The following is a 57,671-nucleotide window of genomic DNA, read 5'->3' on the forward strand; positions in this document are numbered from 1 at the left end:
CGCTCTTTTCGCCATAGCCGGCCCCAGTGGCGGCACCCACTTCCATCTCCATCAGCCGTTCGGCAGCGAAGCCAATCATCTCACGCAGAATATCGGCGTCGGGGGTCTTCTCTACCAGCGTGCGCAGGTTCATCATCGTGTCGGTCATCGGTGGTCCTTCAGGTGCAGGGTTGGGGTAAGCAACCAGACCTTACCGGAAATCCGTCGATGACCACCCAGCCGCTCGCTCGCTACGGCTCCTAATGGCGCGCTCGCGAGCGGCTTGACCACCTCAGTTACACCACGTCCCGGGACACGACCCGACCGAATATGTCCGCTGTGCAACTGTGAACCCTAGTATGGTGGAGGCCACCGAGATCGCAAAGGCGCATTCGTCTGTATTTCAGCCGAAGGTGAGGGGACGCCTAACTGAACACAAGGTTGAATTTTCTGTCGGTCAGCCTTGAGATTCTGCAACCTTCTCAAAGGCGAATGGATCAGGCGCAGGACCAATCGAGCACGAGACGAAGCTCGCAAAAATGTGTTCGACTACATCGAGATGTTCTACAACCTGACTCGAAAGCATGCCCGAAACAGCATGCTCTCACCGATCGAGTGCGACCGATTACACAAAAGCTGACCCCGAAGGTGTCTACAGAACGCGGGGCAATTCGTTACGACCATACAAAGGACCACCGAATGAGCCTGTCTTTGAAGGGCCAAGTTGCAGCGATTACTGGGGCGGCCTCTGGTATCGGTTTCGCCTGTGCCAAGGCGCTTACGGAGGCCGGAGCGCAGGTCGCCCTTGTTGACCGCGATGCCGCTGCACTGGCGTCGGCCTGCGCAGAATTGGGGCAGGGTGCTTTTGCCGTCGAAGTCGATCTCCTCTCGCCCGACAGCGTTGCGACCATGCTGCCCGCAATTCTTGATCGTGCAGGTAAGCTCGATATTTTCCACGCCAATGCGGGCGCCTATATCGGCGGGCCAATTGTTGAGGGCAATCCGCACCATTGGGACCGGATGTTAAACTTGAACGTCAATGCCGCCTTCCGCACCGTTCATGCCGTATTGCCCTATATGACCGAGCGCAAGACCGGCGATATCATCATGACCAGCTCGATTGCTGGCGTTGTCCCGGTTGCATGGGAGCCGATTTACACCGCCTCCAAATTTGCCGTGCAGGCTTTTGTGCATACGGTGCGTCGTCAGGTGGCTCCGGCAGGCATTCGCGTCGGGGCGGTGTGTCCCGGCCCAGTGCGGACGGCGCTGATTTCTGATTGGCCAAAGGAAAAGCTGGAATCCGCTTTGGCGGCGGGTGACCTGATGGAACCAGAAGAGGTCGCTGACGCGGTTGTCTTTATGCTCACGCGTAAGCGCAGTGTCACCATCCGTGATCTCGTTATTCTTCCGCAGCGCAACGATCTTTAAGCCATGACAAAACAGTATTTTATCGGTGTCGACGTTGGGACTGCGAGCGCACGCGCCGGGGTGTTCGATGCTCAAGGAACAATGCTCGCCTCGGCGGTTGATCCGATAAAACTCTGTTTAGAGCCCGGCGAACGGGCGGAAAGTTCAAGCGCCGATATTTGGCGGGCCGTCTGCAAAACGGTCCGCGAGGCTGTTGCCCTTGCAGGCGTTGCTCCCGCCGATGTCAATGGCATCGGCTTTGACGCAACGTGCTCCTTGGTAGTGTTGGGCGAGGGCGGGAAGCCACTTTCAATCAGTGACAGTAGCGATCCGAGCCGCGATATCATTGTATGGATGGACCATCGTGCGCTGGATCTGGCCGAGCGGATCAACGCCGGTGAGCATGCTGTTCTGGCTTACGTTGGCGGGCGGATTTCTCCGGAAATGCAGACGCCAAAACTGCTGTGGCTGGCGGAGAACAAGCCGCAAGTATTTGCGGGTGCTTGGCAGTTTTTCGATCTGCCCGATTTTCTGACCTGGAAGGCAACAGGAAGCTTTGCTCGGTCTTCCTGCACCGTCACCTGCAAGTGGACCTATTTGGCTCACGAGCAGCGTTGGGATGAGAGCTATTTCCGCGCCATTGGCTTGGGTGCACTCGCCGATGAAAGCTTTTCGCGTATCGGCACTGACATTGTCTCGCCCGGTTCGCCATTGGGCAACGGGCTGACCGCAGAGGCGGGTGCAGAACTGGGCCTTGTTGCGGGGACTTCGGTCGGAGCGGCTTTGATCGACGCACATGCCGGCGGCATTGGGACGCTAGGCGCTGCAGGCGGGCCGGGGACGATAACTTCGCGCATGGCCTATGTCTTTGGGACTTCGGCTTGCACAATGGCCTCCACTGAAACGGCAAAGCCAGTTTCCGGCGTATGGGGTCCGTATTACGACGCCATGGTGCCCGGCTTATGGCTGAGTGAAGGTGGTCAATCTGCCGCCGGTGCAGCGCTCGACCATCTTGTCACTCTGCATCCTTTTGGTGCCGAGGCGCGTGAAAGGGCGACTGCAGCAGGACTGTCCGTGCCTGCCTATCTCGGACAATTGGCCGAAGCCACGGGAGCCACACCGTCAGACATAGCGCAGCTGGCGCAGGGCCTCCATGTTGTTCCTGAGTTTTTAGGCAATAGGGCACCCCATGCCAACCCATTAGCGAAGGCGGTCATTGCGGGCATCGGCATGGACACTACAGAGGCGAGCCTTGTGGCGCTCTATGTCGCCGGACTTTTGGGCCTCGGTTACGGTCTACGACAGATCATTGAAGCGTCCTCAGGGTCCGGTATCAATGTGGAAGCACTCTACATTAGCGGCGGGGCTGGTAAGTCAAAGCTCGTGCGCCAGCTTCTCGCGGATAGCGTTGGTGTGCCTGTGGCCGTCACCAGTTCGCCTGAGCCTGTGCTGCTCGGCTCCGCTATGTTGGGCGCAACTGCTGCCGGTGCATATCAAGCGCTGAGTGAGGCAATGGCTCAAATGGCCAACACGCAAGACGTGATCTCACCGAGTGTGGCCCGCCAATCTTTCCATCAGAAGCGCTACGGCGCATTTGTCGACCTACAGTCCCTTGCGGAAAGAATTCGCTCCTCTGAGCAATAGAGTGCTCGTCTGCGGGAAGGCAGAAATCTCGGTTCGTGATGTTTAGTCCGAGAGTGCCGTGAGATCACGGACCGAATCTCGTTCGATCAAGGTTGGAACCAACATGACGCGCTGCGGCGGTAGCTGGCGCTTGCGTGTGTTCATGCGGTCCATGAGCAGGCGAAATGCGGCAATGCCCATGTCTGTGCCGGGTAGGCGCAGTGTAGTGAGCGCGGGCGAGATCTGTGTCGCGGCCGTAAAATCGCCATAGCCCATCACCGAGATATCTTCCGGAACGCGATACCCGATCCGATGGAGCTCAGCGATAACAAAGACGGCCAGGCTGTCGTGTGAACAGAACAGCGCTGTTGGTCGGTCCCCTAAGTCAGCCATTTCGGTAATGTGCTGGGCAAAGGTTTTCTCGGTGCTGAACTGAATTTCGCTGATGGTAGCATCAGGGCAGTAGACGGTGGCTTCTCTCAGTCCAAAAAGGCGTTCCATACGGCCGCGCAATTTTCGCGTGCCGTGGACGAAGGTAATTTTGCGATGCCCGCGGGCTAGAAGATACTCCCCCACGGCTTTGCCTGCTTCGTGGTCGGCACCACCAATTTGATCGGTGTTCTCGAGTGGGCGAACCCAGCCCAGCCGGACCGTGGTGCGGCCAGTTGCGGCTATGGCTTCAATCAATGGCTGTTCATGGGGGCCAACCAAAACCACCCCATTGCTGTTCGCGACCATGCCGCTGACTTTCTCTGAAGACGGCGCCCAAATGGTCTGCAGTTGAAATCCAGCAGCTGAAGCCTCTTGCTCGATGCCATTCTGCATCTGCATCCACAGCTCACTATTGACCGGGTCATGCTCAGCGAAAATGACATGAATGATAGGCTGCGTTGGCGCTGTCGCAGAACTGCGCTGATAGCCCATTTCGCGGGCCTTGGTGATGATGCGCAAGCGCAGCTCATCACCGACGCCATCCTTGCCGGCCAGCGCGCGGGACACCGCGAATTTGGACACACCAAGTTGGTCGGCGATGCTGTCTAGAGTCACTTTCTTCAATTCATCACCTCCATCTTTTTTAGGTTGTAGCATAATGAAAGTTAGGTGCAACAATGGCGCGCAATGATCATTCAAGGCTAGGTATAACATATAGTTACAAGGGTTAGGCGTTGAGGTGCTCAATGTCTGAAAAACAAATTGACCTAACAATTAGGCAGTGAAAAGCTGATGTTAGTCCGAAGATTGATAGATAAGTCATCCGGGCTGAGGAGGAGAAAAAATGACCAATATTTCTCGGAGGGCGTTCCTAGCTGCGTCTAGTGCTGCTCTGCTACTGCCTGTGATTCCTGCCTTCGCCCAAGGAGCGATGACGGAGGCGCCAAGCTTGGCGGATGCCGTAGCGGCGGGGACATTGCCGCCGGTCGCTGAGCGCTTGCCCAAGAACCCCATGGTGGTTGAGCCGTTTGAAGCGGTTGGCAAATACGGCGGCGATCTGCGGGCGGCGCTGGTCGGCGGCGGCTCCCTCAATATGATGCACCGCTACCAGGGTTACGAAGGTCTGCTGCGGTATACGCCGGACTTTGGCGGAGTTATTCCGAACGTTGCCGAAAGCTTCGAAGCCAATGCTGATGCGACTGTCTATACGGTCAAGCTTCGCGAGGGTCATAAGTGGTCTGATGGTCAGCCCTTCACCACCGATGACGTCATGTTCTTCTATGAAGATGTCATGCAGAATTTGGACCTGACGCCTTCGGTGCAAGGCTATCTGCGGACGCCGAATGGCGATGCCGGTGTTTTCGCTAAGGTCGATGCGACGACCTTTACGATTTCCTTCAGCCAGCCGCATGGTCTGCTCCCATTGCGCATGGCTTGGGCTAATGACGATCGTACGACACGGTTGCCCAAGCACTACCTCAGCCAGTTCCACATCAAGTACAACCCAGACGCGGATAAGCTGGCTGTGGAGCAGGGGCTCACCGGCTGGGTCCAGCTGTTCCAAATTAAGAGCGGGATTTCCGTCGACGGTGAAATTTTCAAGAATAAGGACATGCCGACGCTGTACGGCTGGAAGATCGTGCAGCCGGTTGGCGAGTCTGCGGAATACTCGATAGCTGAGCGCAACCCGTACTATTTCAAGGTTGATACGGCAGGGAACCAACTGCCCTACATCGACCGGGTTACCTATGCCATCGCCGCCGACAATGAAGTCTTGCTTCTTAAGGCGCTGCAGGGCGAAATCGACATGATTGACCAGTGGATTTGTACCCCAGCCAATCGTGCCGTGCTCTATGACGGCCAGGAGGCGGGTAAATACGCATTCTATACGACGACCTCAACGGAACCCAACGAGATGGTGTTCCAGCTCAACTTGACCCATCCCGATCCGATCAAGCGCGCCCTGTATCAGAACAAGGATTTCCGTGCCGGTTTGAGCCATTCTCTGGATCGTCAGGCCGTCATTGATACGATCTTTATCGGGCAGGGGGCTCCGGCCCAGCCGTCGGTGCGTCCGGAAGATCCGCTGTATAATGAACAGCTGGCGACCCAATATGTCGCCTATGATGTCGCTAAGGCGAACGAGTATTTGGACAAAATCATCCCGAGCAAGGATGGTGAGGGCTTCCGCCTAGACGAGAATGGCCAGCGCGTGTCGATCATTTTTGAGATCGATCAGGTTCGCCAGACTTTTGTTGACGCGTTCCAGCTCGTTTTGCCGATGTTCCGTGCTGTTGGTGTCGACGCTCAGATGCGCTCCATGGATCGCTCGCTTTGGGAAGTCCGAGTGCGCCAGGGTGGGGAGTATGATGCAACGGTTCACAAGTTCGGTGGCAATGGTGGCATCGTCGCTGTGTTGGATCCGCGCTATTTCTTCCCCAACACGACCGAGGCCATGTACGCCAAGGGGTGGCAGATCTGGTACAATGACAAGACATCCCGGGACGCGGTCGAACCTCCAGCGGCAACGCAGCGGCAGTATATTGCCTATGATGAGCTTCGGCAGACGGGTGATCCGGCGCGTCAGCAGGAGCTGATGAAGGAAATCCTGCAAATCGCGGCGGATGAGTTTTACGTTTTCGGTATAACGCTGCCGCTTGATGGCTATGGCGTTGTCGCAAACCGGCTCAAAAACGTCCGTCCGACCATGCCAAACAGCTGGGGTTACCCGACGCCAGCGCCGACTAACCCGGAACAATACTACATCAGCTGACATCCCTAAATGTCAGCGCATGGCCTCGGCGGTTACCCCCGCCGCCGGGGCTCCCTTTTTCACGCCCATGCTTCGGACCGACTTGATGCTCATGACAGAAGACAGCCTTTCCACCGCCGGACTAAGAACACCTGAATGGTACAAGAGTGCTACGCGGTGGACCCAGCTCACTTTTGTCGAGGATGACCCGCAGAGGTACGATCCTGAGTTCTGGGTGGACGTATTCAAGCGCACGAAATCGAACGCCATCTGCCTCTCAGCAGGGGGGTATATTGCCTATTACCCGAGCGAGATTCCGCTCCACTATGTGTCCAAGTTTATTGGCGACAGTGATCCGTTCGGCCGATTGGTGGACGAAGCGCGCAAACTGAACATGCATGTTATGGCGCGCGTCGACCCCCATGCGATCCATGCGGATGCGGCAGAGGCGCATCCTGAATGGGTGTCACTGACTGTCGATCGGAAGCCTCGTGAACACTGGGCGATGCCCGGAATTTATGTCACCTGCGCCTATTCGAGCTACAATTTCGACTTCATGACCAAGGTCATTGTCGAAATCGCGGAGAAGTATGACATCGATGCCTTGTTCGGCAATCGTTGGCAGGGGCACGGTGTTTGCTACTGTGAGGCATGCGAAGATAATTTCCGCGCTGCCAGTGGATTTGAACTGCCTGAAACGACCAGCGCCTCAGATCCTGTCTGGCAGGCTTGGGCCGCGTGGCGTCGCACCACGCTGACACGTCTCGTGGCGCATTGGGACACGGAAGTTAAGAAGGTCAAACCACACGCCAGTTTCATTCCGAATATGAGCGGCTCCTCGCTCATGGAATTTGACCTATCGGTGATCAAGAAACACTGCCCGATCTTGTTTGTCGACCATCAGGGGCGACGCAATGTGGAGCCGGCCTGGTCGGCGGGCCGCAATGGCAAACGTATTCGCGCCACTTTCCGCGATCGGCCGGTGGGGCTCATTACCTCAATCGGCCCAGAGGAAATTCCGCGCTGGAAAGACTCTGTGCAGACCGGCCCGGAAATTGAGCAATGGGTCCATGCAGGGATCACGCAGGGCCTCTTTCCGTGGTTCACCAAGTTCAACGCCTGTGTCCCGGATGATCGCTGGGTGCAGCCGACGGCAAACGCCTTCAACTTGCATGCTAAGATAGAGCCGGTCCTTGGCGAGATGTCGCCGACTGCAGAAATTGCAGTCATCGACCCGGCGACAACTCTACGAAATTGGGACCCCGATAAGCGTCATTTGGCCGAGCTTAACGACATGGGGTTATACCATGCTCTCGTCGAAGCACGGTTGCCGTTTGAGTTTCTCTCTGACCAGATCATGACGGCAGAAACGCTGAGCGCCTATAAGCTGATCATTCTGGCCAATGCGACCTATCTGTCGGACGAGCAATGCGCCGCAATTCGCGCCTATGTTGCTTCCGGTGGCAGCGTCATGGCGGCACACCAAACGTCGCTATTTGACGAAAAAGGCGCCGCACGGCCTGACTTCGGGTTAGCGGACGTGTTCGGCGTGACGATGACGGCGCCGCCGCGCGGAAACGTTCGCAATTCTTATGTTGCACTCAATGGCAATCACCCAATCAATGCCGGCTTTGCCGGTGCAACCCGGATAATCGGTGGCACGGAGGACATTGGGGTCGAGCCTATCGCCGAGCTCGAGCTGCCCTTCCTGAAAATACCAGATTTTCCTGACTTGCCGATGGAAGAGGTCTATCCGCGTCTCGCCCCGCAGGGCGTGGGCGTTGCCGCCCGCGAAACTAAAGCAGGCGGGCGCGTGGTCTACATTCCGTGGAATATTGGGGAAGTGTTTTGGACATATATGGCAGCAGACCAAGGGCTGCTTATCGCTAATGCGGTCAAATGGGCCCTGGGGAAAGAGCCCCAAGTGCGCGTGAGTGGCAAAGGTGTGCTGGATGTTGGCCTTCACCAGAGCGAAAACGGTCGGGTGCTGTGCCTGCTTAATCTGACAAACCCGATGATGATGAAGGGTCCGCTGCGCGATACCTGGCCCATTGGTCCTTTGACGGTAGACATTGAAATCCCGCTTGGCAAAAAAGTTAAATCTGCCAGTCTCTTGGTATCCGGTCAGAATGTGTCGGTCCATGTAGAAGGCAACCGAGCGACTGTGGAGGTCAGCGAGATCGAGACCATGGAGGTGGTCCATCTGCGCTGGGAATGACGCAAGACCGATAACCCCAGTGAGTGACGTGCTGTCCACGGAGAAGCACCAAGGCGTCGTTTGATTGGGGTTTGACGAGCATATCATCTCGGTTGGCGGCGGAAACGCTGCCAGCCACCCGCAATGCCGAAAGAGGAGCGGCAATGCTAAACTATATTCTGAAGCGGCTGGTCTACATGATCCCGACATTGTTCGGGATGTCGGTGATCTCGTTCGCCATCATCCAACTGCCACCGGGTGATTATCTCACCTCGCTCTTGTCGACATTGGCCGACGGCGGATCACCCGTCGACGCGGCAACCATTGCGCGTTTACAAACGCAATACGGGCTCGATCAGCCGGTTTGGGTACAGTACGGCAAATGGATGACTGGCATTCTGACTCGAGGGGACTTCGGCTTTTCCTTCGAATGGAACCAACCGGTTTCTGAAGTTATCTGGGGTCGGATGGGTTCGACGCTGGCCATTTCATTCGCGGCGCTCCTGCTGGTTTGGGCAATCTCATTGCCAATCGGGATCTATTCGGCAGTGCGCCGCAATTCCATTGGCGATCACGTTTTCACCTTCTTTGGTTTCATCGGCTTGGCTGTGCCAAACTTCATCTTGGCGCTGACGCTGATGTATGTGTCGTTCAGGGTGTTTGGGCAGTCTGTTGGTGGCTTGTTCTCGCCCGAATATGTTGACGCGCCCTGGAGCTGGGGCAAGGTCTGGGATCTCATCCTGCACCTGTGGATACCCATACTCGTCATCGGCCTTTCAGGCACGGCGTCCATGATTCGCATTTTGCGGGCCAATCTCACCGATGAGCTCTCCAAGCCCTATGTCACCACAGCGCGCGCCAAAGGGCTGCCGGAATACAAGGTCATCGTCAAATATCCCGTGCGGATAGCGCTGAACCCGTTCATCTCCGCCATTGGCTGGGTGCTGCCGGAATTGGTGTCAGGTGTCACCATCACGGCGATTGTTCTGAATTTGCCGACTGCCGGGCCCCTGCTGCTGCGGGCGCTAGTGGCTCAGGACATGTATTTGGCGGGCAGTTTCATCTTGTTGCTGAGCGTTCTGACCCTCGTGGGCATGCTCATTTCAGACATCTTGCTCGCGCTTCTCGATCCGCGCATTCGGTATAATTGAGGTGCTGGCATGCCAATGACACCTGTCTTCGATCCGACAAGCGTTGATGATGGTCCGGCAATCTCCGGACTCGCGCCGGGAATGGCACCAATCTCGGATGCCGGTGCTGGGCAATGGACACTGATCTGGCGCAAGTTCCTCGCGCAGAAAGTCGCCGTTTTTTGCGGCGGCGTGATCTTGGCCCTCTATCTGGTCAGTGCACTGGCAGAGTTTCTCGCGCCAGGCCTGCCGGACACCAGTCGCGCTCAATACACTTATGCCCCCCCGCAAACTTTGGCGCTCTTCACTCCCGAAGGTGAATTCCAGCTCCATGCCAAGGGCTATTCGGTCACCATCGACAAGGAGGCACTCAGGCGCACTTTCGTTGTCGACGACAGCGTGATTGTTCCTGTTGGCTTCTTCGTGGAGGGCCCCACTTACAAGTTCTGGAACCTATTTGAATCCAAGCGACACTTTTTTGGTCCTATTGATCCCAACGAGACCGTCTACTTGCTTGGGGCGGATCGCCTAGGGCGCGATTTGCTGAGCCGGCTGGTCTATGGCACCCGTATTTCCATGTCCATTGGGCTAATCGGGGTGTGCATGTCGCTCGTGCTGGGCGTCGTGCTTGGCTCGGTCTCAGGTTATTTCGGTGGCATCGTCGACACTGTGATCCAACGCATCATTGAGGTCGTCAGTGCCATGCCGACCATTCCGCTCTGGCTTGGCCTGGCGGCAGCAATCCCGCTCACCTGGTCGCCGCTGCAAGTCTATTTCGTAATAACGGTCATCGTATCGCTATTGGGCTGGACCGGGTTGGCCCGAGAGGTCCGAGGACGCTTCTTTTCGCTTCGCAATGAGGATTTTGTCACGGCAGCCAAGCTCGATGGATCGAGCGAGCCCCGCGTCATTTTCCGGCATATTCTTCCCTCACTAACCAGCCACATATTGGCGGTGACGACGCTTGCGGTCCCCTCGATGATTATCGCCGAAACGTCACTGTCCTTCTTGGGCGTGGGGCTCAAAGCGCCGGTCGTGAGCTGGGGCGTGCTGCTCCAAGACGCGCAAAACATCCGGTCGATCTCGACGGCACCTTGGCTACTGATCTGGCCCAGTCTGGCGGTGGTGACTGCGGTTCTATCCTTCAACTTTTTCGGTGACGGACTTCGCGATGCTGCCGACCCCTATGAGAGCTGAGGAGCGCGGAATGGAAAAGCCTGTTCTGAGCGTCCAAAACCTATCGCTCGATTTTCACCTTCGAACACACATTCTGCATGCGGTGCGGGATGTAAGCTTTGATCTCTACCGGGGCCGCACGCTGGCGCTCGTTGGCGAGAGCGGGTCCGGAAAATCGGTAACGGCGCGATCACTCATGCGCATCGTTGATAAGCCCGGAGTGATGGTTGGTGGTAAGATCGTCCTGCGCGCTGATGGGACAGAAACCGATCTCGCTCACCTCTCATCGAGCAGCAAGGAAGTGCGAGCCGTTCGGGGCGCCCGTATTGGCCTGATCTTTCAGGAGCCAATGTCTTCGCTGTCGCCGGTCCACACCATTGGCAGCCAAATCGACGAGGTTTTACGCCTTCACGTCAAACTCAGTAAGCGCGCGGCGCGGGACCGCACCGTTGAACTCTTGCGTCAGGTGGAAATTCCAAACCCCGCAGAGATGGCGGACCGTTACACGTTTGAGTTTTCTGGAGGAATGCGTCAGCGCGCCATGATTGCCATGGCTCTGGCCTGCAATCCGGATGTACTAATCGCGGACGAGCCGACAACTGCCCTAGACGTCACCACTCAGGCTGAAATCCTGGACCTAATCAAACGCCTGCAAATCGAGCGTGGCATGGCCATGCTGCTGATTACCCATGACATGGGCGTCGTGGCGGAAGTTGCGGACGATGTGGCCGTGATGCGTTTTGGGCGGATCGTCGAAAAGGGGACGGTGGATGCCATTTTCCATGCTGCCCAACACCCCTATACAAAGCGGCTACTGGCCTCGACCGTGAAGCTTGAACAGCCTGCCGCCGCGCGCGCCGAAGCGGTCGTTGCGCCTCAGCCCATCCTCACCATCAATGGCCTCACCAAGGTCTATGGCGGTGCCAAGGGGTTTTTGGGTAGCAAAACTTTTGCTATCAAGGCCGTCGATGACGTCAATCTTGTGCTCCATGCCGGCGAAAACCTCGGCATAGTTGGCGAGAGCGGCTCGGGCAAAACCACGCTCGGACGCCTCATTCTGCGTGTTGTGGAGCCCACCGCTGGTCAAGTGCTGTACCGTCAGCGCGATGGTTCTGAAATTGACGTCACCACCTTGTCCAAGGCCGAGCTGCGCAAGTTCCATGCAGATGTACGTCTGATTTTCCAAGACCCCTTTGCCTCCCTCAATCCCCGCATGACGGTCCGGCAGATCATTGCGGATCCGCTGATAGTTGAGGGCAAGTTGGGCGCTCAGGAGATTGAGCATAAAACTGCCGAACTCCTTCGCCTCGTCGGGCTGTCGCCGGACGTCATGGAGCGATATCCGCACGCCTTTTCCGGCGGACAGCGCCAGCGCATTGGCATTGCGCGTGCTTTGGCGCTCGACCCCCGCATTGTTATCGCTGATGAGGCGACGTCAGCGCTGGACGTGTCGATCCGTAGCCAAATTCTGGATCTGCTGCTGGAGATTCAGGAGCGGCTTGATCTGTCTTTCATCTTCATTTCCCACGATATTTCCGTGGTTCGCTATTTCTGCGACCGGGTGGCCGTGATGCATCGCGGACGGTTGGTGGAAGTGGGCGATGCAGAAAAGATATGCACCCAGCCAGACCAGGAATACACGCGCGCGCTGATTTCGGCGGTGCCCAATCCGGATCCTCGTGACAAGCGCATGTTGCACCGCACGCGTCTGTCGTCTCTGTCGCCCTCTGCAGTTGGCTAGTTTCATGACCATCAATCAACGCGCTGTCCTTACTGGCGCTGGCGCAATGAGCCGCAAGTGGCTCGAAGCCATCAAAACCGTTGGCGGTGTTGACATCGTCGGCATTGTCGACATCAATCCCGCCAATGCGGAAGCGAGTGCCAAAGAGCACAATATCAATCCCGAAATCGGGACGGATCTTCCCGCCATGTTGTCCAGATTGGCGCCGGAGATTGTTTTTGACGTCGCCATTCCCGCGGTTCGTCACGGCATCGTCAGTGCTGCGCTCGCCGCCGGGGCCCATGTCTTGTCTGAAAAGCCGATGGCTGAAACGCTAGAGCAGGCGAGGGATCTGGTGGCGCGCGCCAAGGCCGCAGATCGGCTGCACGTCGTTATTCAAAACCGCCGCTATCTCCCTCAGCTCCGCCGCATTCATCGCCTCGTGGCTTCGGGGGCTATTGGAGAGGTGACGGGGGTGCATTGCGACTTCTTCCTTGATCCCCATTTCGGTGGTTTCCGCGAGCAGATGCCTCATGTTCTGCTGCTCGACATGGCCGTCCACACATTTGATGCGGCGCGCTATGTGATCGGTGACATTGCCACCTCGGCCTATGCCGAAGAGTGGAACCCGGCGGGCTCATGGTATGAGCGTGATGCCTCTGCCTTCGCCAGTTTTCATTTCGCTGGCGGGGCGGTCATGACCTATCGCGGCTCATGGGCGGCGCCGGGTTTAAGGACATCTTGGGAGAGCTACTGGCGCATAACCGGAACGAAGGGCAGCATTGTCTGGGATGGTGCCGATGATATTCGCGCGGCACGCTCGAACGCGCATGTGAGTGGGCAGTTGCTGCCAGACACGGCCATGCTTGAAATCCCGGCGCTTGATCCTGCGGATCGTGTCGGTGGGCACCTTGGGGTCATCACAGATTTCCTCGCCGCTACCCGCGGCGGGCCTTTGCCCGAAACCGTCGGCAGCGAGAATATCAAAAGCCTCGCCATGGTGCTCGGTGCCATCGATAGCTCGACGCTTGGCCGTCGCGTCGAAATACATATTTAGAGGAATTCATTATGGCTATTGACCCGAAAGCAATTCGTATCGGCACCATGATCCGCGGCCATGAGCCCGATCCCGCTGGCTATCTGCAAAAAATCCTGCCGCATGGTTTTGAGAGCATCGAGCCCTATTTCTGGCAGACCGTGAATAAGGATTTGCCGGAGCTGGCAAAGCGCCTCAAGGACGTCATGGGTGATCGTGATGTCACCATTTCGACCTTGGGCATGTTCGGCAATCCGCTCGAAGATCGCGAGAAGGACGTCGAAACACTGCGCGGCTGGGAAATGCTGATTGATAACGCGCACCATTTTGGCGCGACCTGCATCGCGGGCTTCACCGGTCGTGTTCGCGGCAGACCAATCGAGGAGAGTTTGCCGCAGTTTAAGAAAGTCTGGGGGGAGCTATCCAAACGCGCTGCGGACAAGGGTGTCCGGATTGCCTTTGAGAACTGCGCTATGAATGGCGGCAATTGGCAGGCTGGGGATTGGAACATCGCCCATAATCCCGATGCCTGGTCGATGATGTTCAATGAGTTGCCGGAAGACAATCTGGGGCTCGAATGGGAACCGTGCCACCAGATGGCCTATCTCATTGATCCAATTCCGCAGATCCGCGAGTGGGGCCACAAGTTCTTCCACGTCCATGGCAAGGACGCGACCATTCGTTGGGATGTGATCAAAAAACACGGTTTTGGCGGCAAAGAAAAAGCCGTCTGGATGCGGACGCCGGGCTTCGGTGACACCAATTGGAGTGATGTCATCTCCGAGCTGCGTCTGGCGGGGTACACAGGCGCAATCGATATCGAAGGTTGGCACGATCCGGTCTATCGCGACGAGTTGGAAATGGTCGGTCAGGTCCACGCTTTGAACTATTTGAAATCTTGCCGTGGCGGCGAGTTTATCCCTTATCCAGGGCCGTTGAAGGACGCCTAACATGCCAAGATTTTCTGCAAACCTGTCGATGCTCTATGGCGAATTGCCATTTATGGAGCGATTTGCGGCGGCGGCGACAGATGGCTTTGAAGCGGTCGAATATGTGGGGGCTTATGAGCACAAGCCGGAAGACATCAAGGCTCAGCTGGAAGCCCATGGTTTAACGCAGGCGCTGTTCAATCTGCCTGCAGGCGATTGGGGCGGAGGCGAACGTGGTATCGGCTGCTACCCAGACCGAATTGCAGAGTTCCGCGAGGGCGTTGATCGGGCCATCTTGTACGCACAGGCGACGGGCTGCACGCAACTCAATTGCTTGGCTGGGATTGCGCCGACTGGCATGGCGCGGGACGAGCTGGAAGCCGTGCTCATCGACAATCTCCGCTACACAGCACCGCGCCTTTCGTCCGCCGGTATCAAGCTCCTACTCGAGCCGATCAATACCCGCGATATTCCCGGTTTTCTCATCAACTCCACCGATGACTATGAGTGGATCGCCAAAGCCGTTGGGCATGACAACCTCTATCTACAGTATGATTTCTATCACATGCAGATCGTGCAGGGGGATTTGATCCAGGGCTTTAAGCGCTTGCAGTCCCGGATTGCTCACGTCCAGGTAGCCGACAATCCGGGCCGCCATGAACCCGGTACGGGCGAGATCAATTACCCCAATATTTTCAGAGCGCTAGACGATGCAGGTTACAGCGGCTGGGTTGGTGCTGAATACAAGCCCAAAGCAGGTACGAGCGCCGGTTTGGGATGGTTTAAAGAGTGGAGCAGCAGAGTATGAAGATCGGTTTTATTGGTCTTGGGGTCATGGGGCGGCCCATGGCTGCGCATCTCATTGCTGCGGGGCACATCCTCCATCTTCATAGGGTGAAAGAGGTGTCGGAGCATCTTGTGGAGGCCGGTGCAATCGCCTTGCAAAGCGCTTCAGCAGTGGCTGCTGCTTCCGAAATTGTCATCCTGATGCTGCCAGATACGCCAGACGTTGAAGCGGTTCTCTTTGGCGAAGATGGCGTGGCGTCGTCTCTGTCTCCGGGCAAGCTCGTCATCGATATGAGCTCGATTTCACCGGTTGCAACCAAGGATTTTGCGGCACGGATCGTCGCTCTTGGAGCAGGCTATCTTGATGCTCCCGTCTCAGGCGGTGAGGTCGGCGCGAAGGCGGCTTCGTTGACGATCATGGTCGGTGGTACGACCAGCGATTTCGCGCGCGCGCGTCCCTTGTTTGAGCTGATGGGCAAAAACATCACCCATATCGGCGACGTCGGCTCCGGCCAGACCGCCAAAGTCGCTAACCAAATCATTGTTGGCCTTACGATTGAGGCCGTCGCAGAAGGGCTTGCATTGGCAAAGGCTGCGGGGGCCGATCCAGCAAAGGTTCGCGACGCTCTTATGGGCGGGTTTGCCTCGTCGCGTATATTAGAGGTGCATGGCGACCGGATGATTAGGGAAGCCTTTGACCCCGGTTTCCGTATTCGGCTGCATCGCAAGGACATTGGCCTGGCTCTGGACGTCGCCAAAGCGCTTGATCTGTTCCTGCCGCATTCCGCGAGCCTACATCAGCTGATGAACAGCGCCATTGCGCAAGGGCTGGGAGAAAAGGATCACTCCGGGCTCTATAAAGTCATCGATCCCGATAATTGAATAGGGGCAGGGCGATAGGGAGGCCGAGTGGTCGGTTGCGGCGATTTCGGTCTGGGTCGGGTCGCCCGCGGCAGTAAGAACCTCGTAACTCGGATCTATGATCCTCGTTCAATCGGCCTTACCCATGGGGTTCATATTAATCGGCCGGGACGGCAGGGTGATAAATTCAAATGCCTCTGGCGCAGCACAAGAATTCGCTAAAACATTGCTCGACATAGGCAAACTACCATTCTAGTCTAACCGGGCAGCGCTTCGTCAGGACGGGTTGCACAGACTAGGGAGGTTGTTTTGACTATTGGATCATCAAGCATTTTGCGTCGAGTTGTCGGCGTTGGGATCGCCGCTTCCGCTGCCGTACTGCTTACAGCCTGGTTCCCCGCCAGCCTGAAGCCAGCTCCGGCTACAACCGAAGTGAGCGTTGACCGTATTCTCGTTGCGCAAGCAGAGCGTCCCGTTAGCTATTCTGAAGCGCAGGCAACGCGCGGTAAGAAGAAGTATGAAGCAGATTGCGCCGAGTGCCACGGCGACGATCTCAAGGGCGGTCTCCTCGGTGGTCCGGTCCTGCGTGGCCCAAGCTTTGACGAGAAATATGCGGACGGCGCTCCTGCCGGCGCACTGTTCGACGTCATGGTCGGCACGATGCCTCCAAGCTCGCCCGGACGTTATGCGCCAGCAATCTATGCAGATCTGATGGCCTATATCCTCAAGGTGAATGGCTATAAGGATGGCATGGACCTGCCAGCAAATAGCGACGCGCTATATGAACTGGTGATGCAGAAGTAAGCCAAGACCGCGACGATCCTTGGGCTGTAGGCAGACCAGAATATGATTGCTTGGGAACTGAACCTGCAGCTCATTGCTGTGCGGATTATCGCTGCGCTGATCGCATTTCCAATCCAAGGTTTTGCGGTCGCCTATCTTGCCGTTAAACTGGGCGATAAGGGCCCGCGCTATGACGGGCGTACTACGCTCAACCCCGCTGTGCATACGGATTTGCCGGGCCTGTTAGCGCTCGTGTTGACGGGGTTTGGGTGGTCCAAGCCCGTTGTCGTCAATGGACACGAACTCAAATCCGGCAAGCTTGCTTTGCTCCTGCTGACACTGTGCGGCAGTCTGACCATGGTGGCGCTGGCTTGGCTGGCGATGCAGCTAATCACCCCGGTCTTGCTCTCATTGCCTCACACGGCCGGCATTACGATTGCAGCGTTTTTGCGCACTGCGGCACGGATTTATTTGGCGATGGCTGTTCTGGCGCTTCTGCCGCTGCCGAGCTTGGCCGGGCGATTTCTCCTCCAGATTTTTGGGGCGCAGCTTTCTGACCGCATGACGCTGATCAGCAGTTGGGTGCTGTTTGCTATCACGGCCCTTGGGGTGACGCGTTTTCTGCTGTCTCCAACGTGGAACGCCGTCGTTAGTTTCGTTGTGGGGACGTGACCGGAGCGTCTCGTTTTAGAGAGGCGCGCCGGTTGTTTGTTGATTGACGCCATATTTGGCCAAAATGGCATCCATCGTGCCATCGGCCTTCATATCCAAGATCGCTGCATCGACCTGATGCTTGAGCGTGAGATCACCCTTCCACAAGCCGAGAACGATCGGGTAGCTGGCGAGCGCATCTGAGACTGGTGCCAAATGCCAATTGTTTTCGGTCGCCAGTTGGCTGGCGAGAAGTGCCTCAGTGACACCGCCATCAAAAGTGCCACTATTGATGTTGTCCGCGAAGGCCGCCTCGGTGGGAACAACGCGCACAGTGCTTTGCTGATTGCGGAGATACCCTGCCAACTCGATGCGGTTGAGGCCAGAGACCAGGGTTAGGGCACCAAGGGTTTTGCCCTCAAGCGTAGGCAGTGGCTCCTTGGAAACGATCGCCCAACCGGTTTGCGCATAAGAGGGCGAAGTTTCGAGGAAGGACCGTGTTTGGCTAGACGCAACCACGCCGCCCGCTACGATCTGGCACTTCGCGCGGTTGAGGTTCCAATTCAGTGGATTGAAGTCACGGCCCATCTCAGCGCTGGGACTCAAGACCAGCGTTACATTTAGCTTCGCCGACACGGCGCTGAGGATTTCAATATCGACGCCGGGCGCAGCTGGATCATTCGTGACCAGCGGCGGATAGTTGGTGGGAACGCAGGCTCTTAGGGTGCCGACGTTTTGAATGTCGCGCAGAGAGGTGTCTGGCGGTAGCGTTGAGACGCCGACAAGAAGAGCGACCACTGCGGTGACTGGGCCGAATGTTTGCAGCGCACGCTTATAGCGAGACATGGCGGCTAGTTCCGGCTGAAGTCATAGAGTGCGATAGCGAAGAGCACAGCGCCGCTGCCAACAAGGATCGAAATGCCGATCAGCGGGTCGAACTGGTTGTAATTGATCAGCGCGCCACGCAAAGCGTCCACCGCATAGGTGAGTGGGTTCCACTGCACCAAGGTCACGAGCCACTCAGGATAGGTGATTTTGGTTTGTGCCTGGGAGAGGGCCGGATCGAGCGGGAAGATCGAGCTGGAGAGGAAATACAGCGGCAAGATCACCGCATTTGAGAAGATGCCGAAGCCTTCAAAGGTGCGGATGCGATTGGCGATGACAACCCCAAGTGTTGTTAATGTGAAAGCTAAAAGACACATTAAACCAAGGGCATGGAGTGTTTGCTGAAAGGTAAGAGTCACGTCGGCAAAGCGCGCGAGAATGAGCACAAGGCAGCCATGAAGAACGGCAACCGTCGCCCCACCGAGGATTTTGCCCAAGAGAACGGTGGCACGAGAGAGTGGCGACACCATCACTTCGCGAAGATAGCCGAACTCCCGGTCCCAAATGACCGAGACAGCTGATTGGACCGAGGTGAACATGATGTTCAATGCGACCACGGCAGGAAAGATAAACTGGAGATAGGTGAAGGGTACGACAAACGTAACCGAGCCATACACTTCACCGCGGAAATAGGGGTTGAGGCCAATGCCGAGGATCAGCACCCACAAGATCGGGCGACTGACGCCACCGATCAATTGTCCCTTATCGCGAAAGGCGCGCATGACCTCGCGCATCCAGAGACCGTAAAGCCCACTGAGCTGGATCAGGAAGCGCGAGGAATAGCGTGTTGGCAGTGACTTTTCTTGCATGCTCATCGTGTGTGCTCCCCGCCGCGCTTGCCAAAGGCTGCTGTGCGCTCACGCGCGGTCGCCGCCCGGTCGCGCAACTCGCGTCCGGTGAGGGTCAAAAACACTGTTTCAAGGCTTGGGATGGCATTGACGAAGTTTGACACTCTCGTGCCGTAGGCGCCAAGGAAGGTCTCAACAAAGGCCTCGTCGGAGCGCAGCGTCACTTCGACGGGAGTTTGGGAGATAAGCCGGTCCGCATATTGGCTCTGGATGGCGGCACGATCCGCCTCGGACCGTGGTGTGACATGCAGCACCTGCTGGCCATGCGCCGCGCGCAGCGCATCGGGCGTGTCTAGCGCAAGCACTTTGCCATGATCGATGATGCAGACCCGGTCGCAGGCCTCAACTTCCTCAATATAGTGGGTTGTAACCAGAACGGTCAGGCCACGATCGGCCTGTAGTTTGCGGATATAGCCCCAGATGCGCTCGCGCGTTTGCGCATCAAGCCCCACTGTGGGTTCGTCCAGCAGCAGGATTTTTGAATCATGCATGAGTGCGCGCGCGATTTCTAAGCGTCGCTTCATGCCTGATGAGAGTGCACGGGCGGGCTTGTCGGCCCATTCTGTCAGCTCCACCAGTGCGAGCATTTCGTTGATGCGGTTGAGCCTATGTCGGCGGGGAATGCCAAAGACCAAGCCGTGCAAATTGAGGTTTTCGCGCAGGGTCAGGCGATCATCGAGGCTCGGTTCCTGAAATATGATGCCGAGTGCGTCGCGGGCTTCGAGCGGTGCGGTGACCACATTGTGGCCAGCAAGTTCCGCTGTGCCGCTATCGGGACGCAGGACCGTGCTCAAAATATGCATGAGCGTGGTTTTACCAGCGCCATTGGGGCCAAGCAGCGCAAAAAGCTCGCGTGGCTTCACCTCGAAACTGACGCCGTCAAGCGCCAGCGTGCGACCATAACGTTTGCTCACGTCGGCAACGCGAATGCCCTCTTGAGATGATGTCATTAGCGCGAACCTTGGCCGGGGAACTTGAACTCAGCCAAAATGGCGTCGATAGTGCCATCGCTGACGAGGGTCGCTACGGCTTCGTCGATGGAATTGCGCAGGAAAGTTTCGTTCGACAGCATCAGTGCGCCGACCGGTAGCGAGGTCTCGGGCAGGGGGGCAGATGAGAGCACGCTGAGCGCTTTATATTTGTCATCGGCCTGCTGGAGTGCCCACAAGGATGGCTCCCAGACGAGAGCGACATCGACGGAGCCGGACAGCACAGCGTCGAGCGCCAGAGGGTTGGTGCCGATTGGGAATATCCGCCAGCGGCGCTCTGAGGTCTGCGCGTTGTTGTAATTGGCTAAGCGGACATGGCCCGTTGTGCCAAGGGCCGCGCCAATGATCTGCTTAGGCGCGAGGTCTTGCAGGCTTTTTATGTTCGGGTCGTCAGTGACGAAGGCATATTTTGCATCGTAGAAGCCGCGCGTTGGCATGGACCACGGATCATAGCCTTCGGGCAGGAGTTTAAAGCCCATGTAGAGGCTGCATTGTTCCAACAAATGGCGATAAACGCGCGTGATGTCTTCGGTTTCGAAATCGCTTTCGACCACGATCTCGACGGGTTCTAAAAGAAGCGCGTTGGCAATAGCCTCGCCGATGGCCGCAGCCACTTGCCATTCGCCGTCGCGCGGGTCAACGCAGTAGCGCAGTTTGGATTCATCGGTTTTGCGGCCGATTTCCCACTGGCCGTAGACGTAAGGCCTATCAAAAAACTCAGGCTCGGGTTGAGCGGCAACAGGCGCGCAGCATACGAAAAGCAGCGCAGCGATGCGGGGGAGTTTGGAGACGGCTGATGCGAGGTGCGAAGCCAATTTAGTCTTAGTCATGTTCCGGACCTCTTGAGGTGGTCTGGGCGAACCTAGCGTGTGCCAAGTCCGCCCAAACGGAGATCGTGTCGTCAGGTCTTATTCGTTTGGCAGAGCAAAGACGTAGACGGTGGCCGGGTTGTGCGCAGGCAGCTTGATGTCTGGAGTGAGCGACTGCAGACGGCCCAGACCCGATGCCCAGTTGGAGACCACGGCAATGTACTGCTTGCCATCGGCTTCATAGGAGATCGGGAAGGATTCAAGAGCGTTGCTCAGAGTGCTGGATTCCCACAGCACGTCACCGGTTTCGTCGTCAAACGCCATCATCTTACGATCGAGCGTACCAGCGAACACCAGACCGCCAGCGGTTGGCAGGGTCGAGGTGGTCAGTGGAGCATAACGACGGTGCGACCAAGTGGTCGACTGATCGGCGACCTTCACAGCGTCCAGACGACCGTAGTTGCCATCGCTTTCAGGGGTTGGAACACGCGAGAAGATCGCGCGGCCACCGCTGGTGTAGATGGTGCCTGGATCGATCGGCTGCGGTGTGGTGTTCGAGCAGAACTCAACCAGCGGCAGATAGATGGTTTCGGTGCGTGGGCTGTAGGACGTTGCCTGCCATGCCTTGCCACCAGGGTCTGCCGGGCAGTTGAAGGTGGTTTCACCAATCTGCGGGATAACGTCTGGGTTGATGGTCTTCTTGCCGGTTTCAGGATCGATTTCGAGAACGACGTTCTGTGGAACCGTTTCCTTGTGCCAGAGCCATTCACCGGTGGTGCGGTCCAGTGCTTCGATAATGCCGGTCTTACCAGTGGTGATGACCATCTGGCGGTCTTCGCCATCGACATTGCCATCAATGATCAGGCGCTCATAGACATAGTCCAGATCCAGCGAGTCATTTGGCATGTGCTGGAAGTGCCACTTCAGATCGCCTGTCTTTGGATCAAGCGCGAGGGTGGCGTTGGTGTAGAGAGCGTCATTGGTGACGTTTGGATCATCACTCTTCGGCAGCAGGCCGTTGACCACTGCTGGCCATGGATAAGGCTGACCAACGCCGGCAAAGAACAGACCCTGTGCTGGATCGTATGAACCAGAAATCCACGCCGAACCGCCGTGACGGCTTTCGAGCGGCAGGCCGTTCCAGCTGTTGCCTTCAGGTGTATCGCCACGGGCGATTGTCTGGAAGCGCCACAGCTCTTCACCTGTGTCAGCATCGTGACCGGTGTAGAAGCAACCGCCCGGCTGAGCGTTCGAGCAGTTGGTCATGCCTTGGATCACAACGCCTTCAGCCACGAGAGGGCCGGAGGTGAATGCGTAACCCTTCTTGTGGTCAGCAACCTGCTGATCCCAAGCGAGCTGGCCGGTTTTGATGTCGACGGCAACGAGATGGGCATCGCGGGTCGCGAAGATCAGCTTGTCGCCGTAGATCGCCTTGTTGCGTTCGCCGTTCGGGGCAACGCCATCTGGCAGCGGATGCTCATATTCCCAGATCAATTCACCGGTCGCAGCATTGAGCGCCTGAATGACGTGATTGGAGTTCTGGATGAACATCACGCCGTCGTGCACCAATGGTGTTTCCTGCGTGCGGCCACCTGGAGACATGCCCCAAGACCACGCCAGCTGCAGCTTACCAACGTTTTCCTTGGTAATTTCATCAAGCGGGCTATAGCCCCAGCCGTCATAGGTACGGCGCCACATCAGCCAGTCGCCATCCGGCGGGTTGAGCAGCATTTCGTCCGTGACGGGGGTGATGGAGTCGATTGGGGACTGCGCCACTGCAGCCTGAATTGCGAAACTCGACGTTAATGTCGTTGCTAGTGTCGCGAGTAAAGTAAGCCGTAAACCACGCTTCATGATCAGCACTCCTCCTCAGTTTGCTGAACCGGTCCGTATTCTGCTTGAATATTTGCAATAAAATCGGTCCTAACAGCAGTAGCCTAAGTCTTGTATGGCAGTGCGTCAACCTGCCGCATGGTGGGTTGGCGCCGTGTTCAAGTCTCTGGAATATCTGGGAAATGAACGATGCAGAGCGTATTCATTTGAGTAGATGAGCGGTCCGATTTGCGTCGGTAAGTTTATATCGGATCATGGGGTCGGTATTAGTTGTGCCTATATTCTTGATAATTATTTTCGATAGAATTTTTGATCTTTGAACTTTGTATGAACTGGGTTTGGGTGTGTTGCGGCGCTGCTATTTAATCGATTACTCCGTTCTGTGATTTTGAACGCGGTGTGGAGAGTGCAGCGTAGTTGCAGCGTGGGAGTGCGGCGGTGTTCGGGAAATTAGGTCGTCGGTAAGAGGTTGAACGGGCAAACCAATTCTTGTGACGCATATCGGGATCGGTACAGCAGAAATGCTCTCACAATGGATCGTGAGTGCTGAGGTCTTCTGCTGGCTGTGGCCGCCAATGGGGTTGAGGACTTGCGAGAGTTTGCAGCTGAGACGGTTTTTCGCCATTTATCCGTTCAAGCAGGATGCGCGTTAGCTCTTGGCCGGCGCTGAAAACATCTTCGCGTAGGCTGTCCATATTCGGGAAAAAGGCAGGTAAAATGCCCGATGTCTGCTTATAGACAACGTGGAAATCGCGGCCCATCACAGCGCCGGCTTCCTGCATTCCCCCGACAAGCGCAATTGTGCGCATTTCGCTGTCACAGATAATCCCGAAGGGCGTCTTGCATTCTTTGGCCAGAGCCGAGCCAATTGCGCGCGTCTCGTTCGGCGATCGTCCCATGAGGCTTTCATGGACGAAAGCTTCAACGCCCGCCTTCGCCGTTGCCTGCAAAAATGCCGTCTGAACGGTGTGAAAGTAGGTCGTACGATCATCCCCCATGGCCAGACGAATGCAGCGGCAGCCCTTGGCGACAAGCCGCTCGACGGCCATCACCGTGAAGCTATGGGAGTCAAAATCGTGGTAGGGATGAGGCGCATAAAACTCCGTCCGCCCGTGGCTGACAAACGGAAAATTGGCGTCCATCATCATTTGAACGCGCCGGTCGCGGGGCCGAGTGTGGGTGATGATAACGCCGTCCGCTGTTCTGTTTTCCAGAACATAGCGTATGGTTTCGTCTGAGTTCGAGCGCTCAAATTCAGGGATAACGGTCAGGTGGTAGCGAGTACCCCTAATGCCTTGTCCGATGCCCTGGATCATTTGCCGGGCGAAATCGATTGAGTCTTCAGCGCTATCAAGAACCAGCGCTATGACATTGGTTTTGCCGGTGCGCAGTCTTACCCCGGCGCGATCGGGCACGTAGCCGAGCGCCTTGGCTGCCTCCGCGACCTTGTCGCGCGTCTCTTGTTTGAGTTTGCTGCCATCGCGCAGCGACAGGGACACCGTCGACAGGCTTAATCCTGTCATTTCGGCAATAGTTTTGAGCGTCACGCGGGAGGCGCTCTGCGGGGGCGTTGTTGGTTTGCGCGGTGCCATAGGTGAGATCCGAAACGTCTAGGGCAGGGGACCTGAAAACAACCTGCGTTTTGCAACGATATAACAGAGCTGATGCCAAACATACATTCAAGATGTGTCGCTAATGACCTTAGGTTAAAGGAGGAAAACTCGCCCGATAGAGTGTAATTAAAAAATCGTTAATAGAAATTGCAACGTTGCAATACTTGTGCTTTGCTGGGCCTGTGGCTGGGTGAGGCCTGGTCCACGGTCGTCCAACGAGATGACAGCTTCTGAGGAGGAGTAGATGCTAAGGACTAGGTTTCTGACCACGGTGGCCGCTGCGTCACTGCTGGCCGCCTCGGTTTTGCCGGCACAGGCGGAAGTATCTTTCATGTATGCAGAATGGACCAGCGCACTCGTCGAGCCGGGCATCAAGGCATTTGAGGAGGCCACCGGCGAGACGGTGAACGCCATCAAACTGCCGGGGCAGGGTTATGATCAGCGTATCGCGCTCGATCTTGCTGCTGGCACCGCCGCTGACGTCAATCTGATGGACAGCTTTATGGTGTCCGAATTGGCTGCAGCTGGCTATCTCGAACCGTTGGATGATCTCGCCAAGACGTGGGACCAATATCAGTATTACATGCCCGGCCTGTTGGAAGTGTCTTCTTACCAGGGCAAGCTATTCGCATTCCCGACCGATACCGACGTGCGCATGCTCTGGTATCACAAGGGTAATTTCGAAAAGGCGGGCATTGCCCTGCCGTGGCAGCCTAAGAGCTGGGCCGACATTCTCGATGCAGCACAAAAACTCAAAGACGCAGGCGTACAGTATCCGTTTCAGATACCGGCAGGGATAAAGCAGGGCGAAGCCACCACTATGCAGGGCGTCTATATGGCCCTACTGGGTGCCGACGTCCCCGAGGGGGATCGCAATCGACTTCTGAACCGGGAAACTAATCAATGGATTGGCGATAGTCCGGCCCTGCGCCGCACATTCGATCTCTACCATCAGATATTCGTCGAAAAACAACTCCAGCCTGCAGACTTGAACTACGCGACCGACATTGGTGTCGCCGTGCGTCAGGCACTGCGTGACGGCAATATGGGCATTATGGCTTCTGGTTCTTGGGAAGATGCCTGTATCTGGGACTGCAACAATCCGCCTAGCCGCGAAGAACGTGATGCGCTCGTGGCTTGGACGCCATGGCCGGGTTCTGGCGAGCCGGGCACCAAAGCCACTACCAATATTTCCGGTGGCTGGGCCATGGGCATCAGCTCTAAGGCCGCTGACAAAGAACTCGCCTTCAAGCTCCTGACCACCATCTTTGATCAGGCAAACTTTAAGGCGTGGACGCTAACGACCCACCGTATGGCGGTGCGAACCGACGTGTCTGAATCGCCCGAATACACAGCCGATCCGTTCTTGGCCGAAGCCACAAAGCTGGCAGCGGACACCACAGGTCGCGACACTATTCCGGGTTATCAGACCGTATCCGCACTTATCCAGCAGGCCACATCTGACATTCTCGATGGGGCAAGCGTCGATGAGGTGATCACGACCTATCATGATGCTCTCGTCGATGAATTTGGCGCTGAGAATGTGATTACCTACGAATAAGCTTTTCCCGAGACGACGGCATCCACCTGACCTCCGGATGCCGTCGCACTTCCCTTTAGTTCCGTCCTAGACATGGGCTGGTGTCTGCATGACCAACCAATCCAATCCCTGGCTGACGAGCAATATTTGGGTGCTCGGGCTAGCGCTATTACCAGCCGCTCTCCTGATTGGCGCTTTGCTCTATTTTACGGCTTGGGCCATCGCCTTCAGCTTCACGGATCTGGCCCTCGTCGGGCGCAAATCTGTCGAGTGGAGCTGGGTTGGTCTACAAAACTTTGAGCGGCTGTTTACCCGTCGCGGCTTTCTTGAATCTCTCTGGACCACCGTTGTCTTTGTGTTTTTCTCAGCCATCGTGGGGCAGTCCGTCCTCGGATTTATGCTGGCGGCCGTCCTGCGTGGTACGCGTTCGCAACTGCGCACCATCATTGAAGTGTCGATCATGCTGGGCTGGTTGCTGCCAGACATTGTGGCGGCCTTTCTCTGGTCCGCCACCACAAGTCAGACTGGCCTCATCAATCAGCTGATCGTCGTGCCGCTTGGCTTTAAGCCGATCAATTTCATCAATGAATACGCGCTGCCCATCGTCACTATCGCCAATGTGTGGAAAGGCACGGCGTGGTCCTATCTGCTCTTTTCTGCCGCGCTCGATAGCGTCAGCCGCGAAGTGGTGGAAGCGGCCAAAGTCGATGGGGCGACACCGCTTCAGCGTGTCTTGCTTGTGCAGTTGCCGATTATCCGACCGCACATTGCGACCAATATGCTGTTCATCACCATTTGGACCTTCACCTATTTCCCGCTCATCTACGCGATGACGGGAGGCGGGCCTGGCACACAGACCCAGACCCTTGCGCTATTCCTCTATAATCAGAGTTTTTCGCGCGGGAACTTGGGCTTCGGCAGTGCCATTTCTGTCGCCATGTTGATTATTGTTGGCGTGCTCTCGCTGTTCTATCTGCGCCTGCTGCGGGAGCCGAAATAATGGATTCCAACGCCACAACCTCGCGCATGACGGCCATCGCACTGAGCTTTATGGCGGTCATCTGGGTCAGCCCGTTTTCCTGGCTAATCCTGAATGCTTTTAATCCGGATGCCAGCGGCCTTCTGGAAATTCCAAAGTCCGTTGGGCTCGATAATTTCGCAGAGGCGGTGAGTGGGGACGCCGGACGACAGTTCCTCAATTCCTTAATCATCGCTGCGGGTACTGCAACGCTGAGCGTTCTCGTCGGCATTGCGGCGGCATATCCGCTGTCGCGGCTCCGCATCCCGGGGCGCAACGCCTTTTTGTGGACCCTCGTGCTGTTGCGCATGTTGCCGTCTGTTGGCGTGCTGGTGCCGCTCTATTTTGCCGCTCAGCGCTCTGGCCTGCTCAACCAGCTCGGTGTCATCATATCCCTGACGATTTTGAACTTACCGTTCACGCTGCTGCTGCTCAAAAACTTCTTCGACACAGTGCCGATTGAATTGGAAGAAGCTGCCTATGTCGAGGGCGCGAGCCTCCTCCAGATCGTCACCAAAATTGTTCTGCCCATGTCTCGCGCGGGCATTGCAGTGGTCTGGTTCTATAGTTTCACAGGTGCATGGAATGAGTTCCTGCTGCCGCTCATCTTCGCTCGCGTGCAGGATGCTTTCCCAATGTCCGTCGGCCTTTACGCTGCCTTCGGCCAGCAGGGCGCGATCAACTACGGTTTTCTTACAGCGTTTTCAATCATCTACGCGGCGCCGGCGATCGGCGTGTATTTTCTTCTCAGGCGGAACATGAACACAGGGTTCGCCGGTGTCGGAGTTAAAGGATGACCTATTCCAATCCCCAATCGACCAAGCTGGGCTTGTTGGATGATGACCTCAAAATGGAGGGCAAGCTCATCCGCCTCTGCGCAGATCTTGAAGCCAAAATTCTGACGCCCGTTTCCGATGTCGGTTGGCAGTGGCACATCCAGCGCGCAGATATTTCGGCGGGGGACGCCCTTTCTGCAGATTGGCGATCATGGGAGACCTTTGGCTCCCATTCCGTCTGGGCGAAAAAGCAGGGCCACACGTGGTTCGCCGCTGAGGTAACTGTGCCCGAGGCGGCGGCCGGGAAAACCTTCGTGCTCAAATTCAAGAGCCAGTGGCAGGATCGGCCGGGGTCCACTGATCCGCAGTGCCTCGCCTATATTGATGGCCACATAGCGCAGGCGCTCGACGGCAACCACACAGAACTGGTTATCGAGCGCAAAGCCAAACCGGGTAAAAAGCACACGCTGCTGGTCAATGCCTTTACGTTTTTCGACCGCCCGCTCGTTGGGTTTACCGTCGAGTTTTTTACCCGTAGCGAGCGTGCCGAAAAACTCTATTGGGACCTAAAAACACCACTCGACGTCGCCATTCGGCTCTATCAAAACGACGCGCGCCGCCAAGCCATTCTCAACATTGTCGACAGGGCTTTGCGGGCACTGGATCGCCGCGCCGGATTTACCCCCGAATTTGAGGCGTCGCTGGGCGCCGCCGAGAAGATTGCTGCCGAGATTTATGCGCTCGTCGACACTGAGGTACAGCCCCAGATCACGGCCGTTGGCTCTACCCACCTTGATGTGGGTTGGCTCTGGCGGGTCATGCACACGCGGGACAAGACTGGTCGGTCTTTCGCGACAGTGTTGAACCTCATGGAGGAGTATCCTGAGTTCATCTTCATGTACAATCAGTCCGTGCTCTTCGATTTCCTCAAGCAGGATTATCCAGAGCTCTGGGCACGAATGATCAAGCGCGTGAAATCGGGCCAGTTTGAGATCGAAGGCGCCATGTGGGTGGAGCCAGACGTCAATATTGTTTCGGGTGAAAGTCTGGTGCGCCAGATCATGCGCGGGCGGCGCTTCCACCTCGATCATTTCGACGTCGATCCGAAAACCGTTTGGTTACCCGATACCTTTGGTTATTCGGCCAACCTCCCGCAAATCATGGATAAATCCGGGCTCAAATATTTTGTCACTTCCAAGCTGAGCTGGAACGACACAGATCGCCACCCCTACGACAGTTTCCATTGGTGCGGGATCGACGGCACTGTCACCAAAGCCCAGCTGATCACCGCTCAGAAATACGAAAGCGAGCAGATTTTCACGACCTATAATGGCGATCTGTCCGTGAGCGAGACCATGGGTGCGTGGAAGCGTTACGAGCCCAAGGCGGTGCACAATGAAGTCGTTATGTCCTATGGCTATGGCGATGGTGGTGGCGGTCCGACACGGGCGATGATCGAGCGCGGTATTCGCCTAGAACGCGGTATTCCGGGTGCGCCACGGGTCAAGCTGGAAGGCATTGTGCCCTATCTCGACCGCCTCGGCGCGGCCATGGATAAGCCTGGTAGCAAGTTTCCGACCTGGAATGGCGAACTCTACCTGCAATACCACCGGGGCACGCTGACCTCGGTCGCCAAAAATAAGGCCAACAACCGCCGCGCCGAACGCATGCTGCGCGAGCTGGAGTTTTTGGGCGCGTTGGCCCTCAGTCAGTCTGGCCACGCCTATCCAAGCGAGACTTTGGCCAAATTCTGGGAACTGGTGTTGATCAATCAGTTCCACGACATTCTGCCCGGCACCTCGATCCCGGAAGTCTATGTCGACAGCGACCGCGAATATGCCGAGATTTTCTCGACGCTCAATTCGCAGAATGGGCCTTGGCACACCGCTGCCAAAACCCTTGCAAAGTCGGGCGACGGTGCGCTCTCTATTTTCAACTTTACCGGGCAGACCCGTAACGATCTCGTTGATTTCGGTTCCGATGCGCAGCTTGCCGGTGCGGCTGTCACTTCAGCCTCTGGCTCCGCACCTCTTCAGAAAATCAGTCGTGCCGATGGCACATCCAGCTTTGCCGCACCGGTCTCGAACGTGGCTGCGCTTGGCTGGACACGGACGCAGCTTGTTGCTCAGCAAGGCGCTGTCCGTTCGGCTGTTTCAGCCACAAAGACACACCTTGAAAATGAGCTTCTGCGTGTGACTTTCGACAAGTCCGGCGAAATTACTTCAATCTTCGACAAGGCTCGCCAGCGCGAAACCCTGGCCGCTGGAGAAAAAGCCAACCGCCTCATCGCCTATGAAGACAAGCCGATGGAGTGGGATGCTTGGGACATAGACCGTTATTTTGAAGAGCAGTTCTGGCCACTGGCCGATACGGCTGCGACGATTTCCGTCGCGGAAACCGGTCCTCATCGCGCCGCCCTTCGCATCGAGCGCAAGTATCAAAGCTCGACCATTGTGCAAGTAATCTCCCTTGTTGCCGGCGAGCGGCAGATCGAGTTCGATACTTATATCGATTGGCTGGAGCGGCAGACGGTTCTCAAGGCGCAGTTCCCATTTGATCTCAATATCTCCGAAATTCGCTCGGAAATTCAGTTCGGCCACGTTAAACGCCCGACCCATCGCAACACCACTTGGGACCGCGCGCGCTTTGAAGCCTCCATGCACCGGTGGGTGGATATCAGCGAAACCGACTTCGGCGTGGCGCTGATCAATGACTGCAAATATGCCTATGATTGCCACGAGCAATCGGTGCGGCTGACGCTGGTGCGCGGGTCAACCTTCCCCGCGCCCGATGCGGATCTGGGCGAACATCGCCTGCGCTATGGACTTCTCGTGCATGATGGCGTGGCTGATTTGCACGAAGTCCACCGCGCCGCCGAACGCTTCAACAATCCTCTGGCTGTCGTTGGCACCCGAACCATTGCGTCTGCGCCGGCGCAGGGATTGGACAGCTTTAGTTTTGCCTCGGTCGACGTGCCCAATGTTGCGCTTGAAACTGTCAAAAAGGCCCAGGCGTCTAATCGCTTGGTCTTGCGGCTGTTTGAGCACGCCAATATCCGGGCCGATGCAACCATCAGTTTTGGCCTGCCGGTGAAATCTGTCCGCACGGTCAATCTTATGGAAGAAGGCCCCAGCAAGCCTCTGCCGCTCGCAAACAATAGCGTCAAACTGGCCTTGCGACCTTTCGAGATCGCAACACTGCTGATCGAAGTTTAAGGAGGCCGATATGGCTGACGTTACGCTACGGAATGTACGGAAATCTTATGGGAGTCTCGAGGTCATCCACGGCGTCGATCTCGATATTAAGTCCGGTGAGTTCGTCGTGTTCGTCGGCCCCTCTGGGTGCGGTAAGTCCACGCTGTTGCGCATGATCGCGGGGCTCGAGCCGATTTCGGGCGGCGAAATTTCTATTGGTGGGAAAGTCGTCAACGATGTGCCATCGCCGCAGCGTGGCATTTCCATGGTGTTCCAGTCCTACGCGCTCTATCCGCATATGAGCGTCTTCGACAACATGGCTTTTGGCCTGAAACTGGCCAAAACGCCGAAGGCAGAGATCGAGCAAAGGGTGCGCGAAGCGGCGCGTATTCTGCAAATCGAGCCCTATCTCGATCGTATGCCTAAAGCGCTGTCCGGTGGGCAACGCCAACGTGTGGCCATCGGGCGCGCCATTGTCCGCAACCCCAAGGTCTTTCTCTTTGATGAGCCGCTGAGCAATCTCGACGCTTCATTACGCGCTCAAACGCGCATTGAGATTGCCAAGCTGCACGATGCGCTCGATGCGACGATGATTTATGTCACCCATGATCAGGTTGAGGCCATGACCTTGGCCGATCGCATCGTCGTGCTTAATGCCGGAAAGATCGAACAGGTTGGTTCGCCACTTGAGCTCTATCGCCATCCGGTCAACACTTTCGTCGCCGGCTTTATCGCCAGCCAGCGAATGAATTTTATCGAGATCACCCCGACATCTGGCGGGTTTAGCTTGCCGGGGGGCGGAACGGTACGCCTCGATCATCCCAAGCTCGGCGAAGCCAAAACATTTGGCATCCGGCCAGAGCATTTGCAGGTCGCCGCCGAAGGGCAGGGAGACCTCTCAGGTAGGTTGACTGTGATCGAGCAATTTGGCGAATACGCTCTTGCTTATGTCGAGCTTGCAAACGGCGATCTGGTCACGCTCAAAATTGATGGCGCGCCAGAGCTGGAATTGCACCAAACACTCTCGGCCAAAATCCCGCCTGACGCAGTACATCTGTTCGACGCGGCAGGCAGGGCTCTCACTATAAATTAAATTGCCTGTAGACCTACAAAATCTGGCGCAGGACAACTGGCCGACAGGTGCGGATCGAAATCTCTGCCTCCGACCACGCCTTATCCTGCGGGTCAAAAAGCGTCTCTCGACATGACACCACTACACGTCGTGGGTCTGGAGTTCAGTTTTGAACTCGGACACGGGCGGGGTTTGTTTCTAATGGTTTGCCAAGGGTTTGTGTAAAACCATCATCCTCAAACTCGCTCGCTTGACACCCAAGCAGGGTCACCCTAAACAGCCCCACGTTGCGCCGAACGAGAGTTCGCAAGCGCTGCGGGAGTAGCTCAGTTGGTTAGAGCGCCGGCCTGTCACGCCGGAGGTCGCGGGTTCGAGCCCCGTCTCTCGCGCCATTTTCTTTCATGACATCGCTGATTTGAAAACGTTCGCTTCGTACGTACTGAATGTATTCGGTCGTACGATGGTTTGATGCTTTGGAGCCCATGCGGGGCACTTCAAATGCGTGCTCCATACGCCAATTGCCCAGCGGCCATGGGAGGCGCGCTGGGTTATGGTGGTGCGGTTTGCTTAAGCGTTTTTGGGTGGTACTGCTGCGAATTCGTTCAGCAGGAAGGCATGCGTTGCGGGGTTGGCGACGATTAGAGCGCCTGTTTTCGCATAGTGCTCTTCCCCGCGGCCCCACCAGTCGGTGACGATCCCGCCCGCTTCTTGCACCAGTAGAATGCCCGCCGCGGTATCGACAAATCCGGTCTCCTCGTAATAGCCGGTCAACCGTCCGCAAGCCACATAGGCACAGGAGTTTGCAGCGCTCCCCACGACGCGAACCGCGCCCACTTGGTTACGGATGTGGTCAAGGCGCTCATAGGCGCCGGGGTAGAGGCTGTGGCTCGGTTGCGCGAGGCCCGTGCCGATGCACATCATGCCGACATCGGCGTGTTTGCTGACGTCGAGTTTTGCGCCGTTGAGAAAGGCGCCGCCGCCCTTCATTGCCGTAAACATCTCGTCGGAGACGGGATTGTAGACGAGCCCGCATACCGTCTCACTGCCGCGACGCAGGGAGATTGTGATGGTGTAGTGTTGGCCGAAGAGGAAGTTCGTTGTGCCGTCAATCGGGTCGACGAGCCAACGGTGTTCAGGATCGGCGCCATCGACGGGTGCGAACTCTTCCCCGGTAAGACTCCAACTCGGATCGATAGCGAAAAGTCGTTCGCGAATAAGCGTTTCGGACTGGCGGTCAGCGTCGGAGACGAAATCGCCAGGACCCTTCACACCGATCTCAATATCGCGAAAATTCTTAAAATGACCTTGGGTAAGCACGCCGGCTTCGCGGGCAGCGTCGACCATACGGTCCAAAATAGCGTCGTAGTTGAGGGTCATGATGTGAGGGCTGAATGCAGCCCCTCCGGGTCATCGGTGGTGATTTGGTCAACGCGAAGAGCGATGAGGAGACGGGCCTTCTCGAGCGATGGTGCGTCGACCTTGTTGAGGGTCCAAGCATCGGCACGGCGGTTGTCAGCGTGGACAGCAGCGATCATGTCGAAGCCTTCGCGGTCGGCCTGAAGGACGATTTCGTGATGCAGATAGATCAATTCGGCGTCGGGTGCCGTGGCGAGGGCATCCTGGATGAAGCCATCGTAGTCGCCGCTCTGTTTAAGTTGCTCAAGGCTGTCGCCGTGGCAGGGGTCATAGCCAATCTTGAGACCCGGAGTTGCATTGGCGAGCAGATCGATCGCCGCAAAGTCGCCGCCGGAGAGGATCATTGCTCCAACATGATTTTTGATCGTTGCGGCGACGCTGCGCACCGTTTCCTCGTCGAGCGCCGCACGCCCTTCTTTGAAATCAAGTTGCAGTAAGGCCTCTGGGTGAGCGGGCTCTGTGTCGAGGAGGGCGCAAAGGTCTTCGAGCAAAAGCACTTTTTCCGGCAGAACCACGCCGCTGTTGTCGCGCAGATTGAGTTGGCGCAGAACGTCAGCTGACGTCTCGCGAACTAAGCCGCGGCCCGTGGTTTCTTCCGATAGTTCAAAATTGTGCAACACAGCGCAGCCGTGATCGGCGTGGATGACGAGGTCGATTTCGACACTCGCCCCAATCCGCATGGCTTCGATGATGCGGCTCGCGCCAAAGACGGGATCATCCGCCTTGCGTCGCCCTCGGTGCCATTTCAGCCACGTCCGGTGGCCGTTTGTTTCGATGTATAACGGGAAGGTCATTTAGCTTCGATACACCCGCGCATTGTCGCGATAGGCCGCGATGGCTTTGGGCTTGAGGGTGACGCGTTGGCCGTTGCTGAAGAGGTCCGGATGGTTGACCATGGATTTGATCCGCGTGTTGTCGCTCAAATGGACGTCAACGAGCCCGTGCGTGCCAAAATCGGTGACGCGATGGACGACGGCGCAGCCAGTTTCTGAAACTTCGAGATCCAGCGCTTCAGGACGCATAGCCAGGGTTGCCGCGCCATCGGGGATGGGCAGAGCGACTGTGAAGCCAGAGCGCTCAAATTGACCGTTGGTTACACTGCCGTCCACGAGGTTCATCTGGCCGATAAAGCCAGCCACAAAAGGCGTCAGTGGCTCGCGATAGACCGTTTCTGGCCGATCAATCTGCTCAGTCCGGCCATCGCGCATGACGACAATGCGATCCGCCATGGCAAGGGCTTCGTCCTGGCCGTGGGTGACGAAAAGCGTTGTGATTTTGAGGCGCTGCTGAATATCGCGCACTTCTTCACGAAGGCGCTCGCGCAGATGCTGGTCGAGGCTGGCGAACGGTTCGTCGAGCAAGAGGATCTTTGGCTCGAGGACGAGCGAACGCGCCAGCGCCACGCGCTGCTGTTGGCCACCCGAAAGCTGGCCCACGCCGCGCGTGCCATAGCCCGGCAGGCCAACGAGCTCCAAAATGCCTTCAACGCGCTCTTTGATCTCTTTGGAAGGGGTTTTGCGCAGTTTGAGGCCAAAGGCGAGATTGTTGAACACATTCATATGCGTCCACAGGGCGTGGCTCTGGAATACCATGCCTGTCGGGCGCTTTTCAGGCGCGAGGTAGGTGATGTCTTCGCCGTCGATGGAGATGACGCCTGAGGAGGCGCGTTCGAACCCGCCAACCATGCGCAACAGAGTTGATTTACCCGACCCAGAAGGGCCGAGGAGACACACCAGTTCGCCATCGGCAACATCGAGCGAAAATTTGTCGACCGCCACAATGGAGGAGCCAAAGAGCTTGGTGACATCAGTGATCTTGAGAACGGACATATGGTTTCCTAGCCCCCGAAGCCGCGCGCGAAGGCGCCGCCGCCGATAACCCGGCGGGCAAAGATAAGAGCGATAAACGAGGGTACCCACAGCAGCACGGACAGTACCGCGCCAAACTGGATGACCATCTGATTGTTGATGAAGGAAATCATCAGAACCGGCATGGTTCGGATGCCTGGTGCGCCGATGAGCCAAGCGCCTTCGGTTTCGTAGAAGGTACCGACAAAACTCAACAGCACCGCAGCGGCGATCGTCGGACCCGCCTGCGGGAGCGTGACGGACCAGAACACGCGGAATGGGCCAGCGCCAACGTCGCGTGCCGCTTCTTCCATGCGCCGGTCTACCGATTGGAACGCCGCCACCGGAATCCAGATCATGAATAGCAATGTGCCGACGAGCTGGATCAGCACCACGCCCCAGAAGGTGCCAATGAGATTAAGTTGGAGGAAGATCGCTGCAATGGCGATCAGCAGACCAAATTTTGGGAAGGCATGACCGGCGAGAAACGAGAAAAACAGGATCGAGCGACCCGGAAAGTCCAGCCGCGCAAATGCATAGGCAGCGGGTAGACATATTGCGGCAGACAACAGGGTGACGACTGTCGAGAGCTGTAGGCTCAGCGTCAGCGCGGCCCAAACGTCGGGACGCCCTAACGTCTGGCCCCAGAAACGGAAACCAAATTGTTGCGGGATGACGTTCGGATACCGCCAGACCTCGGTGAAAGCCCAAGTGCCGACAACGAGCAGCGGAAAGATGATCGCAATCGACAGAACGGCCGCGAAAACGACTCCGGTCCAGTCAAGGCGAGGGCGCGTGGGAGCGATGGTGGTCATGTCACTTCCCCTGATTGCGCGCGACGGAGCGCACGTAGAACAGCCCGAAGGCGATACAGAAGCAGAAGGTTATGACTGCCTGCGTGATGGCGTTGATAGGGTCGTTCACTTCGCGGAAGGTGCGGTTCATGAACGGGCCCATCATTTCTGGCGAAGCGGGACCCAGCAAATAGGGCAGGGTGAAGCTTGAGAAAATGCCCAGCACAGCGAAGGAGATCGCGACCAAGACCGAATTCGAAATGCGCGGCAGAATGATGTACCAAAGCACTTGCAAGCGCTTGGCCCCAACATCGCGCGCGGCTTCAATGGACTGGTTGGAAACGCTGCCAAGGCCGGAAAGCAAGATCAGAACGGTGAGCGGAATATTATCCCAAACCATGCCGATGACCGGACCCCACGGGGTCAGATATGGCGTGCGGATTTTGGGAAGACCAACCGAATTGAGCAGAATGTCGACCATGCCATTCGGCCCCAAAACGCGGATGAACGCGTAGGCCAGAATGATCGATGGGACGAACATCGGGAAAATCGCGAGGGCCTGCACATAGGCCGGGATTTTGCCGGTTGAGAAGCGCAGGTATATGGCGATGGGCAAGCAAATGAGCAGCAGGAACAGGGCACAAACGCCCGTCGTCCACAGCGTGATCATCAAATTGTTGATGCTGTACTGATCTGAGAAAAAGAACACATAGCTTGAAAGCGTAAAGCCGGTTTCGCCATTGGCGTCTGGGCGCCAGATGGTGCGCCCAATAGCGCTAAAGATCGGCCAAATGATCAGCCAAGCCATGAGAAGAACAGGCACGGCGACGAGCAGAAGGCCAGTTGGCCTCCTGCTGTCGGTCTTTTCCATGAGAGGGCGTGCTCCCCCTTCCACGACGTTGGTCACTGGGTGCGATCGACGTTTGGAGCGACGTTACGATACCAGCCATCATTGATCGCTGCTTCCCACGCGCCGCCCGGGAAGGTTGGGATCTGCTGCGGAATGATGTCAGCAAACTTTTCGCGCAGTTCTGGAGAGATATGGTCCCAGCTTACGCCCGGGAAGCCACCGAGCTCGGTCAGAATGGCGCTCTGGATTTCTTCGGAAAGCATGAAGTCCGCGAGCTTGAGCGCTGCATCACGGTTGGTACCGGTTTCAAGTACGACGGAGCGCGTGAAACCACCAACCAGGGCAAGGTCCTGTAGCTGCACGAGGCCGGTCGTTTCTGGCAGAACGCCCTGATCGATTGCCTGCAGGATCTGATCCGACCAAACCGGGGTCATGGTCACAACGCCCTGTGCCAGAAGCTGGATCGACTGGGTGTTGCCCGAGGAATACGCGCCGTTGTCATAAAGGGACGGTGCGATGTCCGACAGAATAGCCCACGCATTGCCGAGCGCTTCATTGCCGAAAGTCTCGTCGTAATTATCGACGGTGAACTTGGATGGGTCGAGGCCGTTGGCTTGGTGAATGGCGCGACGGACGAAGTTGCCACCTGAGCCGCCCTTGTCAGGACGGTTGTAAACGAACTGGCCGGGGTTTGCCTTGATCCAAGTGACCAGCTCATCCCAAGTTTTCGGGGCGTTGGCTGGGTCAAGCTTGGTCGTGTCATAGGCCAAGAGCACTTGGCTGCCGCGATAAGGCAAGGAATAGTCGGACTGAATGCCGGCAGGATTGACCTTGTCGTAGTTCGATAGGCCAGCTTCCTTGATGTTTACGAAAATGCCAGCTTCGATTGCACCAGCTGGTAGCAGCGGGTCAGCCGATTCAAAGAAGTCTGCCTGTGGATCAGTGTTGGTCGCCTTAGCGGCTACCGCGCGTTCACCAATGGCGATGATGCCTGCGCCGTCACCGGCGTCCACAAGGTTCAGCTTGAATTCAGGATGCGCCGCTTCAAAGGCGGGCTTAACCGTGTTGGTCCAGAAGTCGAGAATATTGCTGTCCGAGCTGGTGTACCAATCAATGGTCCCCTCAGCAGCCAAGCTGACCTGTGGCAACATCGAAATGCCGGCCGCCAGACCCGCGACCGAAAGCATAAATGCACGACGTTTCATTCAAATCTCCCATCCCAAATGACTGTCGAAGTCATTGCGCAAAAACTGCCGATGTGCGGAGGCGGCGTCCGATCAATGTCGGTCAGTCGTTGAGATCGGCTCTCAACGACGCGCCTCATGGGCCTCCTCCCTTGTGAATTGCGGAAGGACGCCCACTCTTCGATGGTGGGTCTGTCCAAGAGCGCACTCTTCACACAGAACAGACAACACCTAATAGCCAATGCACACAAGTGCATATTTGCTTACGAAGTGCGGATATGGATATTGGAGCTACATAACGCTCATATGACAGCTCTTTAGTGCACAGCTGTGCAATCGCTGGTGTCTTCAGCGTTTAAGAGTTATCGCGAACTAAGGTATTGTTTTTAAAGAGCTTAGATTTTGCCGGGGCGGACCGACTTCCGCCACACGGGAATAGGCTCGATCACGGTGCGTGCAGAGCTGCTTGGGGTCGCAGCGCCGAGCAATTCCACCACTTTGGTGCTCAACTCGTCCAGAGGCTGTGCAAAAGTGGTCAGCTGGTACGAATCCCAGCTCGATTGCTCAATATTGTCGAAACCGACGACGCAGAGATCGCGCGGAATATTGAGCCCGAACTCGCGCCGAGCAGCGTCCATGAACCCAAGCGCCAGCAAGTCGGTGACGCAGAATACGCCGTCCGGTGCGTTAGATCGACCGAACATGCGGCGGGCAGCGTCTTGACCAGAGGCATAGCTGGTTGGTCCGCCAGCAATGGCTGTGACAGCCAGTCCGGCGTCCTCTGCTGCCGCTATGAAAAAGCGTTCGCGTTCGACAAGGCTGGCCGTGCGGGCCGTCGAGGTGACCAGTCCCATCCGTTCGCAGCCAGCACGGCGGAGCAGGAACAGCGCCTCGCGCCCCGCAAAGGCATTGTCGACGCCCAGATTGCTCGACCCGGACAGTCGCTCGTCGCGATTGATCAAGATGACCTGCTGGCCGTTGCTGAGGCAGGTTTCAATCAAGGACGATGGGGGCGTGCCCGACAACACCACCGTGGCGTCGGCGCGATAGTTCAGCGTCTGGTGCAGCGCCTTGGTCAGGCTTGCTGTGTCCGTCTCGGTGTTGATCACCATGGTGATCTTGCCGGCCGCTTGGAGTTTTCGGGTCAGTTCATCAACCATCAGCGCGCGGATGGGTGTGGTCATATCCGCCACCACAAGGCAGACAATATTGCTGTCTTCGCGCAATCCGCGGGCGAGATGGTTGACGTGGTAGCCGAGCGTTGCCGCTGCCTCGAGAACTTTCCGACGCGTTGGTTCGGATACGCTGGCGCCGTCGGTGAATGTGCGTGATACGGCTGATCGCGAGACCCCGGCACGGTCGGCAACCATCTGAGCACTCACAAAGCTACGCTTTTTGCCGGACATCGCATCCACCCTATCGAGGGGGAGGATTTGGTCTAAGTCGCTGCGCCCCGTCAAGGGCCACTGATCTCGTCGCGTGGCCGTTGCGGGGCATGGTCGTCACTTGATCTCGTTCATAAAGATCAGGTTGCGCATTGCCAGCTGCAGCGGCGTTTCTTTGGCGTCGGTGGCGACGTCCTGTTCCACGACGATCGGGCCGGTAAAGCCCCGCGTTTGCAGCAGGCGCATCACCGCCTGAATATCTACGGCTCCATCCGGCAAGGGGCACATGACGCCCGCGCCATAAGACGCCGCTATCGAGAGCTCGCCAGAAAGGACGCGAGCGCGCACTTTGGGGTCGACGTTCTTGAGATGCATATAGGCGATACGGTCGAACCGGCGCTCCATATAGGCGAGGGCATCTTGGTCCCAAAAGGCGTGGTGGCCGGTATCAAAACAGAGGTCGATACTGGTCTCATCCAAGAGGCGATCAATCTGGGCTTCTTTTTCGACAGCAGTGCCGATGTGCGGATGGAAGCTGAGTTTTAGGCCATAGTCGCCCTCGACCAGCGCAATTGCGTCGCGCACCATGCCCACGAGCTCTTGCCATCCAGCCTCATCCAACACGCCTTCCTGACCCGCTGGATAAGAATTGCTCTCGTCCATAATGACGAGATGTTTTGCGCCCAGGGTTTTGAGCAGAGGTGCCAGCTCACGCAAAGTCGCCATGAGTTGGGGAGCCGACTTGGCGTCGCCAAACGTATGAACATGGGTTGCGCCGATCAGTGTCAGATCGCGCTTTGCCAATTCTTCGCGCAGGACATCAGCGTCCTTGGGCAGAAAGCCAAACGGGCCGAGCTCGGTGCCGCGATAGCCTGCTGCGGCCACTTCATCGAGATAGCTCGCCCAAGTGTATGAATTGCCCGTTGGATAGGCGATGCCCCAAGAGCAGGGCGCGTTGCCGATAAGCATGGATTGGGTCCGGAATTAGCGGGCGAGATAAATGGGGTTGGAGAGCGCGCGGCGAATGGGCTGGCTCTCAAGGTCGGTGCCCTTGAGTTGCCAAGGCAATTCCTTGCCATTGAGCGCCGCTTTGAAACTCTCGATCAGATCGGCGCGGCTCGCGTTGGCGATGATTTCGGCACGGATAAACATCTTGGGTGAGACAGGCAGCGTTACGTTCCACTCGTCGCTCTCAATGGTGACGGAAGCGATTTCGCCACTGGCGTCGATGAGCGAGAGAGTGTCGCCTGCCGCGCCGCGGATGGTCACCTCAATCTCCGAGATGGCATCGCACGTGCCACCCATAACGCTGTCGCCAGCGCGAATTTCGAGATGCGGGCCTGTTGGGCTTTCGGTAACATATCCGTATCCGGATTTCATCGCCGATAGAACCGCGTTTTCTGAGAGTTCCGGCATGTAAAACACGGTCGTTGGGCGCGCCAAAACCAGCGGGCCTTCCGGCAACGATCGATCCGGCTGGTGGAAATCCGAGCCGCCAATGGCCGAGAGTTTTAGCCCGGAGGCGAGGCGCTGCTGGTACTTTTCGAGGGCGACCCAATTCCATGCCAGCCAGGTGGATTGCCAAACTTCCTGACAGTCGGCTGCGGGGAAATCATAGTCCCAAGGGATGGTCGGCTTGTCGTGATTGATGGATAGCAGCCCGCCTTTGTCATGCACCAGCTTGGCCAGAACATGGGCATCGCTTGGCTTGGTCATGCGGAAGTCGATCCACTCGTCGACGCCAAAAACATTGGCGTGGCCGACGGCCGTGGTGATCTCCATGCCGCGGATGAACACCAAGTCTGGTGAGGACTGTGGGTGGAAATAGCGGCGCTGGGTAATGGTGTTGTGGTCGGCGATGGCGAGGAAATCGAGCCCGGCCTGCTTCGCCGCAGCATGCAGCAGTTCGGGCGCGCCGCGCGCATCGGAATGAAATGTGTGGCAGTGCAGATCGCCACGATACCAGCCAGCGCCTTGGCGCACCGGGAAACTGCGAGCCGGTTGGGGGGCGTGGGGACGGGCACTGCTGTCGAGTGTGATCGTTACAGTCACATCGAGGCCAGCAACTGGAACCTTATAGAGCCCGAAAACGACAGTCCAAGTGCCGGGTTGGATGGTGCCGTGGATATAGCCGGGCGTCGCATCGTCCGTAGCAATGAAATAGGTGTCACGAGCGCCGCCGCTCCAGCCGCGAAACCCTGCGGCGGTCGGGTAGCCCGTGTCGCGTGGATCGAAAGCGCCCAGATCAATAATGGCATCTTCCGCCTTGGCGTAAGCCAAAGTGACGTCGATGCGTGAGGTGGCTGCGGGCACCTCATAGGGGATGTAGTAATAGGGGTTCCGCTCTTGGTCTGCGCGGGTGATGTGGTGCGTGATGGTCAGCATCTTATTCCCCAACGGCCGGAATGCGCTTGCCGCTGCTGTCGAACAAATGGGTGTGTTCCACGCCAAAGCTCAGGCTCACTGTGTCACTTAGCTCCAGATGATCATCGATGAAAATGCGCGCAGTGATGCGCGCGCTATCGCCGCGATCCAAGGTCACAAGGCTTTCGGGGCCCATGTTCTCATTGGCGAAGAGCTTTGCCGTCACCGTGTTTTCGTTACCGGCCTTGGCGATGTGGAGGTGCTCAGGGCGGATGCCGAGGGTAAGCTTGGGGCTGGTGCTGAGGGCACTGGCAATCGCGTCGGTCATTGGCAGATCGACGATTTTGAGATCGCTGGCCTTGAGGCGCAATTGACCATCGATCTGCGCGCCTTCGACTTCGACAAGGTTCATCGGCGGGTTGCCGACGAAGTTCGCGACAAAGGTGGTGGCTGGGCGACGATAGATTTCGATGGGCGAGGCGAACTGCACGATCTTGCCCGCATCCATCACAGCTATGCGTGAGGCCAGCGCCATGGCTTCGGCCTGATCGTGTGTCACGTAAACGGCGGTGATGCCCATGTCGCGTTGCAGGTGGTTGAGGAAGCCACGCGCTTCAAGTCGCAGCTTGGCGTCGAGGTTGGAGAGCGGTTCGTCAAAGAGATAAACCTTGGCTGGATAGACGAGGGCGCGAGCAAGCGAAGTACGCTGCTGCTGGCCGCCTGAAATCTGGCTCGGGACGCGGTTCATCAAATGACCGATCTTGAGCACATCGGCCACTTCCTTGGCACGGGCATGGCGTTTTTCGACCGCTTCGCCGCGCACTTTGAGCGGGTAGGCGATGTTATCGGCTAGGTTCATATGCGGGTAGAGCGCATAGTCCTGAAACACCATGGCGATGTTGCGATCTTTCGGGTGGAGGTGGGTCACCTCTTTGCCGTCGATAAAGATCTGGCCGGAGGTCGGCGTTTCGAGTCCTGCGATCATGCGCAGCGATGTGGTCTTGCCGCAGCCCGAGGGGCCCAAGAGACAGACGAACTCACCATCGGCAATGTCAAAGCTGACGTCTTCGACCGCGCTGAAGCTGCCAAAGCTCTTGAAGATGTTCTTGAATTGTACAGATGCCATGGGAGTTAAGCCTTGATGCCGCCGAAGAACCGGAAGCCGAACTTCCAGCTGACGAAGAGGTAGAGCGCGATAACGGGGAGCGAGTAGATCAGCGAATAGGCCGCCAACAGGGTCACGACCGGCGTGCCCGCCTCGGAATAGAAGGAATAGATGGCCACAGATGCTGGCATGTTCTCGCTCGAACGCAGCAGAATGAAGGGGATGAGGAACGAGCCCCAGATGTTGACGAAGGCCCAGACGACCACAACCACAATGCCCGGACGAATGACTGGCAAAGCCACGTCAAAGAAGGCCTGCACGGGCGAGGCTCCGGCCACCATGGCGCTTTCCTCATAGGATTTTGGAATGCCATCGATGAAGTCGCGCAGGATGAACATGGCCGTTGGCAGCAGGCCACCAGCGAAGGTGAGGATCACGGCAAGATGGGTGTCCATCAATCCAGCGGCCGAAACGATCAGGAAGATCGGCACCATGGCTGCGGTTCCCGATACGACTGACGAGAACAGCAGCAGAATATAGGTGACTGCGCCCTTGCCGGGGATCGAGGAGCGCGACAGCGCATAGGCAGCCAGCGTTGCCGCGGAACCGACGAGGATCACGCCACCGACGGCCTGAATGAAGCTGTTCCAGAGCGCCTGCATGGCAAAGCCATTGCCAAAGACGGTGAAAAAGTTCGAGAGCGTCCAAGGATCTGGAATTTCGAGACCCAGTTCCGCCCTCGCGTTGAAGGGCGAGAAGATGAACCAGACGAGCGGCAGAGCAAAGACAATGCCGATGATCGTGGCGAGGCCCGAGAAGGCGATACGGCTCAAAACGGCGTGGAACGGAAGGTTTTTCATGGTGGCTTTCCTCACGTCTTCGGCGTCTTTTTCTTGCCGATGCTGAGATAGATCAGCGCAAAGGCAAGGTTGATGAGCATCATGATCACGCCAACGGCCGCGCCCTTGCCGAACTGGAAGTCTTGGAAGGCAACGCGGTAATTGTAGATGGAGACAAGTTCGGTCTTGTAGCTTGGCCCGCCATTGGTCAGCAGGAACGGCGTGAACACGTTGAACGTCCACATGGTGATCAGGATCAAATCGGTGACGATGTGACCCTTGATCAGCGGGAGGCCAATGTCCCGGAATTTCTGGAACGAACTTGCACCCGCAACGTCAGCAGCTTGGAAATAGCTGGGCGGGATAGAGGCAAAGGCTGAGTTGAACAGCATCATCGAGAATGCTGCGCCGCGCCACGTATTGAAGATGACGATGACCCAGAATGGCTGCTGTAACAGGAAGTCGCCCTTGGGCAGGCCAAGGCTCGTGAGGATCATGTTCAGCGTGCCGTTGTCGTAGTCGAGAAAGGCAAACCAAGCAAAGCCGATGACAACCTCAGGCAGGATCCACGCGCCGATAACGAAGGTTTCGACCATGCGCTTGACGGCCGGAGGAACGGTCTGGATGAGCCAGGCCAGAATGAGGCCGATCAGTGCTTGGCCGAGGAGGGCGGAGCAGAGAACAAATTGCGTGGTCAGGATCAGCGAGAAGCCGAACTGACCACGCTGGAAAAAGGACGCCGGATCGAACAGCGTCAAATAATTGGCGAGGCCAACAAACTCTGGACTGAGGGCGGTTTTGCCCAGCAGGGTCCGGTTGGTAAAGGAAACAAATATCACCCAAAAAAACGGGATGATGACGAAGACCGACACCAGAAGGCCCGCCGGGACGAGAAATGCCGCTCCGGTTCTATTGGAAAGTAGGGCGAAGTTTTTGCCCTTCGATTTAGGTGGTGATGCGCTAGCGTCGGTGGTCATTTAGGTCCTACTCAGGTGAGTGAGGCTATGCAAAATGCCTCGCGCGGACGGCAAGAAACGGCCGCCATCGATCGATCGAGGCACGGATAAAATCGCCTAGGGGCAAGGCGAGGATTGTGAAATGTGCTGGTGTGCCCGGCGTCGAGGAAAGACGCCGGGCACTAGGGAGTTCTAAAGCGTAGAGACAGTGTTCTCTTCGCCAACAATAGCGATGACTGCCGAGCGGTACTGAGCCATTGCATCTTCAGGCGACAGTTCACCCGAAACCACGGCTTCGGTCATGCGCTGGATTTCTTGGCTGACCGCGTTGTAGTGCGCATTGTTCGGACGCGCGGTGGTGATCGGCAGCAAGGCCTGGCTGGTTTCCGTCAAGAAGGCATTGTCCGGGATCGCCACGTCATCACGCGAGCGAATGCCAGGTGAGAAGCCTTGGAAGGCCGTCATCTGTTCTTGGCTCATCATGAACGACAAGAACTGCCAGGCTTCCTTCGGGCTGTCGGTATTCGGGTTGATCACATAGCCCGTACCACCGGAGATCGAGACAGCATCCTGCCCGCGAATGCCCTTACCCGGCTCTTGAGCGGGCATCTTCTTCCAAGTCATGACATTGTCGCGGTCTTTGACTTCGAACTCGGCACCGGGCGCGGTGACAGAGCGATAGAACCAGTCGCCTTCCACCAGCATGGCGGTCTTGCCATCGCGGAAATTGGCAAAGGTGCGGTTGCGCCCGTCTGCCAGAAGCTGCGCGCGCTGATCGCCTAGGCCGTCATCAACATAGATGGTCTTGTAGAGGTTGAGCGTGTCGAGAATGGCCTGGGAGCCAACGATGAATTTGCCGTCGTCATTTGTGACGCCTTCGCCCGTGCCCAGCAGTGCCATCCAATAGCCCTGCATGGTGGTCGCTTCGCCCATGGCCACACCAGCGTTCAGCTGCAGTGGGGCTTCGACACCGGCTTCCTTGAGCTTCTTGGCAGCGTCGATCAGATCGGCCCAAGAGGTGGGGTTCCACGTCGCGGCGTCGATGCCGGCCTTGTCGAAAAGGTCTTTGCGCACGAAGACCATGCGCACGTCAGTCCCAAGGCCGACGCCATAGGTTTCCCCGCCATAGGAGAGGATGGAACGAATGCCGGGCGAAATGTGGTCCCAGCCTTCCCAATTGGCGTAATCTTCGCCAATCAACTCATCGAGAGATTTTAGGAGGCCGCCTTCAGCAAATGAGGGGATCAGGAAGCCGTCGAAGCCCGAGATGTCTGGGCCTGCGCCGGTTGAGAAGTCGAGAGCAAGCTGCTGGGTGAGCTGGGCGTCTTCGCCACCAAACTGGTTCAGCTTCACATTGATGCCCGGATTGGCGGCGGTGAAGCTAGGAATAACGCTCTCTTCGATCCACTGAGCGGTCGCGCTATTCACGCCGCCGATGACGCAGCGGCAGGTGATTTCTAGATCAACGGCGAATGCCGGCACTGCCATAGCGGTGGCAGAGACGAGGCCGAGCGCAAGTGCGCGTAGGCGATTGCTCATCGCAGATTCCTCCCATGTGGTGGCTCCGGATTCTCCGGTAGCCGCTGTTGGCCCGCGCCTCCCTTGGCTTGCGGACGCTGTCAGATTGAACACGTTTTCACTGCTCGTCAATGGCAGGTATGGTAGTGTTAACTTTTGTGATGCCGGTTCACTTGCGGAAAAGCCGTGTTTTCATCGCATTGTCGCGTCTTTGGGGTGTGGAGAACTTGGTCCTGCGATAGTCTGCATTGACAGTTCAGCTCGGGTTCTGTTCTTAAATGAACACGATTTCATCTGTGTGGAGTGTGTCTGTGAGTAGTGCGGGCGGGCCGGGACGGGGTAGGGCGACGGCGGAAATGGTCGCTGCGAAGGCTAACGTCTCGCGGGTGGCTGTTTCTCGGGCGTTCAATCCGCACACCTCGCTGAAACCGGAAAAGCGCGAGCTCATCCTTCGGATCGCCAAAGAGCTGGACTACACCCCTGATCGCGCAGCGCGAGCGCTGGTGAGCGGCCGCTCGCACCTTGTTGGCGTGATCGTTCCAGACGTGTGCAGTCATTGGGAATCTCAAGAGATCGACGCTTTGACGACAGCGCTCCAGAACGAGGGTTTTGCCACGCTCCTGTTCAAGACCCGAACTGACTACTCCATGGATGAGCAGTTGCTCGCCTATATGCGCGGCTTCAACCCAGACTCGGTGATCGCCTTCGTCGAGAATGTGAAGCCGAAAACTCTCGTGCGCTTCCTCGGTCGTGCGGTGCCGATCTACGTCAACTATCCTTTTGAAAATGAAGACGATACGCCGGTTGCCGAGCCATTGTATGACCGCCTGAACGTCTTCCAGCACAATGGGATCGATCAAGCCGTAGCCCTGCTTCAGGGTTTTGGGGCGAAGCGGATTGCCTATCTTTCTGGGCTGAGCAAGTCTCGCGCTAACGTGTCTCGCGAACGGACCCTCCGGCGCGTCATGCGTGAGCGCGGAATGGGCGAGCCGCAGATTATTCCAGGCGATTTCACCTATGATACCGCTTATCGCTCGACCGTCGATCTATTCCGCATCGGGCAGGGCGCTGATGCAATTTTTGCGGCCAATGACGTCGGCGCCTTTGGCGTTCTAGACGCTTTGCGCCACGAGTTAAACCTGCGCGTCCCTGAGGATGTAAAGGTCGTTGGCTTCGACGACATCGCCCAGTCGCACTGGAAAAGCTTCAATCTCACAACGGTCAAGTTTGACCTCGATGAGCGCGTGCGCTGCCTCGTTCGCCTAATTTTGCGGCGGCTCAATGCGCCGGACGCGCCAAGTTTAGAAGAAACATTAAACACCCGTCTCGTCGTGCGTGGCACGGTGGGCTGAGCTGGGCATTTTCATGACGCAAACATCTGAGCAGCAGATCCATCTGATCTTCAAGACCCATCTGGACATTGGCTTCACCGACCATGCCAAGCGCGTCCGCCAGCAGTATCATGAGCAATTTATCCCGCAGGCGATTGCAACCGGCGCCCATTTTTATGCCGAAGATCCAGCCAATCCAAAATTCATCTGGACCACTGGCGCTTGGCTGATCTGGGATCACCTCCAGACCCAAAGCGCAGAAAAAGTCGCACGGCTAGAAGACGCGATCAGAAAGGGCCTCATCGCTTGGCATGGTTTGCCATTCACCTCGCATACGGAGTTGATGAGCCCAAAAATGTTCCGCGCGGCATTGAGTTTTTCGCGTGAGCTCGACAAGCGGTTTGGCAAAACGACTATTGCCGCAAAAATGACGGACGTACCGGGTCACACGCTGGGCATGGTGCCACTTATGGCCGAAGCAGGGCTTCGGTTCCTGCACCTTGGGGTCAATACCGCGAGCCCAGTCCCAGACGTGCCGCCAATTTTCCGCTGGCGCGCTGAGGACGGCAGCGAGATTGTCGTCATGTATCAGAATTCCTATGGCGCTACGGACTTTCCAGCCGGTCCGGACTTGGGCCTCAGCTTTGCGCACACCAATGACAATATCGGGCCGCAGAGCGTCGGGCAGACCGTCGAGGCCCTGCGCGAGCTTCATCATGCGAACCCGGGGGCGTTGATCAAAGCCTCTACACTTGATGCGTTCGGCCAAGCCATGTGGGATCGGCGCGAAGACTTCCCAATTATCGACAAAGAAATTGGCGACAGTTGGATTCATGGTGCGGCATCTGATCCGGTAAAATTGAGTCAGTACAAAGCACTAGAGAGATTTTACGAGAAATTGGATCAGCCGACGGAGGAGCGCGAGAGTTTCGCGCGGCTGCTCGCCATGGTGGCTGAACACACTTGGGGCGTGGATATCAAAACCTATCTGCGCGACGACCAGGCCTTTGATCAGGCCCAGTTTGAACACGCCCGACAAACGAATTATCGCTTCCAATATGCCGAGCACTCTTGGCAGGAACAGCGCGACTACATGCAGGATGCGCTCACGGCCCTATCTGCCGAAGATCGCGCCGCCGCGGCTGAGGCGCTCGCCGAACTGGTTCCGATCGCACCGCGTGCGCCACGGGCCGGCAATCAAATCAGCGACGGCGGCTGGGTAGCCGATCTTGATCCGTCGACGGGAGACATTGCTTGTCTGGTCTCGCCGGAGGGCATTGAGATCGCGGGCAGTCATGGCGCGCTCTTCGGCTACCGCCACGAAACCTATGATTGGGCTGAGCTACAAAGGCACCTCGATAGCTATCTTCAGCATCGGCAGGAATGGGCCATCCTCGACCATGACAAGCCGGGTCTGCAGAATGCCAAAACCGCGCGCACCGCGTCGTTCGCGCCCACTCATATCGGTGTCGATGCCAATGCGCAGATCGCCATTGCCGCCATTTCGCGGGATGAGGCCGCGCATGTCGGCATCCCGGCGCGTCAGGACATCGCCATTCGGCGCATATCGCATAGGTCTGTCGAGGTCTCACTGACACTGCGAGACAAGCCGGCCAATCGCATACCCGAAGCCGGATTTTTTGCGTTCACCCCTGCGGGCGCGGCGGCATGGTCACTGCGCAAAATGGCATCGTGGAAGGACAGTGCGCATATTGTTCGCGCCGGTGGCGGTCAATTGCAGGCCATTGAGGCGGCGCGCACCACGCTCGATCAGATCGAGCTGACAATTGAGCCCATTGATAGCGCACTGGTTTGCCCCGCCGGCAGCGACTTCATTCCCTTCCAGCCGGAAATTCCTGATTTCAGTCAGGGCCTTCGGTTCAACCTCTATAACAATAAATGGGGTACGAATTTCCCGATGTGGTGGGACGGAACGGTGCAGTTCCGCTTCGTGCTGACCCTCGGCGGGAAATGAACGGACAGGACCGCGCAAAACTGCGAAGCTGATAGGGTTTCGTGATCATCACGACGCACCGGACCCCATGATAGGGAAGAACGCACTTGGCACACTCTATGCCTTCCGCCGCTGCTGGTGTTCAGCCCGTTCAGAACCGTCCGGGGCTGTGGCAACTGCCGCAGCTTGATCCAGAGGGTCACAAGTTTACCCGTGGGCATGTCGTCGTCCTCAGCGGCAGTCCACTGCAGACTGGAGCCTCGCGCCTCTCAGCCTATGGTGCATTCCGCGCCGGGGCGGGCTTGGTCACATTGGTGGGCAGCGAAGCGGCATTGAGGGTGCACGCTGCCCATGTCACGGCAATTATGTTGCGCATCGCTGAAACAGCCCCAGACTTTGCCACGGTGCTCGCAGACGAGCGGATCAACGCCTTGGTGATTGGGCCGGCAGCTGGGGTAGGCGAGGGTACTCGGGAGCGGGTGTTGGCGGGCTTAAAATCCAAGGCCAATATCGTTCTGGATGCCGATGCGCTGACGGTTTTCGCATCAGACCCCGACACTCTGTTTGCAGCCATAAAGGCAAGACCGTCTGGGCATGTCGTTATGACGCCGCATGAAGGCGAGTTCGCACGGCTGTTTGACGCGAAAGATGCCTCCAAGGCCATTCGCGCCTATCAGGCGGCGCGCGTCTCGGGTGCGGTTGTAGTGCTGAAAGGCGAAAACACATTCATCGCCGAGCCCGATGGCAAAATCGTCGTCAACGACAACGCGCCTGCGTGGCTGGGGACAGCGGGCTCAGGTGATGTTTTGGCTGGCATCATAGCGGGCCTGATGGCGCAAGGCATGAACGGGTTCGATGCCGCCGCCGCGGGCGCATGGATTCACGGCGCTGCGGGAAGTGCCTTTGGCGGCACCGGCATGATCAGCGAAGATCTCCCGGGGCTCATCCCCAATGTGCTTCAGTCTCTGGCTGATAAAGTGAAGAGTTGAGGGCCGCAGAGCCGCTTGATCAGAAATTGTGAAGCGCATAGAAATCTGGCGCTGCATTAACTCCAGTTTGAGTGGTGACGCTAGAGCTGGAGCTTTCTGATGAACAAAGCGCTTCTCGTTATCTTGCTAACAGTCATGCTGGACGCCATTGGGATTGGGCTCATATTTCCCATTCTCCCAGCGCTGCTGCGTGAAGTTGGGCATACTTCTGATATCTCAACAATATTGGGCGTAATGCTGGCGCTTTACTCAGCCTGCCAGTTCTTGTTCTCACCGATTTTGGGCGTGCTGAGTGATCGATTTGGGCGCCGTCCGGTGCTGCTGATCTCGCTTGCTGGCGCGGCGATTGATTATGTGGTGATGGCCTTTGCACCAGAGCTGTGGTTGCTCGTGCTCGGTCGCGCCATCGCTGGGATCACCAGCGCAAACATGGCCGTGGCCACAGCCTATATCACCGACATTTCCACCGAAGAGGAGCGCGCTAAGCGCTTTGGTCTGTTCCATGCTATGTTCGGCATCGGGTTTATCATCGGACCTGTGGTTGGCGGCATCCTAGGCGATATCTGGCTGCGCTCGCCGTTTTTGCTGGCAGCGCTGCTCAACACTGTCAATTTCGCGATGGCACTCTTCGTCCTGCCCGAGTCGCGCAAAGGCCAGCGTGATACGCGCTTTACCTTGGATACGCTCAATCCGTTCAAGCCATTGGCATGGGCCTTTGCTTTCAAAGCCCTGCTGCCCCTGATCGCCATCTATCTGATTATGAATCTGGTCGGCACGGTCTATGGCTCAACCTGGGCCATCTTCTCTGAAGACGTCTACGCGTTTAACGGCATGCTGATTGGTCTGTCCCTTGGGGCATTCGGGCTCTTCCACGCTTTGGCGCAGGCCTTCGTCACCGGTCCCGCAGTCGCCAAGCTCGGCGAGCGCTGGGCCTTGGTTGTCGGCATGGCGTTTGAAATTGGTGCGATGCTCACTCTCGCTTTTGCCACCCATGGGGCGGCCCTCTTTATTATGGCGCCGATCTTTGCACTGGGTGGCATTGGCATGCCCGCGCTACAGTCTCTGACAACCCGCCAAGTCAGCTCGGAACTGCAAGGACAGCTGCAGGGCGTGTTGGCGAGCGTGGTCAGCTTGGCGGCGGTCTTTGGGCCATTGCTGTTTAGCAATATCTATCATTCCATCCGCGGAACATGGCCGGGCGGAATCTGGCTGGTTGCCATGGTGATCTATCTCGCGGCCTTGCCACTGATGCTGACAATCAAGAGTAAGCCTATCGAACACCAAGACGCCAATTGAGGCTATGGAATAGGGCTCAAATCCAAGAATCATCGAGCTGGTCTTCGCCTTCGTCCAATAGTGTTGCTGAGTCTGCGAAAACTGCCAAAATCCAAGGGTCTCAATGGATTTTGTTTCGAAAAATCGCCCGCAAAATTGAGGCTGGTTTTGACTTCCGCGCGGGTAACAGGCCGCCAGATGGACTGCGTCTAGCCCGTCCTATCTCCTTGGTAATTCTGCGAATTCATTTGGCGTGCGTAAGCCGAGCAAAACCGATGTCGGCGTGGAAATGGGACCATATTCCCCCGGAAACCGGGCTTTTCGGGGTTATGGGGCTTGCGAGAGCCATATTTCCGGTCCATTAACTGCTACTACCGTCGGGGCACTGATCGGCCGGATAGTCTGGATTTGCGAGTGATCGCTACTAGCTATCAGGCATCAAGAGCCGCTTGTGGCGGCGAGCATTCACTGTGAGGAAACGCTATGAACAAAAACGATCTGGTTGGCGTTGTCGCCGACAAGGCAACGATCACCAAGGCACAGGCCGCCGAAGCGGTTGACGCAGTGTTCGAAGCTATCACCGAAGCCCTGAAGGCCGGCGACGAAGTTCGTCTGGTTGGTTTCGGCACCTTTGCCGTTTCGCAGCGTAAGGCTTCGACCGGCCGTAACCCTGCAACGGGTGCTGAAATTCAGATTCCGGCCTCGAACCAGGCCAAGTTCAAGCCCGGTAAGGGCCTGAAGGACGCGATCAACGCTTGATTGCGACTTCGCCTCTCGGCATTTGGCCCCGCGCTTCACAGCCGGGGCCTTTTTGTTATGTGGAGAACTTTTTCGGGTGTTGACCTGAAACCCGTGTCCGCATATTCAGTGGCTCGTCGCTGAAGAACAACGGTTCTGCAAGCGGCGCCAGTGCTCTGACCACCAAGTCAGCGTTAGAAAAGGCACTCCGTGATAATGGCACGGGCGATTAGCTCAGTTGGTAGAGCGTCTCGTTTACACCGAGAATGTCGGCGGTTCGAGTCCGTCATCGCCCACCATTGCCGCTCACCAGCGGCGAAGAAGAGTGGTCTTCTTTACTTGGTGCCAGTGCTCTGACCACCAAGTCAGCGTTAGAAAAAGCACTCCGTGATAATGGCACGGGCGATTAGCTCAGTTGGTAGAGCGTCTCGTTTACACCGAGAATGTCGGCGGTTCGAGTCCGTCATCGCCCACCATTCACTTCTCCTGAACGACCAAACAAAACCGCCTCGGCGGTTTTTTGTTTTTTGGTCTCTGCTCAACTCGGTTCTAGAATCTTGTCAGCGTCATTCTCGTCGCAACGGGCAGGGCGGTGATCTGATTCACGTTCAGCGATTCCGATGCTGCATAGAAAATGTGTGGCGTCTCCACCGGACGGCGCCATTTTTGTTTCCTGCCGGGCGCTGCCATCGAGAAGGCCTCGGCCAAGCCGTTCACGGCGCCCAAAAGTGCCAGCCAAGTGCCCACGATATGCCCATCGGCGCCACAGATGTTGAAAAGCTTTGAGAATTTTCTTGGGCCCGCTTTACAGGGGCAAATCACCCCCCTATACAGAGCCCACGTTGCGCGGAACTGATGTTCTCCAAGCGCTGCGGGAGTAGCTCAGTTGGTTAGAGCGCCGGCCTGTCACGCCGGAGGTCGCGGGTTCGAGCCCCGTCTCTCGCGCCACTTTTTCTCATAGAAATCGTTGCGTTTTTTGACTGTCGCCTTTAGCGACTGCAGCGTGTTCCCACTTTTTCGTCTGACGTGTTCCCACTTTTGATCGTGGTCCGTTCCTTACCGCAGTTTGGCCCTGCCGCGCCTGCGGGCCCCGGAGACGGAACGGATCGTCTCTGCGTTTACTGGAACGTACGTAGCGAACAGCGTGTTAGATGCGCTCAGCGTGTTCCCCATAGCGTGGGACAGAGCCTCGGCTGTTCCGCCACCGACAATGGCCTCGACAGCTCCTGAGCGCCGGAAGTCGTGGCCAAGCGTTCGACGTTCTTCTTTTCCAAATTCAGCGCGGCGAACATCGCGGAAATCATCACCCAACGTGTCTTTGCTATAGGGCTGGCCCGAACGATTCCGAAAGACCGGCGCATCGCCGTGGAGCTCCACGCCTAGCTGGGTTAGGTATGACTGAAGCACGAAGACTGACCGGATGCTCAAAGCTCCTCCAACGGGCTTGCCGGTCTTCCCACGCTCAGTGAAGAAGAGTTCTCCGTGACCAGCCGTTGCTAGCTGAGAAGCTGTCAGCAGACGAATATCGCCAGGGTTGAGTTGTGTGTCCCAGGCAGCAGCTATTACGGCGGAAAGGCCAAAGAAGCCCATGCGCCATGCCCTCTTCGCCAGACGAACAGCCTCACCCTCTTGCCAAGTCTCCTTTCGGCCTTTTGCAGCGTCGTTACGCACGCCCATGGATGGATCAGCGTCACGGACGCAGTAGCCCATAGCGGCCGCAACCTTCCATAGCGCACGCCATATCTTGATTACGCGATGAGCCTCTCGAAGGCTTACTTTGCGCTCGACCATGGACCTAAAGGCGCTGATAGTCACAAGCGTGACACGGCTGGGGCGTACATCGCCGAAGACAGGCTTGATTTGCTTCCATGCACGCCACCAGTCCTCGCGTGTTCTTGGAGCCTTTTTGGCCCATTCGTCGGTTCCGCGGAAACCCTTGAATGCCTCGCCCAGGCTCCCGGAGGGATAGACCGTGAGTTCTTCTGCCCGCTCCGGCGATAGATTCTGTTCGCGACTTGCAGCTGGCGATGGGTGCTTGCCGGTCCGGGTATCATCCCAGCGCTGGTTCCACTCCTCAGCAGTTCTAAAGGCGTCCGGTCCGTGCGGGCCGAGAGGAACCGACACAAAGCCATGCGCTTTCATAGTCGCGGTCGGTTCCCAGAACGCGCGATTATTTCGTTTTAGCTTGTAGTGCCGTGGCGTGCCGCGTCCCATGCTTCATCTCAGCTTCTTAATTCGTCGAAGCATTTCTGCCTCGTCCGTGATCGCTTCTCCGTCGTCTTGTTCCCCCATTAGCTTTGGGTTTCGCTTCGCGATGTAGCGATCAATGGCATCCAAATCGAAGTTGCCTGTCACAGGGTCGGGCAGCGGAAAGCCGTACTTAAGTAGCTCTGCATAAAACTCTTTAAAGCGCATCTCGGTCACGCCGATCCGGTGCGCGGCCTTGGCCGGCGGCACGCATCTGGGCTGAACGTGAAATCGGATCCCCATGGCTTCAAGTTGCCTTGGGGTAGGTAGTTAAAGAATTCGTCTTCTCGACGTCGCGAAGTTGTAGGGTGGTATGCACTGGTGGACTTGCTCTTTTTTCCCGAGCAAGGACCCTCCTGCAGAAAAGTCTGTAGAAACATCGGGAAATGCCTTCCTGACACAATTTTAGACTTGCGATTCTCGCCCTTGTGGATTTTTCACAAATTGAAGCGAAGTCTTTGTTATAACATGGTCTTTTTCTGCTCGTTGGATTGGAAAAAGTATTTCCTTACCGTGTGTCGCTCAGAAGTACGGCCAGCTCTTCCACTTTCAAATGCCCGCAGGGATGGACCCGTCCAGCTAGTGCTTGGACGGGATAGGGGGTCTGCTATCGCTATGCTGCGCATGCATTGGAAACTGGAGCCTTGAGCTGGCCTTGACCCCAGATCAGGCCGCTCATCGCCTTCGGCGTAGACCAGCTCCGATGGAGCTGGTTGGGGGAAGGGTAGGCGGCCTGATCTGGCGTCAACCTCTGTGCTGGTATGCCTCTTTCTCAAGGACGCGCGCGGGCGCCCCCTTTCTCTTTCTTCTCTTTTCTTTCTTATTGTCCCGGAGAAGGCCGCCTTTGGCGGCCTCTTTGGCATCTGTTTACCCCGAGCTTGTCGAGCGGAGTAAACAGAGGCCAGCAGCCTGCGACATCGGAATGTCCCGGGCTGCTTCTCTTCTCTTTTAGTGAGAGTTGCGGCGGTTGATCGAGGGGCCGAACTTTGGCGCCTTGACCAGCAGCTTGAAGGCGACCCAGGGAAACAGCACCGATAGCATCTGGGCGTGGTTGCGAATGACCGATGTTGTGGGCTCGGCGGTCGTGAGCAACGTGTTGAGCTGGTCGCGGTGATCGGGGGTAAGCGCAGCCTGAACCGGAGGCGACATCGTGCACACGGTTTCCACCAGCGGCGCCCAGTCCTTGGCGTTACGAATGGTCAGCACGGTTGCGGTCGCCTGATGCATTGCGGCGAGGGCCACGGGGCGTGCCGTGGGTTCGGCGCAGGATGCATAGGCTTCCGCCGCATACAACCAAGCCAGAACCGCACCAACGCCCTGAGTGATCGCGGTGTCGATATCTCGGCCCTTGATCTGACGCGCGATCGTTGTCCATTCCGGCCGCATCCATTCGAGCGGCTTGCCCTCGGCAAGAGCCGCGCGCATGGATGCCCGCTGAGGGCCAAAATGCTGGCCGACCTGGCTGGCCAAAGACCGGCGATAGCGCTTTTGCCCTTCCGCCTTGCGCGCTGCCGGATCCATGAGGATGGTCTCCTGGTCAACCACGTCGCGTTCCCAGACGTTGTGCAGGGGCAGGGGCGGGGCAAGCCTGGGCATGATGCTCAGTTCCCAGAGCTGGAACCTGCTCTGCTCGACGCAGGCGGCGACGACGTCGGCGTCGAGAGCAAAGATTCGGCCACCCATATTGAGGTAAATGTCGCGGAAGGCCAGCTGACTCAGGCGGTCGAGGTCAGCGGTATCCGTAACCCAGATGTGACGGATTTTGTTGGCCGCGTAAAAGGTGCCCCGCTCGAGAATGGTCGCGAGGGACGCGGCCGCCAGTTGCACGTCGACCGCCACGGCCTGGCCGTCGAGCACGAAGCTCACGTCAGGCTGGCGCCAGGAGCCGTCGAGCGCCCTGATCTGGCGTTCGACCTCAATGTCCGTGACGTTGGGATCCTGCGACAAGCAGAAGGCTAGCATGTGCTTGAGATTGGAATGGTCAGCGCCTTCGCCCAACCCGGGGAACTTGACTGCACCGATGTCGTGCAGATTTGCAGCGGTGCGTTTCCGGCAGGGTGGGGCATCCACGTTGGCATGATGCTTGAAGTGCGCACCCCGGCCGTCACGCGGGGTGTTCGCGGATGCCGGATTCTGGGCAACAAACAAAGGCTCGTTGCAGTCGGGGCACCGAAAGCGCGGATGACCGGCGACATAAGCCGTGCGCACATCGGCCCGGAGTTCGCTAAGCCCAACTTCTGTCAGAGGATCGAGGATATTTCGGGCCAGACGGACCTGCTGGCCCGGAGGCATCGTGGTGTCGGTGACGGTTTCGATGGCGCGAAGCTGGATGGTCTTGTTCATGGTCTGCGTCCTTTTTTGCGTTTTATCAAGAAATCAGTTGAGAAGAGGGCGGGTCGCTGCCGCATCGGCGCGGTCCAGGGCTTTGTGGAGTTTGCGAAGCGAGGTGAGGCGGCCCGTGCGGACGGCGCGGATCAGCGGCGCGACAAGCTCGTCGGGCAGGCCGCGGCGCTGCACTTCGCGCCGGGCGATTTCGGCAATCTCATCGACGTCCGGCGCATTGAGACGAATGACGGTGCAGCGATCGCGGACGGGCCTGGCGATGCGATTGAGGTCATTGCAGAGCAGAATCCAGTTGATGAAGCTGAGATCGACTCTGGATTGCAGGAAATGGTCGACGTGCGCGGCCGCGGTGTCGCGCTGCAAAAGCGGCAGCATGATCTCGGTGGCATCGGACCGGGCGTGCGCCGAGAGGTTTTGCAGCTTGTCGAACTCGTCGACGATGATGATTGGATTGGCCACCTGCTCGTTCGCCAGGAACTGCACAACTTCGGAAGGCC

The 57,671-nt window shown here is 57.3% G+C and carries 48 protein-coding genes, 4 tRNA genes and 2 pseudogenes (1 of these 54 running past the window's edge); 28 read left to right on the forward strand and 26 right to left on the reverse strand.

Going from position 1 to position 57,671, the window contains the following annotated elements; genetic code table 11:
- Positions 1–148 (reverse strand): annotated as a pseudogene (locus HKD40_RS00005) (IS256 family transposase); the annotation flags it as partial.
- Positions 149–448: 300 nt separating this feature from the next.
- On the opposite strand from HKD40_RS00005, the pseudogene HKD40_RS00010 reads away from it, so the two are divergent.
- The 3 genes and pseudogenes from HKD40_RS00010 to HKD40_RS00020 form a co-directional block, all read left to right on the forward strand.
- A pseudogene (locus HKD40_RS00010) lies at positions 449–619 on the forward strand (IS3 family transposase); the annotation flags it as partial.
- 59 nt (positions 620–678) lie between these two features.
- Positions 679–1,407, forward strand: a complete 729-nt coding sequence (locus HKD40_RS00015) for an SDR family oxidoreductase (protein WP_169193679.1) — start codon at positions 679–681, stop codon at positions 1,405–1,407.
- Between the two features lie 3 nt (positions 1,408–1,410).
- On the forward strand, positions 1,411–3,030 hold the full coding sequence (locus tag HKD40_RS00020; protein ID WP_169193680.1) for an FGGY-family carbohydrate kinase: 1,620 nt from the start codon (positions 1,411–1,413) through the stop codon (positions 3,028–3,030).
- Positions 3,031–3,072: 42 nt separating this feature from the next.
- Here the strand turns inward: HKD40_RS00020 and HKD40_RS00025 are convergent, their stop codons facing one another.
- Positions 3,073–4,056, reverse strand: a complete 984-nt coding sequence (locus HKD40_RS00025; protein WP_349236783.1) for a LacI family DNA-binding transcriptional regulator — start codon at positions 4,054–4,056, stop codon at positions 3,073–3,075.
- 229 nt (positions 4,057–4,285) lie between these two features.
- Here HKD40_RS00025 and HKD40_RS00030 point away from each other — a divergent pair, with 229 nt between their 5' ends.
- The 11 genes from HKD40_RS00030 to HKD40_RS00080 all read left to right on the forward strand — a co-directional run bounded on the left by HKD40_RS00030 (position 4,286) and on the right by HKD40_RS00080 (position 17,483).
- Positions 4,286–6,214, forward strand: coding sequence for an ABC transporter substrate-binding protein (locus HKD40_RS00030; protein ID WP_169193682.1), 1,929 nt, complete (start codon positions 4,286–4,288; stop codon positions 6,212–6,214).
- A gap of 85 nt (positions 6,215–6,299) precedes the next feature.
- Positions 6,300–8,411, forward strand: a complete 2,112-nt coding sequence (locus HKD40_RS00035) for a family 10 glycosylhydrolase (protein WP_169193683.1) — start codon at positions 6,300–6,302, stop codon at positions 8,409–8,411.
- A 143-nt stretch (positions 8,412–8,554) separates the two neighbouring features.
- Positions 8,555–9,541, forward strand: a complete 987-nt coding sequence (locus HKD40_RS00040) for an ABC transporter permease (RefSeq protein WP_169193684.1) — start codon at positions 8,555–8,557, stop codon at positions 9,539–9,541.
- A gap of 81 nt (positions 9,542–9,622) precedes the next feature.
- On the forward strand, positions 9,623–10,717 hold the full coding sequence (locus tag HKD40_RS00045) for an ABC transporter permease (RefSeq protein WP_248305860.1): 1,095 nt from the start codon (positions 9,623–9,625) through the stop codon (positions 10,715–10,717).
- Between the two features lie 10 nt (positions 10,718–10,727).
- Positions 10,728–12,437, forward strand: coding sequence for an ABC transporter ATP-binding protein (locus tag HKD40_RS00050; RefSeq protein ID WP_169193686.1), 1,710 nt, complete (start codon positions 10,728–10,730; stop codon positions 12,435–12,437).
- A 4-nt stretch (positions 12,438–12,441) separates the two neighbouring features.
- Positions 12,442–13,473 (forward strand): Gfo/Idh/MocA family oxidoreductase, encoded by a 1,032-nt coding sequence (locus HKD40_RS00055; protein WP_169193687.1) that lies wholly within the window; start codon positions 12,442–12,444, stop codon positions 13,471–13,473.
- An 11-nt stretch (positions 13,474–13,484) separates the two neighbouring features.
- The gene (locus tag HKD40_RS00060) at positions 13,485–14,402 is read left to right on the forward strand and encodes a sugar phosphate isomerase/epimerase (protein ID WP_169193688.1); all 918 of its coding nucleotides are present in this window, start codon (positions 13,485–13,487) and stop codon (positions 14,400–14,402) included.
- A 1-nt stretch (position 14,403) separates the two neighbouring features.
- Positions 14,404–15,189: a 2-oxo-tetronate isomerase gene (otnI, locus tag HKD40_RS00065; RefSeq protein WP_169193689.1), complete on the forward strand. Its 786-nt coding sequence runs from the start codon at positions 14,404–14,406 to the stop codon at positions 15,187–15,189.
- Complete coding sequence (locus tag HKD40_RS00070) at positions 15,186–16,049, forward strand: 2-hydroxy-3-oxopropionate reductase (protein ID WP_169193690.1); 864 nt, start codon at positions 15,186–15,188, stop codon at positions 16,047–16,049. Before otnI ends, HKD40_RS00070 begins: the two co-directional genes overlap by 4 nt.
- Positions 16,050–16,337: 288 nt before the next feature.
- The gene (locus tag HKD40_RS00075) at positions 16,338–16,832 is read left to right on the forward strand and encodes a c-type cytochrome (RefSeq protein WP_169193691.1); all 495 of its coding nucleotides are present in this window, start codon (positions 16,338–16,340) and stop codon (positions 16,830–16,832) included.
- A gap of 42 nt (positions 16,833–16,874) precedes the next feature.
- A complete protein-coding gene (locus HKD40_RS00080; protein ID WP_169193692.1) occupies positions 16,875–17,483 on the forward strand; it encodes a hypothetical protein in 609 nt (202 codons plus the stop codon).
- A 15-nt stretch (positions 17,484–17,498) separates the two neighbouring features.
- Here the strand turns inward: HKD40_RS00080 and HKD40_RS00085 are convergent, their stop codons facing one another.
- From HKD40_RS00085 to HKD40_RS00110, 6 genes are all read right to left on the reverse strand, one after another.
- A complete protein-coding gene (locus HKD40_RS00085; RefSeq protein ID WP_169193693.1) occupies positions 17,499–18,308 on the reverse strand; it encodes a transporter substrate-binding domain-containing protein in 810 nt (269 codons plus the stop codon).
- 5 nt (positions 18,309–18,313) lie between these two features.
- On the reverse strand, positions 18,314–19,162 hold the full coding sequence (locus tag HKD40_RS00090) for an ABC transporter permease (RefSeq protein ID WP_248305844.1): 849 nt from the start codon (positions 19,160–19,162) through the stop codon (positions 18,314–18,316).
- On the reverse strand, positions 19,159–20,145 hold the full coding sequence (locus HKD40_RS00095) for an ABC transporter ATP-binding protein (protein WP_169193694.1): 987 nt from the start codon (positions 20,143–20,145) through the stop codon (positions 19,159–19,161). Before HKD40_RS00095 ends, HKD40_RS00090 begins: the two co-directional genes overlap by 4 nt.
- The gene (locus HKD40_RS00100; RefSeq protein WP_169193695.1) at positions 20,145–21,014 is read right to left on the reverse strand and encodes a transporter substrate-binding domain-containing protein; all 870 of its coding nucleotides are present in this window, start codon (positions 21,012–21,014) and stop codon (positions 20,145–20,147) included. The genes HKD40_RS00095 and HKD40_RS00100 overlap by 1 nt, the downstream gene beginning before the upstream one ends.
- Before the next feature lie 78 nt (positions 21,015–21,092).
- Positions 21,093–22,847 (reverse strand): PQQ-binding-like beta-propeller repeat protein, encoded by a 1,755-nt coding sequence (locus tag HKD40_RS00105; RefSeq protein ID WP_169193696.1) that lies wholly within the window; start codon positions 22,845–22,847, stop codon positions 21,093–21,095.
- A 506-nt stretch (positions 22,848–23,353) separates the two neighbouring features.
- Positions 23,354–24,418, reverse strand: coding sequence for a LacI family transcriptional regulator (locus tag HKD40_RS00110; protein ID WP_169193697.1), 1,065 nt, complete (start codon positions 24,416–24,418; stop codon positions 23,354–23,356).
- Between the two features lie 265 nt (positions 24,419–24,683).
- Between HKD40_RS00110 and HKD40_RS00115 the strand changes: the two genes are divergently transcribed.
- The 6 genes from HKD40_RS00115 to HKD40_RS00140 all read left to right on the forward strand — a co-directional run bounded on the left by HKD40_RS00115 (position 24,684) and on the right by HKD40_RS00140 (position 32,431).
- Positions 24,684–26,000 (forward strand): extracellular solute-binding protein, encoded by a 1,317-nt coding sequence (locus HKD40_RS00115; RefSeq protein ID WP_169193698.1) that lies wholly within the window; start codon positions 24,684–24,686, stop codon positions 25,998–26,000.
- Between the two features lie 88 nt (positions 26,001–26,088).
- A complete protein-coding gene (locus HKD40_RS00120) occupies positions 26,089–26,979 on the forward strand; it encodes a sugar ABC transporter permease (protein ID WP_169193699.1) in 891 nt (296 codons plus the stop codon).
- Entirely contained in the window at positions 26,979–27,794 is an 816-nt protein-coding gene (locus tag HKD40_RS00125; protein WP_169193700.1) for a carbohydrate ABC transporter permease, read from the forward strand. The genes HKD40_RS00120 and HKD40_RS00125 overlap by 1 nt, the downstream gene beginning before the upstream one ends.
- The gene (locus tag HKD40_RS00130; RefSeq protein WP_169193701.1) at positions 27,791–30,988 is read left to right on the forward strand and encodes a glycoside hydrolase family 38 C-terminal domain-containing protein; all 3,198 of its coding nucleotides are present in this window, start codon (positions 27,791–27,793) and stop codon (positions 30,986–30,988) included. The genes HKD40_RS00125 and HKD40_RS00130 overlap by 4 nt, the downstream gene beginning before the upstream one ends.
- 10 nt (positions 30,989–30,998) lie before the next feature.
- On the forward strand, positions 30,999–32,060 hold the full coding sequence (gene ugpC, locus HKD40_RS00135) for a sn-glycerol-3-phosphate ABC transporter ATP-binding protein UgpC (protein WP_169193702.1): 1,062 nt from the start codon (positions 30,999–31,001) through the stop codon (positions 32,058–32,060).
- 294 nt (positions 32,061–32,354) lie between these two features.
- Positions 32,355–32,431: transfer RNA gene (locus tag HKD40_RS00140), tRNA-Asp, on the forward strand.
- Positions 32,432–32,606: 175 nt separating this feature from the next.
- Here HKD40_RS00140 and HKD40_RS00145 read toward each other — a convergent pair.
- The 13 genes from HKD40_RS00145 to HKD40_RS00205 all read right to left on the reverse strand — a co-directional run bounded on the left by HKD40_RS00145 (position 32,607) and on the right by HKD40_RS00205 (position 46,318).
- On the reverse strand, positions 32,607–33,416 hold the full coding sequence (locus tag HKD40_RS00145; RefSeq protein WP_169193703.1) for an inositol monophosphatase family protein: 810 nt from the start codon (positions 33,414–33,416) through the stop codon (positions 32,607–32,609).
- Positions 33,413–34,249 carry a glycerophosphodiester phosphodiesterase family protein gene (locus tag HKD40_RS00150; protein WP_169193704.1) on the reverse strand — a complete coding sequence of 279 codons (837 nt, stop codon included), beginning with the start codon at positions 34,247–34,249 and terminating at the stop codon, positions 33,413–33,415. Before HKD40_RS00150 ends, HKD40_RS00145 begins: the two co-directional genes overlap by 4 nt.
- Positions 34,250–35,284 carry an ABC transporter ATP-binding protein gene (locus HKD40_RS00155; RefSeq protein WP_169193705.1) on the reverse strand — a complete coding sequence of 345 codons (1,035 nt, stop codon included), beginning with the start codon at positions 35,282–35,284 and terminating at the stop codon, positions 34,250–34,252. It abuts the gene before it with no gap.
- A gap of 8 nt (positions 35,285–35,292) precedes the next feature.
- Positions 35,293–36,117 carry an ABC transporter permease subunit gene (locus HKD40_RS00160; protein ID WP_169193706.1) on the reverse strand — a complete coding sequence of 275 codons (825 nt, stop codon included), beginning with the start codon at positions 36,115–36,117 and terminating at the stop codon, positions 35,293–35,295.
- Between the two features lies 1 nt (position 36,118).
- The gene (locus HKD40_RS00165) at positions 36,119–36,967 is read right to left on the reverse strand and encodes an ABC transporter permease subunit (protein ID WP_169193707.1); all 849 of its coding nucleotides are present in this window, start codon (positions 36,965–36,967) and stop codon (positions 36,119–36,121) included.
- Positions 36,968–36,999: 32 nt separating this feature from the next.
- A complete protein-coding gene (locus HKD40_RS00170) occupies positions 37,000–38,151 on the reverse strand; it encodes an extracellular solute-binding protein (protein ID WP_169193708.1) in 1,152 nt (383 codons plus the stop codon).
- Positions 38,152–38,525: 374 nt separating this feature from the next.
- On the reverse strand, positions 38,526–39,536 hold the full coding sequence (locus tag HKD40_RS00175) for a substrate-binding domain-containing protein (protein ID WP_169193709.1): 1,011 nt from the start codon (positions 39,534–39,536) through the stop codon (positions 38,526–38,528).
- A 96-nt stretch (positions 39,537–39,632) separates the two neighbouring features.
- Positions 39,633–40,484, reverse strand: a complete 852-nt coding sequence (locus HKD40_RS00180; RefSeq protein ID WP_169193710.1) for a sugar phosphate isomerase/epimerase — start codon at positions 40,482–40,484, stop codon at positions 39,633–39,635.
- Between the two features lie 15 nt (positions 40,485–40,499).
- Entirely contained in the window at positions 40,500–41,900 is a 1,401-nt protein-coding gene (locus tag HKD40_RS00185) for a CehA/McbA family metallohydrolase (RefSeq protein WP_169193711.1), read from the reverse strand.
- 1 nt (position 41,901) lies between these two features.
- Complete coding sequence (locus tag HKD40_RS00190; RefSeq protein ID WP_169193712.1) at positions 41,902–43,005, reverse strand: ABC transporter ATP-binding protein; 1,104 nt, start codon at positions 43,003–43,005, stop codon at positions 41,902–41,904.
- A gap of 5 nt (positions 43,006–43,010) precedes the next feature.
- Complete coding sequence (locus HKD40_RS00195; RefSeq protein WP_169193713.1) at positions 43,011–43,844, reverse strand: carbohydrate ABC transporter permease; 834 nt, start codon at positions 43,842–43,844, stop codon at positions 43,011–43,013.
- An 11-nt stretch (positions 43,845–43,855) separates the two neighbouring features.
- On the reverse strand, positions 43,856–44,800 hold the full coding sequence (locus HKD40_RS00200; protein ID WP_169193714.1) for a sugar ABC transporter permease: 945 nt from the start codon (positions 44,798–44,800) through the stop codon (positions 43,856–43,858).
- 171 nt (positions 44,801–44,971) lie between these two features.
- On the reverse strand, positions 44,972–46,318 hold the full coding sequence (locus tag HKD40_RS00205; protein WP_169193715.1) for an extracellular solute-binding protein: 1,347 nt from the start codon (positions 46,316–46,318) through the stop codon (positions 44,972–44,974).
- A gap of 335 nt (positions 46,319–46,653) precedes the next feature.
- Between HKD40_RS00205 and HKD40_RS00210 the strand changes: the two genes are divergently transcribed.
- From HKD40_RS00210 to HKD40_RS00240, 7 genes are all read left to right on the forward strand, one after another.
- The gene (locus HKD40_RS00210; protein ID WP_169193716.1) at positions 46,654–47,649 is read left to right on the forward strand and encodes a LacI family DNA-binding transcriptional regulator; all 996 of its coding nucleotides are present in this window, start codon (positions 46,654–46,656) and stop codon (positions 47,647–47,649) included.
- A gap of 13 nt (positions 47,650–47,662) precedes the next feature.
- Complete coding sequence (locus HKD40_RS00215) at positions 47,663–49,603, forward strand: DUF5054 domain-containing protein (RefSeq protein ID WP_169193717.1); 1,941 nt, start codon at positions 47,663–47,665, stop codon at positions 49,601–49,603.
- Positions 49,604–49,689: 86 nt separating this feature from the next.
- Entirely contained in the window at positions 49,690–50,571 is an 882-nt protein-coding gene (locus HKD40_RS00220) for an NAD(P)H-hydrate dehydratase (RefSeq protein WP_169193718.1), read from the forward strand.
- A gap of 99 nt (positions 50,572–50,670) precedes the next feature.
- Positions 50,671–51,867, forward strand: coding sequence for a TCR/Tet family MFS transporter (locus HKD40_RS00225; protein WP_169193719.1), 1,197 nt, complete (start codon positions 50,671–50,673; stop codon positions 51,865–51,867).
- A gap of 462 nt (positions 51,868–52,329) precedes the next feature.
- Positions 52,330–52,605 carry an HU family DNA-binding protein gene (locus HKD40_RS00230; RefSeq protein ID WP_169193720.1) on the forward strand — a complete coding sequence of 92 codons (276 nt, stop codon included), beginning with the start codon at positions 52,330–52,332 and terminating at the stop codon, positions 52,603–52,605.
- A gap of 202 nt (positions 52,606–52,807) precedes the next feature.
- A tRNA-Val gene (locus tag HKD40_RS00235) sits at positions 52,808–52,883 on the forward strand.
- A 101-nt stretch (positions 52,884–52,984) separates the two neighbouring features.
- A tRNA-Val gene (locus HKD40_RS00240) sits at positions 52,985–53,060 on the forward strand.
- A gap of 73 nt (positions 53,061–53,133) precedes the next feature.
- Here HKD40_RS00240 and HKD40_RS00245 read toward each other — a convergent pair.
- Complete coding sequence (locus HKD40_RS00245) at positions 53,134–53,331, reverse strand: hypothetical protein (RefSeq protein ID WP_169193721.1); 198 nt, start codon at positions 53,329–53,331, stop codon at positions 53,134–53,136.
- A 124-nt stretch (positions 53,332–53,455) separates the two neighbouring features.
- On the opposite strand from HKD40_RS00245, the gene HKD40_RS00250 reads away from it, so the two are divergent.
- Positions 53,456–53,532 (forward strand) — tRNA-Asp (locus tag HKD40_RS00250).
- Positions 53,533–53,640: 108 nt separating this feature from the next.
- Here HKD40_RS00250 and HKD40_RS00255 read toward each other — a convergent pair.
- The 4 genes from HKD40_RS00255 to HKD40_RS00270 all read right to left on the reverse strand — a co-directional run.
- On the reverse strand, positions 53,641–54,798 hold the full coding sequence (locus HKD40_RS00255; RefSeq protein ID WP_169193722.1) for a hypothetical protein: 1,158 nt from the start codon (positions 54,796–54,798) through the stop codon (positions 53,641–53,643).
- Positions 54,799–54,801: 3 nt separating this feature from the next.
- Entirely contained in the window at positions 54,802–55,041 is a 240-nt protein-coding gene (locus tag HKD40_RS00260; protein ID WP_169193723.1) for a hypothetical protein, read from the reverse strand.
- A gap of 738 nt (positions 55,042–55,779) precedes the next feature.
- The gene (locus HKD40_RS00265; protein ID WP_169193724.1) at positions 55,780–57,174 is read right to left on the reverse strand and encodes a DUF6035 family protein; all 1,395 of its coding nucleotides are present in this window, start codon (positions 57,172–57,174) and stop codon (positions 55,780–55,782) included.
- Positions 57,175–57,207: 33 nt separating this feature from the next.
- On the reverse strand, positions 57,208–57,671 hold the final stretch of the coding sequence (locus tag HKD40_RS00270; RefSeq protein WP_169193725.1) for an AAA family ATPase. 595 nt of this gene lie beyond the right edge of the window; only the last 464 of its 1,059 coding nucleotides appear in the window; its start codon lies off the right edge, out of view; its stop codon occupies positions 57,208–57,210.

The sequence above is a fragment of the Devosia sp. MC1541 genome (assembly GCF_012847305.1).
Lineage (GTDB): Bacteria > Pseudomonadota > Alphaproteobacteria > Rhizobiales > Devosiaceae > Devosia.

Excerpts from the sequence above, each read along its gene's own strand:
- HKD40_RS00055 (WP_169193687.1), top strand. The coding sequence starts at position 12,442 with ATGACCATCAATCAACGCGCTGTCCTTACTGGCGCTGGCGCAATGAGC.
- HKD40_RS00030 (WP_169193682.1), top strand. The coding sequence starts at position 4,286 with ATGACCAATATTTCTCGGAGGGCGTTCCTAGCTGCGTCTAGTGCTGCT.
- HKD40_RS00175 (WP_169193709.1), bottom strand. The coding sequence starts at position 39,536 with ATGTCCGGCAAAAAGCGTAGCTTTGTGAGTGCTCAGATGGTTGCCGAC.
- HKD40_RS00155 (WP_169193705.1), bottom strand. The coding sequence starts at position 35,284 with ATGTCCGTTCTCAAGATCACTGATGTCACCAAGCTCTTTGGCTCCTCC.
- HKD40_RS00190 (WP_169193712.1), bottom strand. The coding sequence starts at position 43,005 with ATGGCATCTGTACAATTCAAGAACATCTTCAAGAGCTTTGGCAGCTTC.
- HKD40_RS00085 (WP_169193693.1), bottom strand. The coding sequence starts at position 18,308 with ATGTCTCGCTATAAGCGTGCGCTGCAAACATTCGGCCCAGTCACCGCA.
- HKD40_RS00070 (WP_169193690.1), top strand. The coding sequence starts at position 15,186 with ATGAAGATCGGTTTTATTGGTCTTGGGGTCATGGGGCGGCCCATGGCT.
- otnI (WP_169193689.1), top strand. The coding sequence starts at position 14,404 with ATGCCAAGATTTTCTGCAAACCTGTCGATGCTCTATGGCGAATTGCCA.
- HKD40_RS00080 (WP_169193692.1), top strand. The coding sequence starts at position 16,875 with ATGATTGCTTGGGAACTGAACCTGCAGCTCATTGCTGTGCGGATTATC.
- HKD40_RS00265 (WP_169193724.1), bottom strand. The coding sequence starts at position 57,174 with ATGAACAAGACCATCCAGCTTCGCGCCATCGAAACCGTCACCGACACC.
- HKD40_RS00255 (WP_169193722.1), bottom strand. The coding sequence starts at position 54,798 with ATGGGACGCGGCACGCCACGGCACTACAAGCTAAAACGAAATAATCGC.
- HKD40_RS00105 (WP_169193696.1), bottom strand. The coding sequence starts at position 22,847 with ATGAAGCGTGGTTTACGGCTTACTTTACTCGCGACACTAGCAACGACA.
- HKD40_RS00050 (WP_169193686.1), top strand. The coding sequence starts at position 10,728 with ATGGAAAAGCCTGTTCTGAGCGTCCAAAACCTATCGCTCGATTTTCAC.
- HKD40_RS00040 (WP_169193684.1), top strand. The coding sequence starts at position 8,555 with ATGCTAAACTATATTCTGAAGCGGCTGGTCTACATGATCCCGACATTG.
- HKD40_RS00160 (WP_169193706.1), bottom strand. The coding sequence starts at position 36,117 with ATGACCACCATCGCTCCCACGCGCCCTCGCCTTGACTGGACCGGAGTC.
- HKD40_RS00090 (WP_248305844.1), bottom strand. The coding sequence starts at position 19,162 with ATGAGCATGCAAGAAAAGTCACTGCCAACACGCTATTCCTCGCGCTTC.
- ugpC (WP_169193702.1), top strand. The coding sequence starts at position 30,999 with ATGGCTGACGTTACGCTACGGAATGTACGGAAATCTTATGGGAGTCTC.
- HKD40_RS00045 (WP_248305860.1), top strand. The coding sequence starts at position 9,623 with ATGGCACCAATCTCGGATGCCGGTGCTGGGCAATGGACACTGATCTGG.
- HKD40_RS00015 (WP_169193679.1), top strand. The coding sequence starts at position 679 with ATGAGCCTGTCTTTGAAGGGCCAAGTTGCAGCGATTACTGGGGCGGCC.
- HKD40_RS00060 (WP_169193688.1), top strand. The coding sequence starts at position 13,485 with ATGGCTATTGACCCGAAAGCAATTCGTATCGGCACCATGATCCGCGGC.
- HKD40_RS00110 (WP_169193697.1), bottom strand. The coding sequence starts at position 24,418 with ATGGCACCGCGCAAACCAACAACGCCCCCGCAGAGCGCCTCCCGCGTG.
- HKD40_RS00215 (WP_169193717.1), top strand. The coding sequence starts at position 47,663 with ATGACGCAAACATCTGAGCAGCAGATCCATCTGATCTTCAAGACCCAT.
- HKD40_RS00095 (WP_169193694.1), bottom strand. The coding sequence starts at position 20,145 with ATGACATCATCTCAAGAGGGCATTCGCGTTGCCGACGTGAGCAAACGT.
- HKD40_RS00115 (WP_169193698.1), top strand. The coding sequence starts at position 24,684 with ATGCTAAGGACTAGGTTTCTGACCACGGTGGCCGCTGCGTCACTGCTG.
- HKD40_RS00150 (WP_169193704.1), bottom strand. The coding sequence starts at position 34,249 with ATGACCTTCCCGTTATACATCGAAACAAACGGCCACCGGACGTGGCTG.
- HKD40_RS00145 (WP_169193703.1), bottom strand. The coding sequence starts at position 33,416 with ATGACCCTCAACTACGACGCTATTTTGGACCGTATGGTCGACGCTGCC.
- HKD40_RS00205 (WP_169193715.1), bottom strand. The coding sequence starts at position 46,318 with ATGAGCAATCGCCTACGCGCACTTGCGCTCGGCCTCGTCTCTGCCACC.
- HKD40_RS00130 (WP_169193701.1), top strand. The coding sequence starts at position 27,791 with ATGACCTATTCCAATCCCCAATCGACCAAGCTGGGCTTGTTGGATGAT.
- HKD40_RS00180 (WP_169193710.1), bottom strand. The coding sequence starts at position 40,484 with ATGCTTATCGGCAACGCGCCCTGCTCTTGGGGCATCGCCTATCCAACG.
- HKD40_RS00225 (WP_169193719.1), top strand. The coding sequence starts at position 50,671 with ATGAACAAAGCGCTTCTCGTTATCTTGCTAACAGTCATGCTGGACGCC.
- HKD40_RS00185 (WP_169193711.1), bottom strand. The coding sequence starts at position 41,900 with ATGCTGACCATCACGCACCACATCACCCGCGCAGACCAAGAGCGGAAC.
- HKD40_RS00195 (WP_169193713.1), bottom strand. The coding sequence starts at position 43,844 with ATGAAAAACCTTCCGTTCCACGCCGTTTTGAGCCGTATCGCCTTCTCG.
- HKD40_RS00170 (WP_169193708.1), bottom strand. The coding sequence starts at position 38,151 with ATGAAACGTCGTGCATTTATGCTTTCGGTCGCGGGTCTGGCGGCCGGC.
- HKD40_RS00165 (WP_169193707.1), bottom strand. The coding sequence starts at position 36,967 with ATGGAAAAGACCGACAGCAGGAGGCCAACTGGCCTTCTGCTCGTCGCC.
- HKD40_RS00200 (WP_169193714.1), bottom strand. The coding sequence starts at position 44,800 with ATGACCACCGACGCTAGCGCATCACCACCTAAATCGAAGGGCAAAAAC.
- HKD40_RS00210 (WP_169193716.1), top strand. The coding sequence starts at position 46,654 with ATGGTCGCTGCGAAGGCTAACGTCTCGCGGGTGGCTGTTTCTCGGGCG.
- HKD40_RS00035 (WP_169193683.1), top strand. The coding sequence starts at position 6,300 with ATGCTCATGACAGAAGACAGCCTTTCCACCGCCGGACTAAGAACACCT.
- HKD40_RS00100 (WP_169193695.1), bottom strand. The coding sequence starts at position 21,014 with ATGACTAAGACTAAATTGGCTTCGCACCTCGCATCAGCCGTCTCCAAA.
- HKD40_RS00230 (WP_169193720.1), top strand. The coding sequence starts at position 52,330 with ATGAACAAAAACGATCTGGTTGGCGTTGTCGCCGACAAGGCAACGATC.
- HKD40_RS00125 (WP_169193700.1), top strand. The coding sequence starts at position 26,979 with ATGGATTCCAACGCCACAACCTCGCGCATGACGGCCATCGCACTGAGC.
- HKD40_RS00020 (WP_169193680.1), top strand. The coding sequence starts at position 1,411 with ATGACAAAACAGTATTTTATCGGTGTCGACGTTGGGACTGCGAGCGCA.
- HKD40_RS00120 (WP_169193699.1), top strand. The coding sequence starts at position 26,089 with ATGACCAACCAATCCAATCCCTGGCTGACGAGCAATATTTGGGTGCTC.